General features: G+C 59.6%; 52 protein-coding genes and 1 pseudogene (2 of these 53 cut by a window edge). 21 read left to right on the top strand and 32 right to left on the bottom strand.

The window, feature by feature from the left end:
* The 6 genes from EDF70_RS22255 to EDF70_RS22230 all read right to left on the bottom strand — a co-directional run.
* Positions 1–336, bottom strand: partial view of an alpha-glucosidase/alpha-galactosidase gene (locus EDF70_RS22255; protein WP_132278019.1) — the 5' portion only. Its footprint begins 1,041 nt before the window's first position; only the first 336 of its 1,377 coding nucleotides appear in the window; the start codon lies at positions 334–336; its stop codon lies beyond the left edge, outside the window.
* Between the two features lie 14 nt (positions 337–350).
* Positions 351–2,018, bottom strand: coding sequence for an ABC transporter ATP-binding protein (locus EDF70_RS22250; RefSeq protein WP_132278017.1), 1,668 nt, complete (start codon positions 2,016–2,018; stop codon positions 351–353).
* Between the two features lie 14 nt (positions 2,019–2,032).
* Positions 2,033–3,163: an ABC transporter permease gene (locus EDF70_RS22245; RefSeq protein ID WP_132278015.1), complete on the bottom strand. Its 1,131-nt coding sequence runs from the start codon at positions 3,161–3,163 to the stop codon at positions 2,033–2,035.
* A 1-nt stretch (position 3,164) separates the two neighbouring features.
* The gene (locus tag EDF70_RS22240) at positions 3,165–4,172 is read right to left on the bottom strand and encodes an ABC transporter permease (RefSeq protein WP_132278013.1); all 1,008 of its coding nucleotides are present in this window, start codon (positions 4,170–4,172) and stop codon (positions 3,165–3,167) included.
* Between the two features lie 100 nt (positions 4,173–4,272).
* The gene (locus tag EDF70_RS22235) at positions 4,273–6,360 is read right to left on the bottom strand and encodes an ABC transporter substrate-binding protein (protein WP_132278011.1); all 2,088 of its coding nucleotides are present in this window, start codon (positions 6,358–6,360) and stop codon (positions 4,273–4,275) included.
* A 90-nt stretch (positions 6,361–6,450) separates the two neighbouring features.
* Positions 6,451–7,917 carry an alpha-glucosidase/alpha-galactosidase gene (locus tag EDF70_RS22230; protein ID WP_132278009.1) on the bottom strand — a complete coding sequence of 489 codons (1,467 nt, stop codon included), beginning with the start codon at positions 7,915–7,917 and terminating at the stop codon, positions 6,451–6,453.
* A gap of 198 nt (positions 7,918–8,115) precedes the next feature.
* On the opposite strand from EDF70_RS22230, the pseudogene EDF70_RS22225 reads away from it, so the two are divergent.
* Positions 8,116–9,042 (top strand): annotated as a pseudogene (locus EDF70_RS22225) (AraC family transcriptional regulator).
* A 92-nt stretch (positions 9,043–9,134) separates the two neighbouring features.
* Here EDF70_RS22225 and EDF70_RS22220 read toward each other — a convergent pair.
* From EDF70_RS22220 to EDF70_RS22185, 8 genes are all read right to left on the bottom strand, one after another.
* Complete coding sequence (locus EDF70_RS22220; RefSeq protein WP_132278007.1) at positions 9,135–9,593, bottom strand: type II toxin-antitoxin system VapC family toxin; 459 nt, start codon at positions 9,591–9,593, stop codon at positions 9,135–9,137.
* Positions 9,590–9,841, bottom strand: a complete 252-nt coding sequence (locus EDF70_RS22215; RefSeq protein WP_132278005.1) for a type II toxin-antitoxin system Phd/YefM family antitoxin — start codon at positions 9,839–9,841, stop codon at positions 9,590–9,592. Before EDF70_RS22215 ends, EDF70_RS22220 begins: the two co-directional genes overlap by 4 nt.
* Positions 9,842–10,155: 314 nt before the next feature.
* Positions 10,156–10,977: a rhodanese-like domain-containing protein gene (locus EDF70_RS22210; protein ID WP_132278003.1), complete on the bottom strand. Its 822-nt coding sequence runs from the start codon at positions 10,975–10,977 to the stop codon at positions 10,156–10,158.
* A gap of 9 nt (positions 10,978–10,986) precedes the next feature.
* Positions 10,987–12,426 carry an NtaA/DmoA family FMN-dependent monooxygenase gene (locus EDF70_RS22205; RefSeq protein WP_207908290.1) on the bottom strand — a complete coding sequence of 480 codons (1,440 nt, stop codon included), beginning with the start codon at positions 12,424–12,426 and terminating at the stop codon, positions 10,987–10,989.
* Between the two features lie 16 nt (positions 12,427–12,442).
* Positions 12,443–13,900 (bottom strand): NtaA/DmoA family FMN-dependent monooxygenase, encoded by a 1,458-nt coding sequence (locus EDF70_RS22200; protein ID WP_132278001.1) that lies wholly within the window; start codon positions 13,898–13,900, stop codon positions 12,443–12,445.
* A 13-nt stretch (positions 13,901–13,913) separates the two neighbouring features.
* The gene (locus EDF70_RS22195; RefSeq protein WP_132277999.1) at positions 13,914–14,690 is read right to left on the bottom strand and encodes an ABC transporter ATP-binding protein; all 777 of its coding nucleotides are present in this window, start codon (positions 14,688–14,690) and stop codon (positions 13,914–13,916) included.
* Positions 14,691–14,701: 11 nt separating this feature from the next.
* Positions 14,702–15,700 (bottom strand): ABC transporter substrate-binding protein, encoded by a 999-nt coding sequence (locus EDF70_RS22190; protein WP_132277997.1) that lies wholly within the window; start codon positions 15,698–15,700, stop codon positions 14,702–14,704.
* Positions 15,701–15,726: 26 nt separating this feature from the next.
* On the bottom strand, positions 15,727–16,569 hold the full coding sequence (locus tag EDF70_RS22185) for an ABC transporter permease (RefSeq protein ID WP_132277995.1): 843 nt from the start codon (positions 16,567–16,569) through the stop codon (positions 15,727–15,729).
* A 390-nt stretch (positions 16,570–16,959) separates the two neighbouring features.
* Between EDF70_RS22185 and EDF70_RS22180 the strand changes: the two genes are divergently transcribed.
* Positions 16,960–18,381 carry a hypothetical protein gene (locus EDF70_RS22180; RefSeq protein ID WP_132277993.1) on the top strand — a complete coding sequence of 474 codons (1,422 nt, stop codon included), beginning with the start codon at positions 16,960–16,962 and terminating at the stop codon, positions 18,379–18,381.
* 157 nt (positions 18,382–18,538) lie between these two features.
* Here EDF70_RS22180 and EDF70_RS22175 read toward each other — a convergent pair whose 3' ends face one another.
* A complete protein-coding gene (locus EDF70_RS22175) occupies positions 18,539–20,131 on the bottom strand; it encodes an ABC transporter substrate-binding protein (protein WP_132277991.1) in 1,593 nt (530 codons plus the stop codon).
* Positions 20,128–20,655: a MarR family transcriptional regulator gene (locus tag EDF70_RS22170; RefSeq protein WP_245519290.1), complete on the bottom strand. Its 528-nt coding sequence runs from the start codon at positions 20,653–20,655 to the stop codon at positions 20,128–20,130. Before EDF70_RS22170 ends, EDF70_RS22175 begins: the two co-directional genes overlap by 4 nt.
* A 243-nt stretch (positions 20,656–20,898) precedes the next feature.
* Here EDF70_RS22170 and EDF70_RS22165 point away from each other — a divergent pair, with 243 nt between their 5' ends.
* The 6 genes from EDF70_RS22165 (at position 20,899) to EDF70_RS22140 (ending at position 26,914) form a co-directional block, all read left to right on the top strand.
* Positions 20,899–21,600: a creatininase family protein gene (locus tag EDF70_RS22165; RefSeq protein WP_132277989.1), complete on the top strand. Its 702-nt coding sequence runs from the start codon at positions 20,899–20,901 to the stop codon at positions 21,598–21,600.
* Positions 21,601–21,692: 92 nt separating this feature from the next.
* Positions 21,693–22,664 carry an ABC transporter permease gene (locus tag EDF70_RS22160; protein WP_132277987.1) on the top strand — a complete coding sequence of 324 codons (972 nt, stop codon included), beginning with the start codon at positions 21,693–21,695 and terminating at the stop codon, positions 22,662–22,664.
* On the top strand, positions 22,664–23,539 hold the full coding sequence (locus tag EDF70_RS22155) for an ABC transporter permease (RefSeq protein ID WP_132277984.1): 876 nt from the start codon (positions 22,664–22,666) through the stop codon (positions 23,537–23,539). The genes EDF70_RS22160 and EDF70_RS22155 overlap by 1 nt, the downstream gene beginning before the upstream one ends.
* A complete protein-coding gene (locus EDF70_RS22150) occupies positions 23,536–25,263 on the top strand; it encodes an ABC transporter ATP-binding protein (protein WP_132277982.1) in 1,728 nt (575 codons plus the stop codon). The genes EDF70_RS22155 and EDF70_RS22150 overlap by 4 nt, the downstream gene beginning before the upstream one ends.
* An 18-nt stretch (positions 25,264–25,281) precedes the next feature.
* Positions 25,282–26,166, top strand: coding sequence for a polysaccharide deacetylase (locus tag EDF70_RS22145; RefSeq protein WP_132277980.1), 885 nt, complete (start codon positions 25,282–25,284; stop codon positions 26,164–26,166).
* Positions 26,159–26,914: an SDR family NAD(P)-dependent oxidoreductase gene (locus tag EDF70_RS22140; protein WP_132277978.1), complete on the top strand. Its 756-nt coding sequence runs from the start codon at positions 26,159–26,161 to the stop codon at positions 26,912–26,914. The genes EDF70_RS22145 and EDF70_RS22140 overlap by 8 nt, the downstream gene beginning before the upstream one ends.
* An 83-nt stretch (positions 26,915–26,997) precedes the next feature.
* On the opposite strand, the gene EDF70_RS22135 is transcribed toward EDF70_RS22140, so the two are convergent.
* Positions 26,998–27,891 (bottom strand): LysR substrate-binding domain-containing protein, encoded by an 894-nt coding sequence (locus EDF70_RS22135; protein ID WP_132277976.1) that lies wholly within the window; start codon positions 27,889–27,891, stop codon positions 26,998–27,000.
* 126 nt (positions 27,892–28,017) lie between these two features.
* Between EDF70_RS22135 and EDF70_RS22130 the strand changes: the two genes are divergently transcribed.
* The 8 genes from EDF70_RS22130 (at position 28,018) to EDF70_RS22095 (ending at position 37,007) form a co-directional block, all read left to right on the top strand.
* On the top strand, positions 28,018–28,938 hold the full coding sequence (locus EDF70_RS22130; protein ID WP_132277974.1) for an ABC transporter permease: 921 nt from the start codon (positions 28,018–28,020) through the stop codon (positions 28,936–28,938).
* A 9-nt stretch (positions 28,939–28,947) separates the two neighbouring features.
* Entirely contained in the window at positions 28,948–29,787 is an 840-nt protein-coding gene (locus EDF70_RS22125) for an ABC transporter permease (RefSeq protein ID WP_132277972.1), read from the top strand.
* A 155-nt stretch (positions 29,788–29,942) separates the two neighbouring features.
* Complete coding sequence (locus EDF70_RS22120) at positions 29,943–31,421, top strand: ABC transporter substrate-binding protein (RefSeq protein ID WP_245519289.1); 1,479 nt, start codon at positions 29,943–29,945, stop codon at positions 31,419–31,421.
* Positions 31,421–32,248: a creatininase family protein gene (locus EDF70_RS22115; protein ID WP_245519288.1), complete on the top strand. Its 828-nt coding sequence runs from the start codon at positions 31,421–31,423 to the stop codon at positions 32,246–32,248. The genes EDF70_RS22120 and EDF70_RS22115 overlap by 1 nt, the downstream gene beginning before the upstream one ends.
* Entirely contained in the window at positions 32,248–33,897 is a 1,650-nt protein-coding gene (locus EDF70_RS22110; RefSeq protein WP_132278069.1) for an ABC transporter ATP-binding protein, read from the top strand. The genes EDF70_RS22115 and EDF70_RS22110 overlap by 1 nt, the downstream gene beginning before the upstream one ends.
* Positions 33,894–34,568: an RraA family protein gene (locus tag EDF70_RS22105; RefSeq protein ID WP_132277968.1), complete on the top strand. Its 675-nt coding sequence runs from the start codon at positions 33,894–33,896 to the stop codon at positions 34,566–34,568. Before EDF70_RS22110 ends, EDF70_RS22105 begins: the two co-directional genes overlap by 4 nt.
* 1 nt (position 34,569) lies before the next feature.
* Positions 34,570–36,117, top strand: a complete 1,548-nt coding sequence (locus EDF70_RS22100) for a gamma-glutamyltransferase (RefSeq protein ID WP_132277966.1) — start codon at positions 34,570–34,572, stop codon at positions 36,115–36,117.
* A gap of 11 nt (positions 36,118–36,128) precedes the next feature.
* The gene (locus tag EDF70_RS22095) at positions 36,129–37,007 is read left to right on the top strand and encodes an N-formylglutamate amidohydrolase (protein ID WP_245519287.1); all 879 of its coding nucleotides are present in this window, start codon (positions 36,129–36,131) and stop codon (positions 37,005–37,007) included.
* A 100-nt stretch (positions 37,008–37,107) separates the two neighbouring features.
* On the opposite strand, the gene vapC is transcribed toward EDF70_RS22095, so the two are convergent.
* From vapC to EDF70_RS22035, 12 genes are all read right to left on the bottom strand, one after another.
* The gene (gene vapC / locus EDF70_RS22090; RefSeq protein WP_132277964.1) at positions 37,108–37,509 is read right to left on the bottom strand and encodes a tRNA(fMet)-specific endonuclease VapC; all 402 of its coding nucleotides are present in this window, start codon (positions 37,507–37,509) and stop codon (positions 37,108–37,110) included.
* The gene (gene vapB / locus EDF70_RS22085; protein WP_132277962.1) at positions 37,509–37,739 is read right to left on the bottom strand and encodes a type II toxin-antitoxin system VapB family antitoxin; all 231 of its coding nucleotides are present in this window, start codon (positions 37,737–37,739) and stop codon (positions 37,509–37,511) included. Before vapB ends, vapC begins: the two co-directional genes overlap by 1 nt.
* 146 nt (positions 37,740–37,885) lie before the next feature.
* The gene (locus tag EDF70_RS22080) at positions 37,886–38,305 is read right to left on the bottom strand and encodes a type II toxin-antitoxin system VapC family toxin (protein ID WP_132277960.1); all 420 of its coding nucleotides are present in this window, start codon (positions 38,303–38,305) and stop codon (positions 37,886–37,888) included.
* Entirely contained in the window at positions 38,302–38,556 is a 255-nt protein-coding gene (locus EDF70_RS22075) for a plasmid stabilization protein (protein ID WP_132277958.1), read from the bottom strand. Before EDF70_RS22075 ends, EDF70_RS22080 begins: the two co-directional genes overlap by 4 nt.
* Positions 38,557–38,839: 283 nt before the next feature.
* Positions 38,840–40,042, bottom strand: coding sequence for an amidohydrolase family protein (locus tag EDF70_RS22070; RefSeq protein WP_132277956.1), 1,203 nt, complete (start codon positions 40,040–40,042; stop codon positions 38,840–38,842).
* 39 nt (positions 40,043–40,081) lie between these two features.
* Positions 40,082–41,062, bottom strand: a complete 981-nt coding sequence (locus tag EDF70_RS22065) for an oligopeptide/dipeptide ABC transporter ATP-binding protein (protein WP_132277954.1) — start codon at positions 41,060–41,062, stop codon at positions 40,082–40,084.
* Complete coding sequence (locus EDF70_RS22060) at positions 41,059–42,060, bottom strand: ABC transporter ATP-binding protein (RefSeq protein ID WP_245519286.1); 1,002 nt, start codon at positions 42,058–42,060, stop codon at positions 41,059–41,061. Before EDF70_RS22060 ends, EDF70_RS22065 begins: the two co-directional genes overlap by 4 nt.
* A complete protein-coding gene (locus EDF70_RS22055) occupies positions 42,057–43,556 on the bottom strand; it encodes a chlorohydrolase family protein (protein ID WP_132278063.1) in 1,500 nt (499 codons plus the stop codon). Before EDF70_RS22055 ends, EDF70_RS22060 begins: the two co-directional genes overlap by 4 nt.
* 2 nt (positions 43,557–43,558) lie before the next feature.
* The gene (locus EDF70_RS22050) at positions 43,559–44,752 is read right to left on the bottom strand and encodes an amidohydrolase family protein (protein ID WP_132277952.1); all 1,194 of its coding nucleotides are present in this window, start codon (positions 44,750–44,752) and stop codon (positions 43,559–43,561) included.
* Between the two features lie 8 nt (positions 44,753–44,760).
* Positions 44,761–45,717 carry an ABC transporter permease gene (locus tag EDF70_RS22045; RefSeq protein WP_132277950.1) on the bottom strand — a complete coding sequence of 319 codons (957 nt, stop codon included), beginning with the start codon at positions 45,715–45,717 and terminating at the stop codon, positions 44,761–44,763.
* A 12-nt stretch (positions 45,718–45,729) separates the two neighbouring features.
* On the bottom strand, positions 45,730–46,695 hold the full coding sequence (locus EDF70_RS22040) for an ABC transporter permease (protein WP_132277948.1): 966 nt from the start codon (positions 46,693–46,695) through the stop codon (positions 45,730–45,732).
* Between the two features lie 89 nt (positions 46,696–46,784).
* On the bottom strand, positions 46,785–48,287 hold the full coding sequence (locus tag EDF70_RS22035) for an ABC transporter substrate-binding protein (RefSeq protein ID WP_245519296.1): 1,503 nt from the start codon (positions 48,285–48,287) through the stop codon (positions 46,785–46,787).
* A gap of 291 nt (positions 48,288–48,578) precedes the next feature.
* Between EDF70_RS22035 and EDF70_RS22030 the strand changes: the two genes are divergently transcribed.
* From EDF70_RS22030 to EDF70_RS22020, 3 genes are read left to right on the top strand one after another with little or no spacing between them, the layout of a single operon-like run.
* Positions 48,579–49,268 carry a GntR family transcriptional regulator gene (locus EDF70_RS22030; RefSeq protein ID WP_132277944.1) on the top strand — a complete coding sequence of 230 codons (690 nt, stop codon included), beginning with the start codon at positions 48,579–48,581 and terminating at the stop codon, positions 49,266–49,268.
* Between the two features lies 1 nt (position 49,269).
* A complete protein-coding gene (locus EDF70_RS22025) occupies positions 49,270–50,841 on the top strand; it encodes a gamma-glutamyltransferase (RefSeq protein ID WP_245519285.1) in 1,572 nt (523 codons plus the stop codon).
* Positions 50,842–50,843: 2 nt separating this feature from the next.
* Positions 50,844–52,088 carry an amidohydrolase family protein gene (locus tag EDF70_RS22020; RefSeq protein ID WP_132277942.1) on the top strand — a complete coding sequence of 415 codons (1,245 nt, stop codon included), beginning with the start codon at positions 50,844–50,846 and terminating at the stop codon, positions 52,086–52,088.
* 107 nt (positions 52,089–52,195) lie between these two features.
* Here the strand turns inward: EDF70_RS22020 and EDF70_RS22015 are convergent, their stop codons facing one another.
* Positions 52,196–52,489, bottom strand: coding sequence for a GNAT family N-acetyltransferase (locus EDF70_RS22015; RefSeq protein WP_132277940.1), 294 nt, complete (start codon positions 52,487–52,489; stop codon positions 52,196–52,198).
* A 160-nt stretch (positions 52,490–52,649) separates the two neighbouring features.
* Entirely contained in the window at positions 52,650–52,877 is a 228-nt protein-coding gene (locus EDF70_RS22010) for a hypothetical protein (protein WP_132277938.1), read from the bottom strand.
* A gap of 651 nt (positions 52,878–53,528) precedes the next feature.
* Between EDF70_RS22010 and EDF70_RS22005 the strand changes: the two genes are divergently transcribed.
* Together EDF70_RS22005 and EDF70_RS22000 are read left to right on the top strand one after the other, a co-directional pair.
* On the top strand, positions 53,529–54,401 hold the full coding sequence (locus EDF70_RS22005) for a Ku protein (RefSeq protein WP_132277936.1): 873 nt from the start codon (positions 53,529–53,531) through the stop codon (positions 54,399–54,401).
* A 15-nt stretch (positions 54,402–54,416) separates the two neighbouring features.
* Positions 54,417–55,232, top strand: a complete 816-nt coding sequence (locus EDF70_RS22000) for a Ku protein (RefSeq protein WP_132277934.1) — start codon at positions 54,417–54,419, stop codon at positions 55,230–55,232.
* 20 nt (positions 55,233–55,252) lie between these two features.
* Here EDF70_RS22000 and ligD read toward each other — a convergent pair whose 3' ends face one another.
* Positions 55,253–57,671, bottom strand: the 3' portion of a protein-coding gene (gene ligD, locus EDF70_RS21995; RefSeq protein ID WP_132277932.1) for a DNA ligase D. Its footprint extends 218 nt past the window's final position; only the last 2,419 of its 2,637 coding nucleotides appear in the window; the start codon falls outside the window, past its right edge; its stop codon occupies positions 55,253–55,255.

Raw genomic sequence — 57,671 nt, 5'->3', positions numbered from 1 at the left:
GGCGATTGTCTGGCGCAGGCCGTATTTTTTCGGCAGTTCGAAATCGGTCACCGTGCAGGGTTCGTACCCGCCGATCTGGAAGGCGACGACGACGAATTCGGCATTGGCCAGTGCCTTGCGCTGATCGTTGAACGTCTCCGCCGTCGCCTTCACCCCAAGCGTCGAGATCAGCTTGTTGACGACGATGGCGCTTTCTTCCAGCCGCTGCGGATTGATATCCATCAGCGCGATATGTGCCTCGGAAAGGGCCGGCCGCTGCAACACGTCGCCGATGATGTTTTTCATGAACACCGTCGAACCGGCGCCGATGAATGTGATTTTGGGATGTCCTGCCATATGTTCCTCCGATATCAGGCGATTTCGAAAGCGGCCTTCACGAGCCGCTGGGTGTATTCCGTTTTGGGTTTGGAAAGGACGTCTTCGACCGGCCCCTCCTCGACGATGCGGCCGTTCTGCATGACGATGACGCGGTGGCAGAGTGCGCGCACCACTTTCAGGTCATGGCTGATGAACAGGTAGCTGAGGCCGCGCTCATCCTGCAGTTTTCGCAGCAGCTCGATGATCTGCGCCTGCACCGACAGGTCGAGCGCCGAGGTGGGCTCATCGAGCAGGATGAATTCCGGCTCCAACGCCACGGCACGGGCAATGGCGATACGCTGCCTCTGACCGCCGGAAAATTCGTGCGGGAAGCGCGACAGGATATTGGTCGGCATGCCGGCAGCATCAAGCGCATCACGCACGCGTGCCAGCCGTTCTGCCTTGTTCCTGCCGAGCCCGTTGACGACAAGGCCTTCATCGATGATCTGGCCGATCGTCATGCGCGGGTTGAGGGACGAAAACGGGTCCTGAAAAACGACCTGCATTTTCGCCCGCAGCGGCCGCATCTGGGCACGGGAGTGGGCGTCGATCCGCTCACCAGCAAAGGTGATTTCGGCGGCACTCGGCTGGTTCAACCGCAGCAGAGACTGGCCGAATGTGGTCTTGCCCGAGCCTGATTCACCGACAATACCCAGTGTTTCATGCCGGCGAAGCGTGAGGCCGAGACCATCGACGGCCACCAGTTCGCGCAGGTCCGGTTTGAAGATGCCGCCATGGCGCATCATGAACGACACCCGCACGCCATTCGCCGAGAGCAGCACACCCGCATCCGCCGGCAGCGGCCCGGCGCTGCCATGCGGCTCCGAGGCCAGCAGCTTTTTCGTATAGGGATGGCGCGGATCGGCAAAGATACGCTCGGTCGTGTTGTGCTCGCGCATTTCCCCGTGCTGCATCACATAAACATAGTCCGAAAACTTCTTCACGATCGTGAGGTCGTGGGTGATCAGCACCACCGCCATGCCGCGCTGTGTCTGCAGGTAACGGATAAGGTTGAGGATTTGCGCCTGCACCGTGACGTCGAGCGCCGTCGTCGGTTCGTCGGCGATCAGCACGTCGGGGTCATTCGAGAGCGCCATGGCGATCATCACGCGCTGGCGTTGGCCGCCCGAAAGCTGATGCGGATATTGTTTCAGCCGCGCTTCCGGTTCGGGGATCTGCACCTGCTTCAGGAGATCGAGCGCCTTCGCCTCGGCATCCTTCCGGTTGACCCTGTTATGCGCGCGGATCGCCTCGACGATCTGGCTGCCCACCGTATAAAGCGGATTGAGCGAACTCATCGGCTCCTGAAAGATCATCGAGATGCGGTTGCCGCGCAAGGCGCGCCGGGCACGCGGCGAAAATTTCAGGATATTGTCGCCGTTGAAGCCGACCGTCGCCTTCGGCGAGATGGTTGCGCGTTTCGAGAGCAGCCCCATCACGGTGCGTGCCGTCACCGACTTGCCGGAACCGGATTCCCCCACGATGGCGATGGTTTCGCCACGATAGAGCTGGAAGGAAATATCCTTCACCGCCTCTACCGCGCCGTGCTCCACCTTGAAGGTAACGCCGACATTGCGGGCATCGATGATCGGTGTTCCCTTCTGCGCATCATGATCGAAACGGTCGGAAGGTGCGTAATTGTTGACGATTGCGAGAGCCATGTTCTGTCCTCTCCTCAATAGGGATCCACGGCATCGCGCAGACCGTCACCCAGCGCATTGAACGCAAAGACGGTGATTAGCACGAAGCCGACGGGGGCGAGGATCCACGGATAGGACCCGATGACGGAATAGGTGGAGGTGTCCTGCAGCATCAGGCCCCAGGAGATCAGCGGCGGTTTGACCGCGAAACCGAGGAAGCCGAGGAAGGATTCCAGCAGTACCACGCTCGGGATATGCAGCGTGACCGAAACGATCACATGGCTCATCACATTGGGCAGGATATGCTGGAAGATGATGCGGCGATCGGTGGCGCCGACGGCAATGGCTGCGCGGACATAATCGATGCGGGACAGAGCCATCGACTTGCCGCGCACCTCGCGTGACATCTGCGCCCAGCCCAGCGCCGACATGACCACGACAACGAATGTCAGGAACACATGGGTTGGCGCCGTGACCGGGATCAGCGAGGTGAGCGCCAGGTAAAGCGGCAATTGCGGAAAGGCCAGCACGACCTCGACGAAACGCTGGATCCAGGTATCGGCGACACCGCCGAAATAACCGGAGACAAGCCCGACCGTCGTGCCGATCACCGTGACGATGAAAACCACACTCAGCGCGATGGCGAGGGAAATGCGTGAACCATGGATGGCCCGCGACAGTACATCGCGACCAAACTTGTCGGTGCCAAGAAAATGCACCGGCTGGCCATCGGTGGCGCCGAAGAAATGGCGGTCCATCGGGATCAGGCCAAACAGATTGTATTCCGCGCCCTTGACGAAGAAGCCGAGATAAAGCGGGTTGTCATAATCCGGCCCGACGATCGGCTGGAAGGTGACGGGATCGAGCTCCTCCGTTTCAGCCGTGGCATAAACCCGGGGAAAAATGCTGAAGGCACCTTCCTTGTCCGCGAAACTGATGGCCTGCGGCGGCGAAAAACTCGCATGGGTTTCCATCGGGTCCATCGGCGCAAAAAAGTTGGCGAAGATGGCGGTGAGGAACAGTAGGGCGACAAGCGCCAGCCCGATCATGCCGGTGACGGAGCGGCGGAAACGTCGCCAGACCAGCGCGACATAACTTTCATTCGCCTGCTGCGGCTCGGCGACGGGTGTGATCATCTTGGTGGTGGTTTGATCGATGGCGGTCATCTCACGCCCTCCCGAATTCGCGAACGCGTGGGTCGAGCAAGGCGAGCAGCATGTCGGCGATGATATTGCCGATGATCAGCGTTGCCGCGAGCACCATCATGAAGGTTGCGGTGACATAAACGTCACCCACCGCCATGGAACCGACGATGGCGGGACCGACAGTCGGCAGCGAGAAGATGATGGCAGTCTCGATTTCACCCGACAGCATGTAGGGAAGAACCACGCCCTGATACATGACGAGCGGATGCACGGCATTGGGCACCGCATGGCGCATGATGACAGCGCCTTCCGACAGTCCCTTGGCACGCGCCGTCTCGACATACTGGGCGTTCAGCGTGTCGAGCAGATTGCCGCGCATGACGCGCATATTGTAGGCCAGCCCGCCGAACACGGCGATGGCCACGACCGGCCAGACATGGCTGACGAGATCCACGAACTTGGCCCAGGACCACGGCGCACCGCCATATTGCGGCGAGAAGAAACTGCCGATCTCCGACACATCGTAATGGAAAACCATGAAATAGACGAGCACCAGCGCCATCAGGAAGCGCGGGATGGTCATGCCAAGAAAGGAGACGACCGACAGGACATTGTCGATCCAGGAATATTGGCGGGTTGCCGCCCAGATGCCGAAACCGATGCCGAACAGCGATGCGAGAATATGGCAGACGACAGCCAGGGCCAGAGTGCGCGGCAGGCGTTCACCCACCACTTCTGCGACCGGCTTGTTGTAATAGAAGCTGTAGCCGAAATCGCCGCGCGTCACGATCCCGCTGATCCAGTTGAAATACTGCACCACCATCGGCTGATCGAGACCATGCTCGATACGATAGGCCTGTGCCTGCGCTTGCGCCTGCTCGAAGGATGCGCCGCCCTGGTTCATCAGCTGCGAGCGGATGTAATCGGCATAATCACCGGGTGGGGCCTGGATGATGGCAAAAGTCACCACGCTCAGGATGAGCAGCACCGGGATGGCGGAGCCTATGCGGGTCAACAGAAATCTCAGCATTTCCGTCTCTCTCCTTTCAGCGGGCGCGCAATAAGCGCCCGGATTATCGTCCTCTCCGGCCGCGCTTCACGCGCGACCGGGACTTCTTCTGGGAGGGAGATTACTGGGTTGGGCCCTTGTCGCCCGGCCTGCCGGGCAGCTGCTCGGCAAACAGTTCGTATTTGCCCTGTTTGTCCGTCGCCACCCACATGCGTTCGCGGATGATGGCGTCTTCGGCCCAGTTGAACATGTTGATCGGCGTGCCGGCCGGAACGTTGGAGAAGCGCTTGTTGATGATCAAGGCACCCGGATATTCCGTCAAACCGATCGTGTAGAGATTTTCGGTATAAAGTTTCTGGTACCGCTTCATCAGTTCCGCCTTTTCGGCATTGTCCTGCGACGCGGTGAACTTGTTCACGACCTCGACCATTTCAGCCTCGAAAGGCATCATGTCGACCGGCTTTCCTTCCGGCGCGCGGTGGTTCCAGCTGGTGCGCGGGCCAACCGGCGCCAGTTGCTCTGTATTCTGCACCACCGAAAACAGTTCGGTGCTGTTGCGGCGAACCGCCCAGTCGAACTGTCCGCCGTAATGTTTGGCGTCACGCTGGTTGGAATCGAGTGCGTTCAAAACGATGCGGATGCCGAGCTTGGCCATCTGGCCCACCAGCCCTTCGGCAAGGCTCTTGTCGGTCGCGTATCCATTGTTGACGAGCACGACGATCTCGACATTCTTGCCGCCCGCCGTGCCGGCCGGGAAATTGACGAAACCGTCATTGTCGGTATCGACCAACCCGATCGTCTTCAGCGCCGCCTTGGCCTCCTCCAGATTGAAGGGGTAATAGACGGTAGATGCGCGGTCATAAAAACTCGTGCCGGAGGAAAGCCCGCCCGGATAGATGGCCGTGAACGGTCCCTTGACCAGAGAGTCGCCGACCGCCTTGCGATCAATCGCGGAGGTGATCGCCTTGCGGAATTCCGGGTTGCGGTTGAGTTCGCGGATCGCCTGGCCGCGTTCATCCGGGTTACCCCAGCCATTGGCGGAGAAATTCATCAGCAGATTGTAGCCGGTGAGGCGCGGGCCGAAGGCAAGGCGCGCCGGAGCGTTTTCATCGGCCGCGCGCTTCAGCGAAGCGACAAAGTTCTCCGGCTGCTCGAGATTGGAAAGGTCGCCGGAGCCGGCAACGGCCTGCACGTCACGGTCAGCCCAGGTCGAAAGTTTGTAGTGAAGCTCGTTGATGTAAGGCAGCTGCTGCCCCTTCTCATCGACCTTCCAGTAATAGGGGTTGCGGCGCAGCACGATGATATCGTCGGACCGATAGCTGACCGGCACCCAGGCGCCCATGACCGGCATGTTCATATATTCCGGCGGGAAGGCATTCTTGAACTGGTTGTAGGTGTTGGACGAATATTTCGGATGTTTTGGTTTCAGGAGATGCGACGGTCCCGGGCAGAAGGTCGGATAGGCCATCGTGTAGAGATACTGTTTTGGAAAGGCCGCCTTGAACGTCCACTCCACGGTGTAGTCGTCGATCTTCTTTAGTGTCGTGCCTTCGCCAAATGCTTCAGGTGACGCACCACCGCCGAGCGGCGAAACCTGCGGATCGATGACCGCATCTTCCCAATAAAACATCACGTCATCGGCGTTGAAGGCTTCGCCATCAGACCATTTGGCGCCCTTGACCAGATGCATGGTGAGCTTGTGCCCGTCTTCAGACCAATCCCAGCTCTTGGCGAGATTGGGCAGCGGTTCTGTATCGGCGGCGTTGACCTGAAACAGCGGCGCGGTGCGGGTCAGGCATTCGGACAGTGCGATGTCGATGCCGCCCCAGCCCTGGCTCTGGCCGGCAATATAGTTCCAGCCCTCAGGGCGTCCGCCGACCACATGGCGCATCGTATCGCCATAGACGCCGACGCCATCCGGCATGTTGCCGGTCTTGTAGACCAGCGGCTCTTCCGGAAGGCGGTCCTTCAGCGGCGGCAGCTTGCCGGTCTTTTCGAACTTTTCCGCCACCCAATCCGGCTGGCTGTATTGCGGCAGCGCCTTGAATTCGAGAATGGAATCGCGCGGCACATAGGTAACCTTGCCTTCCGCCGGAAATTTCGGCGGTTCCGGCGGCGTGGTCGGTTCGTACGCGTTGGCGCTCACGGCAATCAAAGAAACGCCGAGGCTGAGCACGGCAATGGTCGAAATTCTGGTCTGAAACGGCATCGTCATTCCTCCCTGACGGCAGTCGGCCTGCCTTGCCTTCATGGCGATGAGGCCGTGCCCCGCTCCTCCGGGTCACGGCCTTTAGAAAACCTAGCCTGCTTTTTTCATTGCAGCCTTTTCTGCACGAAGCTCTTCGATGGAGCGGACATTGCGGCGCGCCGCGCCCTGCCAGTCGCGTGTCTTGACCTTGGAATGCGCCAGCCGTTCCTTGGCTGCCGGTATGGCATCGGCATATTGCGGCAGCCAGCGCGCCTGCGCCACCACCATTTCGTCCACCATCTGCCAGACCTCTTCCGGCGTGGCGACGGCGCCGACCAGCGGATCGTGCAGCACGGCCAGCTTCAACAGATCAATGTCGCCGCTGATGGCGGCATGCACGGACATGCGCTGGACGTTGATCGACGCCATGCAGGTGGCAGCACAGGCTTCGGGGATTGTGATACCCGAGACCATGTTGATGCCGAAACGATCAACAAAACCGGGGGATTCGATGATGGCGTCGGACGGAAGATTGGTGATGACGCCATTGTTCTTGACGTTGAAATGGCCGCGATAGACACGTCCCGTTTCCAGCGCCTCGAGAATATGGCTTGCATGTTCGTTGGACCGTTTTGCGGGATCGATCGGCTTTTTCGCCTGTTCGAGGAACTGCGGAAACTCGGTTTCGAACCAGTTGCGCGTTTCCGTCGAGTGGCGCAGGTAACCGCCGGTCTCGCCGTGAATCCAGTCCGACATGTCGATCCAGCGGGAAATTTCCTCCGGCCGCTTGCGATACCAGGGCAGGTATTCCGACAGGTGACCGTTGCTCTCCGTCGAATAGACGCCAAAGCGTTTCAGCACATCGATGCGCAGCTTTTCCTGCTGCGAGAACACCGGATGCGCCTCGAAGGCGGCAACCAGTTCGTCCTTGCCGATCTTGCGGCCATTCAGCTTCAGTTCGGTGAACCATGTCTGGTGGTTGATACCGGAGCAGATGTAGTCGAGTTCATCGAGCGATTTGGCGCCCAGCACCTCGGCGATCTGTTCGGCGCCATGCTGCACGCCGTGGCAGAGACCGACCGTATCAACCTTGCCGTATTCGATCGCCGCCCAGGTGTTCATGGCCATCGGGTTGGCATAGTTCAGGAATTTTGCACCCGGCTCGGCGACCTCGCGGATATCTTTGCAGAAATCGAGAATGACCGGGATGTTGCGCTGACCATAGAGAATGCCGCCGGCGCAGATCGTGTCACCCACGCACTGATCGATGCCGTATTTCAGCGGAATGGCGATGTCGTCGGCATAGGCTTCCAGCCCGCCGACCCGCACGCAGCTGATGATGTAGCGCGCGCCTTCCAGTGCGCGCCGACGGTCGGTCGTCGCCGTCACTCTGGCGGGAAGCTTGTTCGCCTCGATGATGGTTTCGAGGATCTCGCGGATCATGCCCAGATTGCGTTCGCTGAGATCGGTCAGCGAAAATTCCACGTCCTGAAATTCCGGCACGCAGAGAATGTCGGTGAACAGCTTTTTGGTGAAACCAACACTTCCCGCGCCAATGATAGCTATTTTGAAACCCACGAGTCCATTCCTCCTTGTGACCTCAAGGGCTCAGGTGACGCAAGCACGACGAAATAACGTCGTCTGATTTCGACGGATAAAATACAGGTAAGTAGCTGTATTTCGCCGAAATCGCTTCCGCGCCTCTCCCTCCAACTTCTCCTCGGATTGCGATTATGCGTATAATCAAGAACCAGGCCAGAGAAGGATTATGCTATCGTGGGTAATTTTGTGCTCAAAAATTTGATAGACCGCGGCCCGGCCAGTCGCTCCGTCACGCTGCCACGCGGACGCCAAACATTGCACACGATGCCGACCAGCAGCGGTTACGAGGTAAGGCGCGACATCGCCTATGACTGGGACGGGCGCCGCCGTGGCCAGGCGCCCTTCACCGTGTTGCAGCACTGCATTAGCGGACGCGGCAATCTGCGTTATGAAAACCGCAGCATGCAGGTCAAACCCGGCTAAACGTTGCTGCTGATGATTCCGCACAATCATCGCTACTGGCTGGAGCCGGGCGACGAGTGGGAGTTTTTCTGGATCTCCATGAACGGCGAGGAGGCGCTGCGCATCCACCGCTCGATCCTGTCGATCACCGGGCCGATCCTGCATCTGCAGTCGCAGACGATCGATCATCTTGCCCATTGCTGCCACCGTCTGGTCAATGGCGGCGAGACGCCGGGCCTCGCCTCAGCCATTGCCTACGAGGCGGCGATGACGCTTTACGACGACGTCTTTGGCTCGCATCCGAATTTCGGCCAGGAATACCGGACCATGCAGCATGTGCTCAGCCATATCGAAAGCCATCTCGACGAACGGCTTTCGGTGAGCGATCTGGCGCAGGTTGCCGGCCTCAGCCGAGCCCATTTTTCCCGTATATTTGCCGCCAACGAGGGCTTGCCGCCTGCCGAATTCGTACTTCAGCGACGCCTGCGCCGCGCCGCTAAACTCCTGACAAAAGCCGCCGACATGCCAATCAAGGAGGTTGCGGCGCTGTGCGGATTTGAGGACCCCAACTATTTTTCAAAAGTGTTCAGACGACTCTACGACATTAATCCCAGCGACTTCAGAACGACAGGCATGTATGCCAGCGTCTCAGATCGCAAGCGAACCAGGATCATCCCGTCGAATGGCAGTTCATCATAAGGGCAGAGATCGTACAGCCAACTGGTATGACATCAACCGCTTGCAGGTCTTGAGTGGACTCGAACCTCCGACCCGCAGTCTCAGAGGTTTCTCTAGCTCGATTGATCAGTCTTGAAGAAAACTGGGAGATCTACCGGGACGTTCAAAGGTTCGAAATGCCGCATATTCTCGGTAATTACCGTCAGATCGTATGCTCGAGCTGTCGCAGCAATGATGATATCGCGAAGGCCCGGGTTCTGCCCTTTCCCTTTGGCTTCATCTTCCATAGATCCAGCGATGCGAGCGACAACAGTATCCATCGGCAAGATACGATCATCAAAGGTGCCAGTAATAAAATCCAGCCAGAGTGAAAGCCTCCTCGCCCTTTCAAAACCACCACGGCGATGAAGTGATCGAAGACCCCTCTCAATCTCAGTTACTGTCATTGCGGACAAGAACAGCGCGTCCGCCATGCCTTGTTGGTGAAACCAATCGCGAACTTCAGCTGAGGGAGAGACCTTATCAGGCGCAAATTTGCTTATGATGTTCGTATCGAGCAGATAACCGTTCACAGATCTACATCGCGCATTTTGGAATGATCACGTTCGAGATCTGCTCCACCCGGAAAGGTCAACAAGAAATCACCAAAGTTTGCACGGGGCCTCTTCAGTGCTTTCTTCGCGAGCTCTGCGGCTTCCACACTCACGATCACAGCAGCGGGTTTTCCGTGCCTCGTGATCGTAACAAATTCACCCTTCGCCGCTTCATCCACGAGGCCAGCGAATCTGGCTTTTGCCTCGGCAACACTGATGCTTGACATCTGACCTCCAGAACAATGACCACATACCGAGATAATCAATATGCGAGAAACCTGCACGGCTGAATCAAAGTTCGCATTTAAGCTCTTGAGCGGATATGAACCTGCGACCCGCATTATTGAATGTTGATATACTGAGAATGCCTTACCTTCACCTTCAGCGCCTCAATTACCGGACTGGGTTCGAACATTTTCTCCGACTGCACGAAGGGATGAGCCGTTCGCCACGGCTCAGGAGACCAGTTTTCCGCTGAACACGCTGACCTTGCTGCGTTGAACCAGACGATGCCTAGCATTCAAGCAGACAGAACGGCCGGTCAGCCGGCGCGCTTTTGAAACGTTCCGATCTGAACGGGACGATGCGGATCCGCCGACCATGCCGACCATGAGCCAGGATACAGGGCGGCGGGACGGCCCAGGGCAGCGAGGGCGGCAATTTGGTACGCAGCGGAGACACCACTGCCGCAATAGACACCGATTTCCGCCCGATCACCAAAATCGTCACTCAGTGTTGCCCGTAGATCGTCGTGCGGCAAAAGCCGTCTATCAGTTGCTCGACTTCTCGACGCAGAGGCGTTGATAGCGCCGGGAATATGGCCACGCGCAAACACGTCTTCTGTTCGGGCATCAAAGAGCTTGTTCTTGCCCGCCAGACGGAAGGCGCCGTCGGCGTCGAGAACCGGGAGATGGCCGGTCGTCAGAACAATGTCGCCTTGCGCCGGCGGCGCGGGATGTTGCCGGCTGACAGGCAGGCCAAGCAGCGTCCACGCCGCCAGACCGCCGTCAAGGATGTGGACATGCCGGGCACCCGCCCATGTGAGCGTCCACCACGCGCGTGCCGCCGCAAACCCGCTGCCGTTGTCGTAAGTAACCACGATCGTGTCGTCGTTCAGGCCCCAGCGCCGCGCCGCCTGCTGCAGGTCCGCCACGGCCGGAAGTGGGCGCGCACCCTGCGTGCCGCCACCCGGCCCCGCCAGCTCACTGGCCAGAACGACATCGATCGCGCCCTCAATCCGCAGTGGCTTGTCGTCCTGCGCATCGCTGACGACGGCGAGGATGACGACCGGCCGATCGGCCTGCTGCAGGGATGCGAGGTCTTCTGCACTGATAAACGGGTTTGCGCCCTTAAGCTCGGTCATATCGGCTCTTCATGCCACCTTGCTGCTGGTTGCCGCATTTTTCGAGACAAACCTGTTTTCCGGCCGTGTCAGGCCAAGATGATCGCGGAACGTGCTGCCGGAATAATCACTGCGATAGAACCCGCGCTTTTGCAGTTCCGGCACAACGAGTTCCACGAAGGCCTCAACGGATTCCGGCACATAGGGCGGAAAGATGTTAAAACCGTCGGCCGCCTTTTCACGGAACCATAACTCGATGAAATCGGCGACCTCCGTCGGATTTCCAACCACGACGGCGCCCGACAAGATGGTCGTGTAGATCAGGTCCTTGAACAGAAGCGGCGATGGCCCTTCCGGCGTGCGGCGTGTCCGGCGTGTCGCCTCGGCGATCAGCGCCTGCCCTTCCGGCGAGGCCTGCTCGGCCACCTGCCGCGGCACGGCGGCGTCATGATCGCTGCCCCGCACGTCGACGCCGAGTATGCCGGAGACGCGCGTCAGGTTGCGAAGCGCGTTGCGTCCCAGTCCACCGAATCGCACTTCCTCACCGTCATTGTCCTCCTTGTCGAGCACCAGAAAGCCGTTGAGCCTGTCGTAAATGGCCACGGCCTCTTCTGTCGTCGGTGCCACGATCGGCGTCAGGCCGGGCAGGATGGAGAAATCGAGTTCGTCGCGGCCGTATGCCACCGCCCTCGCCTTCATGTCGGCATAATAGGCCTTGGCGGCCTCGATCGTGCCCTGGCCGGCGAAAATAACATCGGCATCGCGCGCGCCGAGCTGCCGCGAACGCTCCGATGTGCCGGCATGTAGAATGACCGGATGCCCCTGCACGGGACGTGCGACATTCAACGGGCCTTCGACCGCAAAGTTCTGGCCCTTGTGACTGAGCTTATGGACCTTGGCCGGGTCCACATAGGTTCCCTTGAGCGGATCGCACACGAAGGCGTCATCCTCGAACGTATCCCACAATCCCTTGACCACATCGACGAATTCATCGGCCCAGTCATAGCGTTTTTCGGTTTCCCAATGGGTATCGCGGCTGAAATTGGCTGCCGCGATGGCGTCGGCGCCGGTGACGATGTTCCAGGATGCGCGTCCCTTGCTCAGATGATCGAGCGAGGCGAACATCCGGGCGACGGTGAACGGGTCGTAATAGGTGGGATTGGCCGTCACCACGATGCCGATATGGGAGGTTGCAGCCGCAAGGCTCGCTCCCGAGACGAAAGGTTCGAGACGCGACATCTGCGCCGGATTGGTCGTCTGCAACTGCGGATCGGTGGCAAGCCGGTCGCCAAGGAAAAGAAAATCGAATTTCGCTTTTTCCGCCAGTTGCGTCACATATTGCAGGAACTCGATATCGAAGGCGGCATCGGCCCTCGAAGACGGCATGCGCCAACCGGCCGGATGGGTGCCGCCGGCCCAGAACATCAGGCCAAAATGCAGTTCTCTCTGCTTTTTCGGTGTTTTGGTCATCGTGAAGAACCCCGTTTCATGCAGCGAATTGATTGACTGGACGCTCGAGACCGAAACGATCGCGCAGCGTTGCACCCTCGTATTCGGTGCGGAAGAGGCCGCGCTTTTGCAGCTCCGGCACGACCAGCTCGACGAAAAGATCCAGTTGCTCGTAGACATAGGCGGACTGCACGTTGAACCCGTCGCAGGCCCCGGCCTTGAACCAGCTTTCGAAATAATCGGCGATATCCTGCGCACTGCCGACGACGACATGGCCGCCGACGATGTAGCTGTGCAGAAGGTCGCGCCAGCTGACCTGACCGATCCCGCGGCCGGTTCGGCGCTCGGTTTCGGTGAGAAGCCTTGCACCGGCGTGTTTGAATGCGCTCGCACGCTCCAGATCGACCAGATCGTCGAGGCCGACATGCAACAGAGACACGCCGACCCGCTGCGACAGGGCACCGAGATTGCGGTGACCGGCACCAACGGCCTCGCCGCGGATCTCGGCCACCTTGGCATCAAGGCTCCAATAGGACGGTTCACGTCCGCCGAACCGTATATCCTCGTCGAGGATGATCAGCGCGTTCAACTGGTCATAAATCTGCCGCGCCGCCTGGCGTGTTCTGCCGACGAGCGGCGTGATCCCCGGCAGGATCTTGATCTGGCCGTCCGGCCGCCCTCTTTCCCGGGCGCGGCGGCGCATATCGTTGGCGTAGGCGACACCGTCCTCCAGTGTCGCTGAAGCGGCAAAGATCACATCGGCCTCGCCCGCGCCAAAATTCCTCGACCGTTCCGACGTGCCCGCATGAAGAATGACCGGATGCCCCTGCGGCGCACGCGCGACGTTGAGCGGCCCCTTTACGCTGAATGTCTTGCCGACATGGTTGAGCGGATGGATCTTTTCCCCATCGACAAAATCGCCCGTATGCTTGTCGCGGATAAACGCATCGTCTTCCCAACTGTCCCACAGCTTTCGCACGATGCCGATGAATTCGTCGGCGCGATCGTAACGGTAGTCGGGATCGCCGTGTTCGCTGCGGCTGTAGTTCTGCGCTGCGCGCCCATCCGCGCCGGTGACGATGTTCCACGAAGCCCGGCCATGCGTGACATGATCGAGGGAGGAAACCAGACGCGCGAGATTGAAGGGTTCGTAATAGGTGGGGTTGGCGGTGACGACGATGCCGATCTCGCTCGTTTTGGTCGCCAGATAGGAGGCAGCCGTAAACGGCTCGAAACGCGCCAGCACGGATGTATTGGTGAGTTCGTAATTCAGCCCGGTCGCCAACCGGTCGCCGAAAAAGAAGAAGTCGAACTTTGCCGCTTCGGCAGTTTTGGCCAGCCGGACGATGTGGTCCGGCTCGAATGCGCCTTCATGCGCCGCGCCCGGATAACGCCAACCTGCCGGATGCGTGCCATTGGCCCAATACATGTAGCCGAGGTGCAACTGCCGGTGTTTGCCGTCACTGGTCGTTTGGTTCTGTGCCTCAAGGGCCATGGTCATCTCTCCATCAAACCGGCGCGTTCGCGGCACGGCTCTGGTTCTCGACCGCATGCAGCGTGTCGTAAATTTTCGATTCCAGTTTGAGCAGGTCGAGATCGCCGCGCCGGCGCGGGCGCGGCAGATCGACGTCGAAGATCGTGTGCACCCGACCGGGCCGCGGCGAAAACAGCACGATACGATCGGCCAGAAACGCCGCCTCGCCGACATCATGCGTCACGAACACGATGGTGCGCCGGTTTTCCTGCCAGAGGCCTGTCAGTTCTTCCTGCAGCTTGATGCGGGTGATGTGATCGACGGCGCCGAACGGCTCGTCCATCAGCAGCACTTCCGGTTCTGTCGAAAGGGCACGTGCGATACCGGCCCTCTGACGCATGCCGCCGGAAAGCTGATGCGGATATTTTTCGCCAAAGCCGGTCAGGCCCACCTTGTCGAGATAATGCCGCGCCGTATTGCCCCGTTCCGCCTTGCCGATCCCGGACAGTTCCAGCCCGAACGCGACATTGTCCTCGATGGTGGACCAGGGCAGTAGCGATGCATCCTGAAACACGACGCCCAGCGAGTGATGCGGCCCCTCGATGGGCCGGCCGTGGAAGGAGACCTGCCCGTCACTGGGCTGCTGCAAACCGGACAGCAGCTCCAGCAACGTGCTTTTGCCGCAGCCACTCGGGCCGAGGAAGACGATGAATTCGCCTTGTTCGATGCTCAGCGAGATATCCTGCAGCGCCACGACGGGCGGGCTGCCGGGATAGACCTTGTCGACGGAAGAGATCTGAAACAGCGTCATCGGTATCAGCCTCAGTTCGAAGTGCCGCCCGACCGCGCCGGATAAGAAAACGGCTTTACGTATTCCTTGGGGATGAAACGTTCGTCGATGAACTTTTCCGCGTCATAGGGTTCTTTCTGGTTGCCCAGCGCGATCTCGACAGCCTGCGTATCGGCGATCGCCTTGCGGTCGATGGCCGGATTGCTGTCCCAGATATCGTCTTCTTGGCGGATCGCGTTGGCGACGGCCTGCGGGTTCAGATGCAGCTGTTTCTGCAGCCAGGGAATGTATTCGCCGTAATTGGCCTTGGCGTAGGTATAGGAACGGAAATAGGCGCGTAGACCGCGCTGCAGCAGGTCCGGATCGTTGGCAATGACATCGTTGCCGGCGATCAGCACGCCGGTGTGATAGGTGGGCAGGTAATCCCAGCCCCTCGCCAGCGTCTTGCCTTCGCCTTCCAGCTCGGCCATGGCCGGGAAAGGCTGGTGGATGATCGTTGCATCGACCTGGCCCGAAATCAGCGCGCCATAAGCCTGCTGATAGGTCCCGGCGGCAAACAGCGTAACATCCTTGGCAGGGTCAATGCCGTTCTCACGCAGGATCACCTTCAGATAGGCGTCCATGTTCGATCCCTCGGTGGCATTGCCGATCGTCTTGCCTTTCAGGTCGGCGAAATCCTTTACATTCTTGCCGGCCAGCAGGAAGAACGGCCCCTTGCTGCGAAAGGCGGACGACACGATCTTGATCGGTGAGCCCAGCGCCGCAGCCCGCAGATACTGGCTGGTCGGCCCGAAGGCGAAGGTCAGTTCACCGGTGGCGACACCGGTTGGAATATCCGAGACGTCGGTGAATTGCACATCCAGGCCTTCTTCCGCGAAAAAGCCCTTTTCCACGCCGAAGCGGATCGGCTGCTGCGTATAGGCGGTGCTTTCCGCAAGCGTCAGTGTCTTTTTTTCAGGCTGTGTTTGAGCCGTGGCGCCGCTGGCAAAAACCAACCCGGCGAATAGGGCGATCGGCTTGAAGAAATTCATGAAAATTGTCCTGTGGTTTGACGAAATCAGACGTATTTCCAACGGAGAAACACACGCTTCTCCAGAAGGTTGATGAGGGAAACGGTGACCAGCGCGATTGCCGTGATGGTGGCGACAAGAGCAAAAACGCTGGCCGTGTCGTAGACGCCGACGGCGCGGTTGAGCATGTTGCCGAGCCCGGCCTTGGAGGCGACGATTTCAGCAAACAGCGCCGCCACCAGGCACATGGCCGCCTCCAGCCGAACGGCCGCCATGATGGATGGAACCGCCGATGGCAGGATGATCTTGGTGACGATCTGCAGGCGGCTGGCGCCGAAGGCGCGCGCCACCTTCAGGTGTTTTTCATCGACCTGGCGAATGCCGGCAATCGTGTTGAAGACGAAGATGAAATAGCCGAACAGAAAAACGATGAAGACCTTGTGGGAAAAACCGATGCCCAGATAGAGCGTCAGAAGCGGGATGATCGTCACCTTGGGAATGGCCATCATGGCGACAAGGAAAGGCCCGAAGAATGTGTTGGCTTTGGCGAACAGGCCCATCGCGACGCCTGTCGCGACACCGAGCGTCAGCGCCAGAGCGAACCCCAGCAGCGCTTCCGACAGCGTGATATAGAGATGGTAGAGAAGGTTGTTTTCGAAAAGCAATCTCGGAAATGCGGCGACGATCTGGGTCGGTGATGCGAGATAGATCTGTTTGACCGATCCACTGTCGACGGCATACTGGATCACCAGCAGGATCACGGCAGCAAGCGCGAATTGACCGGCCCGCAACCAACTGAAGAGCGCCCATTGTGGCGATGCGAATCTCCCCGCATTCTGGCTTCGGGCGGACAGCGGTCGGGATGTTTCGAATGCGGATGTCAGTGACATGAAGAGCCGGTTTCCTTGCCTTGACCGGAATTGATCAATGCAAGGCTAGGCGCTCAATATTCTATAAAAAAGGTAGATTTTTCTTTTCATTGGGCGATGAAAGGAAACGCTTTTCCTTCGCCAAGACGGCGCCAACAATCCGAAATCATGCCGATTTCATTTGAGAAAATCCGGTTTCAGGCGTCGCGAAGTGCTGCGAAGACTGGCTCGGGGGTATGGATTGCGATGAGCGCGCTGTGGTCGGCAGGCGGATAAACCGGTGCGTCAGTTCACGTTTCGATATGTTCGGTCACTTTAAATGACTTTCCATCGCGCCCTTCTATCTCCAATTAGGCTGCAGCGATTGTCGTGCCGACCGCGCGACGACCGAGATGTTTGAGAACTGAAGCCATGAAAAATCCGATCCCGCTCAAGACCATCACCGAAAATACCGTGTTTCGCAAAGGCGACGTCTTCGTTCTTTTCGGAGAGCTGTTTGGCCGTGGTTATGCGACCGGGCTTGTCGAGCAGGCACGCAAAGCCGGTTTGCGGATCGTGGGAATTACCGTTGGACGGCGCGACGAGAACAATTGCCTGCGCCCGCTGACGGCCGAAGAGCTTTCCGAAGCCGAGCAGCGGCTGGGCGGCGAGATCATCAATATCCCGCTGATGGCCGGTTTCGATCTCGATGCCCCCGAGGGTGGCCCTACCCCGACAGACCTTCTGGCTGGCATGACGCTCGAAAGCTGGGAACGGGAGAAGCTGGACTGGGCATATATCGAACAGTGTCAGGCTGTCGCCACGACGCGGTTCAAGGATGCGCTGGCGCAGGTGATGAGTGTGCTTGACGGCATGATCCCTGAAGGCCGCAATGTATTTTTCGCCCATACCATGGCCGGAGGCATACCCAAAGCGAAGGTTTTTCTCGTCGTCGCCAACCGTATCTACAAGGGAACCGGCGCGCGGCACATGTCGTCGCAGGCACTGCTCGACAGCGATATGGGCAAGCTCATCCTGCGCAATTTCGACGAAGTGTCCGCGATCACCTTCCAGCATCTCATCGACGCCAGCGCTGCCATCCGCCAGCGTACCGAAGCCTCGGGTGGCCAGATTCGCTATACGGCATACGGCTACCACGGAACGGGCATCTTGATCGGTGGCGAATATCGCTGGCAGACCTATACGAACTACACGCAGGGCTATGCCAAGATGCGTCTGGAAGGCATTGCGGAAAATGCCTGGGCAAAGGGCATAAAGGCGACCGTCTATAACTGTCCCGAGATCCGGACCAATTCCTCGGATGTGTTCACCGGCATCGAGCTGCCGCTTATCCCTCTCCTGCTCGCCTTGAAAAAAGAAAACGGCGGCCAATGGGCAGACGAGCAGTGGCGCGCCTGCAAGGCCCTGCTGCAGGACGGCTTTACGCTGGAAGACGTTATCCGCAAAATCGGCGATCTGCAGGCGAACGAAGCCATGGTGCCATTTTATGACTTCTCCGCATGGCCCATGCCCAACAGTCAGCCGCAGGCCGATCTGACCATCGGAACCTCCATCGAAATCACGGCGATGCACCGCAGCGGCAAGCTGCTCATCAGCGATCTGCTCAGCACATTTGTCGTCGAAGCGACGGGGGAGTTGATCTTCGGCGCGTCATCATCGCCGGTTGGACCTGTGCAGTGGCTAAACCATGACGTCGTGGCCCGTCGCCTCAATGCTTCCCATGACGCCTCCAACACCATCTCATTGCCGACGGCAGAGCAGGGATCGGCTTCCCACGAAATCGCAACCCCGGACATGGTGCCGACGCAGGCTCAGCGCAGCCTCGTTCAATAGGTCGCATTTTGGCAGGTTGGACGTCAAAGGCGCTAGCGATTAACCGCCGCTAGCGCAAAGAGCGGCCGTCGGTCCGCAAGCGCCTCTCCATTGTCCTGAATAAAAAAGGCCGGGCGCAAAAATGCCCGGCCAGGTTACCTCCGGTTGGCGTGGAGGCTTATTTCGAAGGCCGGATGTTCATGGCGAGCGTGTCTTCATCCGAGCGCGGCACGATTGTGATCGCCTTCTTCATGCCCCATGCCGAAACGATCGAGGCGATCGACAGGTTGGGACGATCGGATGCGACCAGCGCATTGGCATCTTTCAGATACTGTTCGCGTTTGCCCGCATCCATCTCGACACCGGCGGCCTCGATCAGCTTGTCCATTTCCGGGTTGGAATAACCACGGATGTTGAAGGCGCCGAGCTTCTTGGCCGGATCGTTGCTGTGCACCAGTGACGAGAGGGTGTAGTTGGATTCACCCGTCAGCGTGCCCCAGCCGGACATGGTCAGCGAATAATCGCCGCGTGTATTGGCCGGGAAATAGACGGCGCCGGGCTGGGCATTGGCTTCCACCTGAATGCCGATTGCGGTCAGCATCTGGGCGATCGTCGTGCCGGTATCCTTGTCGCCCGGCAGTCGGTCGTTGGTAAAGGAGAAGGTGACCTTGAAACCGTTGGGATAACCGGCTTCTGCCAAGAGTTTTTTGGCCTTCTCGACATCCGATATCGTCGATTTCACATCCGGATTGTACCCAAAGATGTTCGGCGTCACGAGCTGCGACTGGACAGTGCCCATGCCTTCCATGGCGATCTCGGTGATCGTTTCGCGATCGATGGCGAGATCGAAGGCTTCGCGCACCCGCGGATCGATGAAGGGGTTTTTGGGCAGTGGCGAGCCGTCCTTGGCGCTGACCTGCGGCGACTTCTCGCGGAAATCGAAAGCCATGTTGAACAGGTAGACGCTGTCCTGGCGCACGATGGTGAGCTTCGCATCCGTCTCCAGCGTCGGCACGTCTGACGCGGGGATGCGGGCGATCAGATCGACCTGGCCGGCTTTCAGCTGGGCGACGCGGGCAGCATCGTTGGGGATTTCCTTGCGGATCACCTTGTCCCACGGCTCCTTGCCGCCCCAGTAGCCGTCGAAGCGCTCAAGAACGAGCTGTTCCTTCGGCGTCCACGAGACGAATTTATAGGGGCCGGTGCCGATCGCCGCCTTGCCGGAGTTAAAACCTTCAGACGCTTTCTCCGCACTGTCGGAATAATCCTTGGCGGCGGTGTGCGAGACGACGAACAGGCGGATAAAATCATTCGGCAGGTTCGGCGCCGGGCCGTCGGTCTGGATGCGGATGGTCAGCGGATCGACGATCTCGATACCCTTGACGCGGCGGACATAGATGGTGGTGGGGTTGGGGCCGGCGACTTTCGGAATGCGCTCGATAGAGAATTTCACGTCCTCGGCGGTGAAATCGGAGCCGTCATGGAATTTGACGCCGGGGCGCAGCTTGAATTCCCACGTCGTATCATCGACCGCCGTCCAGCTGGTGGCGAGACCGGGCTCGAGTTCGAGATTGTTGCCGGACTTCACCAGCGAATCGTAGATATGTTTCATCGCCTCGGCATGGGTGCCGGCGGCGGTGAAATCGGGATCGATCGACAGCGGGCCGGCACGCACCCCGATGGTGAGGTCGGCGGCAAGTGCCGCCGTCGATACGCCACCGAGCAGCAGGGTCGCAAGCACGGCGATGCGGAATGTCCTTGAAATCGTCATTCTTCGTTCTCCTCTATGTTTGTCATGGGCGGCCAGTTGGGGGAATCCACGACGACCTTGGCCAGCAGTTCCGACAGCATCAGCTGTTCGGCCGGCGTCAGCGACGAGACCATGGCCTTCTCGCGTTCCACCATCGGCTGCATGGCCTGATCGACGATGCGTCTGCCCTCATCGGTGATGTAGAGGACAAAACTTCTCAGGTCCGCCTGGTCGACCTCGCGGCGGATGATGTTCTTGTCGATCAGCTTCTGGATCGCCCGACTGATCGTGTTTTTCGGGAAACCCGAGGAACTGCAGATGGCACTCGCCGTCAGCCCGTCCGACAGTCCGAGCGAATAAAGCACCACGAATTCCGGACGCGGAATTCCGTGCTCTTTCTCGATCAGCCGATAGATCGGCTCGTTGAACTGCAGCGCCAGAAAATTGAAGCGGAAAGACAGCCAGCACGGGTTTTGCCAAAGCTTGACGGCAACCAGATCCTCGACGCCATGTTTGCCGGCGGCGGCTTTTCCGCCCTCCCGCAAGAGTGTCTCCAATATCGGTCCACGTGTCTGCCGCACTTCAATTTCGCCCTATATCGCCTTGATATTTAGTCCCGTATGGAACTTGACGCGCCATTAATTGGCTGTCAATTTCTTTTTTTAGTCCCGTATGGAACTTTGCTGCATGCAACGCAAACGGTCAAAAAGCACAAATATTGTGCGCAGAGACGGGAAACAGAACAATCTTTGCGCAATGCGACGAAGACTGAGAATGAGGAGAGCGAATTGAAGATCGCCGACATGAACTGGATGCAGGTGGAAGAGCGGGTGGCGCAGGATGATCGCTGCATTTTGCCCGTCGGCAGCGTCGAACAACATGCCTATCTGAGCCTCGCGACCGACATGATCCTTGCCGAAAAGGTGTCTGCCGATGCCGCGCAACCGCTCGGCATTCCTGTTTTCCCCGTCGTGTCTTACGGCCTCGCCTCGTCCTTCGCTGCCTATCCCGGCACGCTGACACTATCGCTTTCCACCTATATCGGTGTCATCCGCGATCTGCTCGACAGCATCTACCGCTCCGGCTTCCGCCGTATCCTCGTGGTCAACGGGCATGGCGGCAATATGCCGGCGACGGTGGTGATTTCGGAATGGCTGAACGACCACCCGGACGCATCGGTCAAATTCCACGATTGGTGGCGGGCTCCCAAAACGCTGGCCAAGGTGATGGAGATCGATCCGGCCGCCTCCCACGCTTCGTGGATGGAAAACTTTCCCTGGACGCGCACCACCGATCCGCGTCAGCCGGCGGCCTCCAAGCCAAGGATCGATTTCGCGGCGCTGGCACGTGTCGGCGCGGCACAGAAACGCGAACTGCTGGGCGACGGCAATTATCACGGCCTCTACCTGCGACCGGACGAGGACATGCTGGCGATCTGGGACGTGGCGGTGGCCGAAACACGGGCGCTTCTGGAAGACGACTGGCACTGAACCGCACCGATCACCGCACACGCCCCATCGGCGGGCGGTGAACGGAACAAAGGCACCAGAACAACCTGCGCAAAGCAGGGGTAAGGGAACGCATGCTGGGTTTCATCCTGCAACGACTATGGCAGGCGCTGGTCGTGGTGATCGCGATGTCGGCGCTGGTGTTTTGTGGCGTCTATGCCGTCGGCAACCCGATCGACGTACTGATCTCACCCGACGCGACACAGGATATCCGCGCCGCGGTGATTGCCCAATACGGGCTCGACCAGCCGCTCTGGCAACAATATTTCACCTTTGTCGGCCGTATCCTGCACGGCGATTTCGGACGCTCCTTCGTTTACAACATGCCGGTCAGCGAACTCATCCTGTCGCGCCTGCCGGCGACACTGGAACTGACGCTGGCGGCCGTGCTGTTTGCCAGCCTCGTCGGCATCCCGATCGGCATGTATGCCGGCTACAAGCCGCACAGCCCGGTCTCGCGCGCCATCATGGCGCTGTCGATCCTCGGTTTTTCGGTGCCGACCTTCTGGTTCGGGCTGATGCTGATCATGGTGTTTGCCGTGCAATGTGGTTGCATGCCGGCCGGCGGACGCGGCGAGACCGTCAGCCTGTTCGGCGTCGATTTCAGCTTTCTGACCGGCGACGGACTGTCCCATATGATCCTGCCGGCGCTCAATCTTGCGCTGTTCAAGTTCTCGCTGATGATCCGGCTGGCGCGCGCCGGCACCCGTGAACTGATGCTGAGCGATACGGTGAAATTTGCCCGCGCTGCGGGCCTGTCGGAATTCACGGTGCTGAGCCGGCACGTGCTGCGGCTGATCTCCATTCCGCTGGTCACCGTCTTCGGACTGGAACTCGGCTCGACGCTCGCCTTTGCCGTCGTCACCGAGACGATCTTTTCCTGGCCGGGCCTCGGCAAGCTGATCATCGACAGCATCACCTCGCTGGATAGGCCCGTCATGGTCGCCTACCTGATGTTCGTCGCCCTGTTGTTCATCGTCATCAATCTCGTGGTGGATCTCGCCTATGCGTTGCTCGACCCGCGTTTGAGAAAGGGGCGCGCCTGATGCGCGATACTCCACTCTCCCGTTTCCTCGAGGAATTCCGCCGCAACAAGGTCGCCGTCGGCGCTGCATTGTTCGTCTTCGTCATCGTGCTGATTGCCCTGATCGCACCGCTGGTGACACCGCAGGATCCGTATGACCTGGCGCATCTGGTGCTGCGCGATGCACGCCGTCCGCCGGGTTATGTCGGCACCGGCGGTTATACCCACTGGCTCGGCACGGATTCGCAGGGGCGCGACCTGCTCTCGGCGATCATCTACGGCCTGCGCATCTCCCTTCAGATGGGCATCATCGCCAGCGGCATCGCTTTCGTGATCGGCGCTGTGGTCGGCTGTGCAGCTGCCTATATCGGTGGTCGGTTCGAAAGCCTGACCATGCGCATCGTCGACCTGCAGCTGTCGTTTCCGGCTATCCTGCTTGCCTTCGTGATCGCCGCCATTCTCGGCCAGGGCCGTTACCAGCTGATCCTCGCGCTGATCTTTGCGCAATACGCCTATTTTGCCCGCACCGCCCACGGCGCTGCCGCCGCCGAACGGCAGAAGGATTATGTCGAGGCGGCGCTCTCCATTCCGCTCTCCTCCTGGCGGGTGGTATTGCGGCACATCCTGCCCAATTCGATGCCGCCGCTGATCGTCGTGGCGACGGTGCAGGTAGCGAGCGCGATTTCGCTGGAGGCGACGCTTTCCTTCCTCGGCGTCGGACTGCCGCCGACCGAACCGTCGCTCGGCATGCTGATCGCCAACGGTTTTCAGTACCTGCTGTCGGGCCGTTACTGGATCTCGATCTATCCAGGCCTGGCGCTGATCCTCTTCATCGTCTCGCTCAATCTTGTCGGTGACCAGATACGCGACCAGCTCAATCCGAGGCTCCGCCGATGACCGAAACGACAAGCAACATGGTCGCGACACCGCTTCTCGAAGTCACCAACCTGAAAACGTGGTTCCCGAGCGGACGCGGCGAACTGAAGGCCGTCGATGGCGTGTCGTTTTCGATCGCCCCCGGCGAAGTGCTGGGCCTTGTCGGCGAATCCGGTTCGGGCAAGTCGATCACCGGTTTTTCGATCATCGGCCTGATCGATGAACCGGGCCGCATCGTCGAGGGTTCGATCAGGCTCGAGGGGCGCGAACTGGTCGGCCTGCCTTCTCATGGGCTACGCGCCATCCGCGGCAAAACCATTTCCATGGTTTTTCAGGATCCGATGATGACGCTCAACCCGGTGCTCAGCATCGGCACGCAGATCAAGCTGGCGCTGGAAGCCCATGAAAACATCAGCGCGACAGACGCCCGCCAGCGGGCGATCAAGGCTTTGGCGCAGGTGCGGATCAGCGATCCGGAAACCAAGGTGGATTTCTTTCCGCACCAGTTTTCCGGCGGCATGCGGCAGCGTGTGGCAATCGCCATCGCGCTTCTGCACCGGCCAAAGCTGATTATCTGCGACGAACCGACAACGGCGCTTGACGTGTCGATCCAGGCGGAAATTCTGGCCGAGATGAAGGAACTGGTCTCCGAACTCGGCACGGCGCTGATCTGGATCAGCCACGACCTTGCCATCGTCTCCTCGATCGCTGACCGCGTCGCGGTGATGAAATCCGGCAATATCGTCGAGATCGGCCCGGCGCTCGGTGTACTGACGAAACCGCAGCACGACTACACAAAGGCCTTGCTGGACGCCCTGCCGTCGCGCGCCAAGCCCGGCGAACTGCTTTTGCGCGGCAGCGGCATCACGGATGCCGCACCGCCACCACGAAAATCGGCGACCGCCAATCTGCCGCCGCTCGGCGGCCCCTATCTCGTGATCGACCATGCCGTGAAACGGTTCGAGAAGCCGGTGGGCCTCCTGCATGGGCTGGCAATCAAGTCCGGCCTGTCGCAGCCGGTGACGGTGGTGCAGGCCGTCGACGGCGTCAGCATCAGCCTCAAGCGCGGTGAAGTGCTGGGCCTTGTCGGCGAATCCGGCTCCGGAAAATCGACTCTGGGACGCATCGCGGCCGGCATCACCGTGCCGACAGCGGGCACGATCCGCCTCAACGGCCAGCCGGTTATGAGTGCTGGCCGCAGCCCGAAAAAGATCACCACACGCATCCAGACGATCTTTCAGGACCCGTTCGCCTCACTGAACGGCCGCATGCGGATCGGCGATATCATCGCCGAAGGACCGCTGGCCCACCGGCTGGTCAGCCGTGCCGAAGCCCCGGAATACGTAAAACAGTGGCTGGCGGCGGTGGGGCTGGACCCGACATTCGCCAACCGGTTTCCACACCAGTTTTCCGGTGGTCAGCGACAGCGTATCGCGATTGCCCGGGCGCTTGCCATGCAGCCGGACGTGATCGTCTGCGACGAGCCGGTTGCCTCGCTCGACGTGTCGATCCAGGCGCAAATCATCAATCTCCTGATCCGCTTGAGGGCGGAACTCGACCTGTCGCTGATCTTCATCAGCCACGATCTGTCCGTGGTCCGCCGCCTCTGCGACCGCGTGGCCATCATGTATCAGGGCCGGCTTGTCGAGGAAGGCGAGGCCGGCGCCATCTATGCCGATCCGCAACATGCCTACACGAAACGGCTGCTGGCGGCCGTGCCGGTGCTGCCGCAGGCCGCTGAATAACATAACGGAGAACGAGACATGGAACCGTGGGAATGGGACGAGGCCACCTGGCGCGGCAAGGTCGAAAAGGTGCGGGCGGGGCGTTCGCTGAAACCGAAGACCTGGAAGAACGGTGCCCGTTGCGCCGTCGCACTCTCCTTCGATGCCGACCATGAGACCAATGAGTTGCGCGACGGCGGTGAATCCATCGGGCGCCTGTCGTGGGGCCAATACGGCACCCGCGTGGGTGTGCCGCGTATCCTTGAAACCCTGAAGGCCGCCGACGTTCCGGCCACCTTCTTCGTGCCGGCGGTGGCCGCCCTTCTCCATCCGGACGAACAGAAACGTGTCATCGCCGAAGGCCACGAGATCGGCCTGCATGGCTGGATCCATGAGGTGAACACCAGGGTTCCGCCGGAGAAGGAGCGCGAACTGCATCTGCGCGCCGCCGATACGCTCGAAAAGATCACCGGTGTACGCGCCGTCGGCATGCGCACGCCGTCCTGGGATTTTTCAGCCGTGACACTGGAGATCGAACGCGAACTCGGGCTGGTCTACGACAGCTCGCTGATGGCCGATGACGACCCTTATGAGCTTGTCGAAAACGGTGAACCGACGGGAATGGTCGAGCTGCCCGTCGAATGGATCCGTGACGATGCGGTCTATTTCAACATGAACCGGTTTACCGATCTGCGCCCGTATACGGCGCCGCCTGCCGTGCTCGACATTTTCAAGCGCGAATTCGACCGCGCCTACAAGGAAGGCGGCCTGTTTCTGCTGACCATGCACCCGCATGTGTCCGGTTACCGCTCCCGCATCTTCATCCTCGAGGAACTGATCCAGCACATTAAGAGCCACGACGATGTCTGGTTCGGCACCCATGCCGATATCGCCCGTTTTGCCAAGGACAATGCCGATGTGTGACCTGACGCGCAAAGTGGCACTTGTGACCGGCGGCGGGCGTGGCATCGGCCGCGCCTGCTCGCTGGATCTGGCAAAGCACCGTTTTGATATCGCCCTTGTCGACCTGATCGAGGACGATCTTGCCCGCACGGCCGGCGAACTACGTGCGCTGGGCCGTGCGGCGCTGACCTTCATTACCGATGTGCGCGAGCACGGACGTGCGGCCGAGATCGTTGCCGACATCGATGCGCAATGGGGGCGGATAGACGTGCTATTCAACAATGCCGGCCGCCCGATGCCCAAGGGGATAGAGGAAATCTCGGAGGAGGAATTCGACACGACCATCGACATCAACCTCAAGAGCGCCTTCAACTATATCCAGCCGGTCGTGCCGGTAATGCGCCGCAATGGCGGCGGCCGGATCATCAACATGTCGTCGATGAACGCCCACACCGGCGGCGTCACCAGCGCCGTCAGCCGATTCTCCTACACCGCAGCCAAGGCCGGCATCCTGGGCATGACCAAGGCTCTGGCCAAGGAACTGGCGCCGGAGATCGTCGTCAATGCGGTTTGCCCGGGCGTCATCAAGACCGAGCTGTCAAACGCGATGATCAATGCCCGCGAGGAACAGCTTGCCGCCGGCATTTCGCTGAAGAGAGTGGGCACGCCACAGGACGTCGCAAGCGTCGTGACGTTCCTCGCAACATCCGAACCGAACTTCATGACCGGCCAGGACATTCAAATCGACGGCATGCAATGGGTAAGGTAGCCGAGCCGGCGCATCCGAGCGGGGCCAGACCTACGCCTCACAAAAAACCGTGACCTTGCTTCGTGTCGCACGGACCGGATTTGTCATTGCCTCGAACCACGCGCCAAATCCAGAAAATCCAGCACGACCCGCGATTGTTCTTCCGCGTGCCATGCCACAAGAAGCTCGACCTCCTGCGGTATTTCGGGAAGCGGCTTGTAAACAAGATATGGGCTTGGATTATAGGCGAGCCAGGAGGGGGCGATAGCGATGCCGACGCCAGCAGCGACCAAGGTGCTGATTGCCAGTGTGTGCGAGACTTCCTGCACGATGACGGGATGAATGCCACCACGACGAAGCGCATCCATGATCGCATGATAATAGCTCGCCCCGACTGTCGGCGCGTAGGTTATGATCGGTTCACCGGCGAAGTCCTTTATCAGAAGGCTCTCTTTTTTCGCCAGCGGATGATCTATCGGGACGACGGCAACAAAGCCTTCCTGTAGAACACGCTCTGTCTTGAAAAAACCGGCCGGATTGGTCGAGCGGATGAAGGCTATTTGGATCTTGTTGGCTTGCAGCAGCTGCAATTGCTGGGCCGTGCCGAGAACCTGCACATCCACCGTGACCGCCGGATAGCTCTTCCTGAAATCTCGAATGATCGGCGGCAGCACATGTGACAGTGCCAGATGTACCCCGCTGACGGAAATTGTTCCGCTTTTCTCTCCGGAAATAGAACGTGTGTGCGTTACGGCACGGTCCAGCCCGCCTAACATCTCCTGCGAATGACGAAGGAAAATTTCACCGGCCGGGGTCAGCTCGACACGGCGGGTTGTCCTGCGGAAGAGCTTGGTGCCAAGCCGTTCTTCCAGCAGGCGAATTTGCTGGCTGAGAGGCGCCTGGGCCATGCCGAGCCTGTCAGCCGCACGGCTGAAGTGAAGCTCCTCCGCCACGCAGACGAAGTAATGGAGGTGCCGCAGCTCAATGCCATATTTCATATCGAAAACATATCAATGCCAACGTCATTTTGTAATAGATAATAACTTATTCCCGTGATTAGTTTTAAAAAAAACGACATTAATGGTGGAACAGCAGGGCGTTAATGCCCCAAGAACGGAGCGTGCATGACGCGTTTCTGGTTGCTCAGGATTCTTCGAACCGTGCTTACCCTCTGGTTCGTCGTAACATTCACATTCGTTGTGCTCAGGACATCCGGCGATCCCGTTATCGCCCTTGTCGGCGCTGACGCGACGACCGAAGAAGTCGAACAGTTCCGCGCTCTCTGGCGCCTCGACGATCCCCTATGGATCCAGTATTTCCGTTACATCATGCAGATGGCAACCGGCCAGTTCGGCATTTCATATCGCGACGGCCGGGAGGTGTTCGACATTATCGCCGAACGCATACCCTGGACGCTGATGCTGGGGGTGTTTGCCTATATTGGCGCAATTCTGATCGGCGTTCCAGCCGGTATCATCGCGGCGATCAAGCGCGGATCCACATTCGACAACCTGATCATGGCGACGGCCGTCTTCGGTTTTGCCTTGCCGAACTTCTTTCTCGGCATTCTGTTGATCCTGCTGTTTTCGCTGTCGCTACAATGGTTGCCGAGTTCTGGAACGGGCACGATCTGGCATCTGGTCATGCCGGCCCTTACCCTTGCCACGTTCACGGCAGGCACGCTTGCCCGGTTCACGCGATCGGCCATGCTGGAGGTGCTCGACAAGCTCTATATCCGTGCTGCGGCAGCAAAAGGGGTCGGATATTGGAAGCGTATCATCCTGCATGCCCTCCCCAATGCCAGCATTCCACTGGTGACGATTATCGGCCTTAATCTGGGTGAGTTGATCGGCGGCGCCATCGTTGTCGAAACCGTGTTTGCCTGGCCGGGCATAGGCCGGCTTCTGGTGACTGCAGTATCGTCACGCGATCTGGCGGTTGTTCAGGGCCTGGTTCTGGTGATGGCAATCACGATGGTTCTGGCGAACCTGCTTGTCGACTTGATGTACGGTCTGCTTGATCCGCGTATCCGTGTGAAGAACTGAGGAAGAACGATGAAACGTACCTCCCCAATTCTCCTCTTTGCATTGGCCGTTCTGTTTTTTGCCTTCTTCGTCGCGATCGTCGGCAACATGTTCACCCCCCATGGCGCCTCGCAACAGAATCTGCTCGCACGTCTGAAGCCGCCGGCATTCATGACCGGCAGCAATCCGAATTTTCCCCTGGGTACGGACCGTATCGGCCGCGATATGGTTGCCCGCCTCATTGCCGGGCTGCAGATGTCACTGTCTGTGGCCATTGCCGGAACGATCATCGGGGCCGTACTTGGGTCGCTTGTCGGCTTCATGGCTGCACATTTCCGTGGCTGGGTGGATGAAGCGCTGATGATGCTGGTGGATTTTCAGGCATCGCTGCCGTTTATCCTCATCACCCTCACCCTGCTCGCCTTCTTCGGCAACAGCATGACGCTTTTCGTTTTGCTGATGGGCCTATTCGGCTGGGAGAAATATGCGCGCCTGTCACGCGGTGTCGTCCTGTCGGCGGTCAACCAGCCTTATGCGAAAGCCATTGTCGCGCTCGGCGCCGGCAATGGGCGCCTCTATATCCGGCACATTCTGCCCAACATCGCCAGCGCCCTGATCGTTCAGGTCACGCTGACCTTTCCGCAAATCATTTTGCTGGAGACATCACTCAGCTTCCTCGGGCTTGGTATTCAGGCGCCGCAGACAAGCCTTGGCCAGATCCTCGGCGACGGCCGCGATTATCTGTCGACCGCATGGTGGATCTCCGTCTGGCCGGGCGCCGTCATCTTTCTCGTCACGCTGTCGATGAGCATTGTCGGCGACTGGCTGCGCGATCGTCTCGACCCGATGCTGCGTGAAAGGGCCACTTGAATACGGACAACTTAAATTCCGCTTGAAAATCAACGTAGGGAAGGTTTGGGACGATGTTTACAAGGCGTGAAGTTGGAAATCTGATATTGGGGGCCGGCGCCCTTTCCATGGTTGGAAGCCTGCCGAAAACAGCCTCGGCGCAAGATCGCCCTTCCTTGACGATCGCCGTCGACAATCTCTGGGCCAACATGGCCACGATCAACGGCATCTCGACCACATCGCGCCGCATCTTCCCGAACTTCTATGACAATCTCGTCGACCGCGATTACATCAACGATGAAAACGGCCTCATCTTCGCGCCCAAGCTCGCCACCAAATGGGAGCAGAACGGCAATGTCTGGACATTCACTCTGCGCGAAGGCGTGAAATTCCATGACGGCACGGAAATGACATCCGAAGATGCCGTCTTCACCCTGTCGCCAGAGCGCTTATGGGGACCGAAACCATTCGAACCGCGCGGCAAGACTTTCACTGCCGGCTTCAAGCGCGTTGAAGCGACCGGAAAATATACGTTCGAAGTCGAGACCGAGCGGCCCGATCCGAGCCTGCCGCGAAAGCTTACCGGCTATATCGGCTTCGTCGTGCCCAAAAAATACTACATGGAAGTCGGCGTTGACGCTTTCGGGCAAAAGCCGATCGGCACCGGCCCCTACAAGGTCACGATCTTCCGCTCCGGTGAGATCATGGTGCTGGAAGCGTTTGACGACTACTGGGGTGGCCCGCCGCCGGTCAAGCAGATCTCGTGGAAGATCGTGCCAGAATTCGCAGCCCGGATGGCCGGCCTCGTTTCCAAGGAATTCGACTTCATCGTCAACATACCGACAGATCAGGAAGCCAGTCTCGAAGGCTATCAGGATGTTACCCTGAAGCGGGTTCTCGCCGACAACTACCCGGCCCTGGCCTTCAACACACGGCCTGACCCCGAGGACAATCCGCTGGTCGACCCCAACCTGCGTTACGCCATGGTGCAGGCTCTGGATATGAACACCATTGTCCAGGCCTTGTTCAACGGCGCAACGGAACATCCCGCAGTTCCGTTCAACTTTAAGGAATATGGGCAGTTCTACGATCCGAACCTGCCGGTCAAGCTGCCCTATGATCCGGAAGCGGCCAAGGCGCTGGTTGCGGAAACCAAATACAAGGGTGAACGGCTGCGCTGGCACATTACCCGGCAGTTCTACCCCAATTACGAAGCAGCCGCCGAGATCATGGTCGAGCAGTGGCGCGAAGTCGGGATCAATGTCGATGCCGTCGTGCTCGACAATTTCGAACTCGTCTACCGGCGTCCGTACCACCTCATGAACATGTCCATGAGCTCCGACTTCATTCCCGGCGATCCCTATCAGCCGCTGTGGCTGGACTGGGGCCCAACCGCCTCGCGCTCGACAGCCACCTGGAAGACGTGGGATCCATCGCCGGAATTCGTCGAACTTGGCAAGAAGTTCGATGCGACGCTTGATTTCGAGGAACGCAAGAAGGCCTATCTCGCCCTCTCGGAGGAATGGCAGCGGATCACACCTGGCTTCTATCTCTGGAAGAGCGTCTACAACTGCGCCCATCGCGCCGGCATCGATTTCAAATACAAGCCGAATGGCGAGATGCGCTTCTACGGCGATTACTTCAAGTTCGTCTGATGCCAACACATCAAAAACACGCATTGAAGGACATGACGTTCGCGGAGTTCCGCGAGCGTCTGCCTGAAAAACCCGTTATTCTTCTGCCTTTCGGCAGCCAGGAAGAACAGGGTCCACACGCCCCGATGGGCGACTACATGCTGACGGAAGTCGTCGCTGCGAAAGTGGCCAAAGCTTCCGGCGCCATTGTCGCGCCCACCATCCCATTTGGCTGGGGCGATTTCTTTCGCACCATTCCCGGCGGCATCCAGTTGCGACCGTCGACATTTGCCGCGGTTGTGGAAGATTTCGTCGTCGCCTTTCTGGAACACGGCATTGAGCACATCCTCGTGCTCAACGGGCATACCAGCAATACGCCCCTTTTCGACCAGACACTGCGACGTATCCGGGCCGAGCGTGGTGTCACCGTTCCGCTGATAAACCTCTGGCAATCCATCCCAGACCCGTTGTGGAAGGAACTGCACGGCGATCAGGTGGCGACCGCGCGCGGCCATGGCGGCGAACCGCTGACCTCGATCTACCTGCATCTCTTCCCCGACTTGATGCGGATGGACCTAGCGCGTCCCTCGGCCCGTTCGGAAGCGTTCGGCCTGCCGACCGGCGGCGTCAACAACATCCGCTTCGAAGGAATGGGGGTCAACGTTCCTTTGAACTGCCACGAGGTGAACGCCGATGGCATGCTGGGCGGAGATCCGCTTCTCGCCAGTGCCGAGAACGGAAAGCGCATGGTCGATCATCTCGTCGGGTTCTGCAGCCGCTTCGTCGAGCATATGCGCAGGTGCGACATGCGGGCGCCCACCCTTTTTCCGGCGGACAAGGACACATGATGAGCAACGAACGATTATCGATCGAAAATCTCGATGTGCAACTGCCCACTGGCGCCGACAGGACATTTGCTGTCGAGGGACTGTCACTCAGTGTCGCCAAGGGTGAGATCCTCTGCATTGTCGGGGAGTCCGGCTCGGGCAAATCACTGACGGCACTCGCCACGATGGGGCTTTTGCCGAGCAATCTCGGCAAGCCCCAAGGGCGGGTGATGTTCGAGGGACAAGACCTACTGACGATTGATGACGCGACCCGACGAAGCATTACCGGGCGGCGGATAGCCATGATCTTCCAGGAACCCATGGCAGCGCTCAACCCGATTTTTCGGGTAGGCGAGCAGGTTGCCGAGACGTTTCGCATTCATACCGACCTGCCTCGATCAGACATTCGCCGCAAGGTCATCGAACTGTTTGGTGAGGTCAACCTCCCCGACCCCGAACAGATCTACCACTCCTATCCGCATCAGCTTTCGGGCGGCCAGTGCCAGCGTGTCATGATCGCAACAGCGTTGGCGCTTGACCCGTCGGTGCTGATCGCCGACGAGCCGACGACGGCGCTGGATGTCACCACACAGGCGCAGATCCTCAAGCTGATGCTGGACCTGCGGGCAAAGCACGACACCGGCATCATCTTCATCACCCACGATTTCGGCGTGGTGGCGGAGATCGCCGACCGCGTCGCTGTCATGAAAATGGGCAAGCTTATCGAAATCGGCCCGCGTGACGAGATCCTCAATCACCCCAGGGAGGATTATACACGCAGTCTGCTGGCGGCCGTTCCCACCCTTGCGAGAAGACAGGAACGTAAGGGTCTCGGCAATCCGGTTCTTCTGGCGCGCAATATCGTCAAGACCTTCACGCGTGCCGGCGGCTTCGGTGGCACACGCACGGTGAAGGCAGTCGACAATATCGACCTCACGATCCGACGCGGCGAAACACTCGGGCTTGTTGGAGAATCCGGCTCCGGCAAATCGACACTGGCGCAATGCGTCATCCGTCTGGTTCAGCCCGAAAGCGGCGACATCACCATTTCAGGCGGCGACTTTTCCAGTCTGTCGGGCAAGGCATTGCGTGAAGCCCGACGCAAGGTGCAGATCGTCTTCCAGGACCCATATACCGCGCTCGACCCGCGCCAGAAGATCGGCGATGCGATTGCCGAGGGCCCGATGATCCACGGCCTCGGCAAGAAGGCCTCCACGGCGCGCGCACTCGACCTTCTGGAGGCTTGCGGCCTTGACCGTTCGGCCGGCGACCGCTTCCCCCACGAATTCTCGGGCGGCCAGCGACAGCGCATCTGCATCGCAAGAGCGCTTGCCGTTGAGCCTGAATTGCTGATCGCCGACGAGAGCGTGTCCGCGCTCGATGTTTCCGTTCAGGCGCAGGTGCTGAAACTGCTGGCCGACATGCAGGCCAGACTCGGTTTCGGCATTCTCTTCATCACCCACGACCTGCGTGTCGCCAGCCAGATCTGCGACAACATCGCCGTCATGAAAGGCGGCAGGATCGTGGAGCGCGGCGACCCGGCCACTCTCTTCGGTGCGCCGAAGGAAAACTACACCAAGGAACTGCTGGCAGCGGTGCCGGGCAAAAGCTGGCGGCACCATGCCGAGGCCGCAACGGCCCTGGACGATATTCGCGAGGACGCACCATGAAAAAATACCATATCGGCCCTGTGCCCAAGCAGGTCGACACCGCCCTGGTCGAAGGTTTCACCAAGGTCGAGGTTGCGACCATCGGCCATTTCCGCCACCGTGGTTTTGTGCATCATTCGATCGCACCGGTGGTCGAACCGACCGAAACAATCGTCGGCACCGCTGTAACCGTCGCCATTCCCGGCACGGACTCGACACTTCTGCACCACGCTATCGGCTCCTTGCGACCAGGGGATTTCCTGTTCGTCGACAGACTCGGCGATGACCGGCATGCCTGCATCGGCGGCGGGGTCGCCTTTGCAATCAAAACGGCGGGCGCGATCGGTGTCGTGATCGATGGTCCTTGCACCGATGTGGAGGAAATTGCCGAACTCGACATGCCGCTCTGGAGCCGCGGCGTTTCCGGCATAACCACCCGGCTCAACGATCTTGGCGGTGCGATGAACCTGCCGATTTCCTGCGGCAACGTTCCGGTCATGCCAGGCGACATCGTGATCGCCGATGCCAGCGGCATTCTCGTCATACCCATCGATGAGGCTGCCGAGGTTCTGGAAGAAGCGACCGCCCGCCAGGCGCGTGCCGGCCGCAACAAGGGCAAGATCGCAGCCGGAGAAAAGCTTGGTGATCTTTCCGGCGCAAGCCGCCTTGTCAATGCGGCTCTGGAGGCGTGAGATGGTAAACCCGCAATATGACCATCTTCGCGTGGAGCGCGGATCTTCCCGCAAAGCCGCCGGGGTAAGCGGTCGCGGTGTGGTCACCTCACAGCATTATGTCGCAGCGGAGGCCGGCGCCGCGATCCTGTCCGCCGGCGGCAACGCTGTTGATGCGGCGGTAACGGCAGCGTTCACATTGCAAACTGTCGAGCCGTGGATGACCAGCCTAGCCGCATCGGGCTACATGCTTGTTGCGCAACCGGATGGCGCCGTTGAAGTCATCGAATTCACCGGCCGTGTGCCGTCATCCTTCGATGCGGATTTCTATCGACCTGATCCATCCATAAAAACCTTCATTGGCCATCCGGCGTCTGTCAACAATCGCAATGTTCGCGGTTTTACGGCAGCGGTCGTGCCCGGTTGCGTGCGCGGTTTTGCAGAAGCCCTGCAGCGCTTCGGAACGATCGGCTTCGATCGAGCCCTCCAGCCAGCCATCGATCAGGCCCGCAAGGGCATCGCCGTCGACTGGCATACCACGCTGGCAATCGCTATTGCCGAAGGTGAGCTTGCCCGCGATCCGGGATGCACATCCGTTTTTCTGCCCGGCGGGCGCGCCCCCGAACCGGGCGCAACACTACCGCTCGATCGTCTGGCAAAAACGCTTTCACAACTGGCAGAAGAAGGACCTGACAGCCTTTATGGTGGAGCGATCGGCGAAAATCTGGTTGCCGACCTTCAGGCCGGCGGCAGCCCGATCACCCTCGATGATTTGGCGGATTACCGCCCGCTCTCCTACCCTTCGCGAACGCTGGCATTGCAGGGAAAAACCGTGCACGTTGCCGGAGGCACAAGCGGCGGGCAACGGTTGCTCGACGCCCTGCAGCATTTCGACCAAGCGCGTGGCAGCGGCCCGGTGGATGCCGGCTTCTTCACCGCCATGGCGCAAGCGCTCTGGGAAAGTTTCAGCGCGCACAGGAGGCGGCTCAATCCTTCCGAAACCAATGCGAAATCCAGCACGACACAGGTCAACGCCGTCGATTCCGAAGGGCGGATGGTGGCGATCACCTTCACGCTCCTCAATCGTTTCGGTGCCTGCGCTCTGTCACCTGCAACGGGGATATTGCTCAACAACGGCATGTCTTGGTTCGATCCGACACCCGGTCGCGCCAATTCGCTGACGCCGAATGCCTATGCGCCGAGCAATATGTGCCCAGTCGTCGTAACGGATGGAAATGGGCCATTCGCTGCCTATGGCGCAGCCGGCGGCAACCAGATCGTTCCGTCTCTTGCCCAATTGACCGGTATGATCCTGCATGCCGGCCTCGATATAGAAGAGGCAATGAATACCCCCCGCATGACCACCGGCCCGCACCCGCATATCGTCGTGAATGTCGATATGCAGCCGGATCAGATCGAGGCTCTTGCTGCAATCGCCGAAATACGGCCGGCCGCAGGCGTGGTCTATCCTCGCCCCTTTGCTGCGCCCGGCATGGTCGCACGCCGAGGGCAGGCTTTTGTCGGCATGCCCGACATCACCTATCCCGCAGCCTATGCCGCGACGGCGTGAAGGAGATCGACGTGCCTGATCCGGTGTTCCTGCCCATCGACATGAACGGTATTTTACGCGCCATGCCGCCGACAGTGCCGTCCATTCCTATGGTATTCGATAGTCCGCATAGCGGGCTTGTCATTCCACCCTTCGAACGGGCCGTTTCCGATGAACTCGTGCGCGTGGCATCGGATACCCATGTGGACGAACTGTTCGACTTTGCGCCTTCGATCGGCGCTCCCTTTCTCATCGCCCATTTTCCCCGCAGCTTCCTCGATCTCAACCGTTCGGTGATGGATATCGACCTGGAGATGATCGAAGGTCATTGGCCGCATCCCGTCCGCGACAGCGCATCGGCACGCCGCGGCATGGGTCTTGTGTGGCGTTACGCCTGGGGTGACACTCCGATGTATGCGCGCAAATTGACCGTTTCCGAGATGGCAGACCGGATCGACACCTATTGGCGCCCCTATCATGACACGCTCGTCAGTTTGCTTGACCAGACCCATGCAGCCCACGGTAAGGTATATCACATCAACTGCCACTCGATGCCGGCGGTTGGCCATGCCCTTTCACCGGACCCGACTGGTACAGTCCGCAAGGATATCGTTATAGGAGACTATGACGGGCAGGCATGCGAGCCGGACTTCGTAAACCTAGTTATCGAGACTTTACGCGGGTTCGGTTACACGGTTTCGCTCAACATTCCATTTCGAGGGGCGGAACTCGTGTCCGCGTATTCCTTGCCGGGCAAAGCGCGTCACTCCATCCAGATTGAGCTCAACAGAAAACTCTACATGGATGAAGCAACGCGGGACAAAACTAAAAATTTCACTGTCGTCAAACAGGATCTGGAACGGCTTGGTCAGGTCATGTCCGAATATGTTTCGCAGGACGGCCAGCGATAGCCCTGTTTTTAAGCTCTTGAAGGGATCAGAACCGGCGACCTCGTAGTTTCCTGTGTATTCCCGCCAGATTTAAGCGACCAGCCAGGAACATCGGAGTGAATTAGACGGACCAGTCTTCGACGCGTAAACCGGCCACGCGATCAAACTCACGGCGGTTGTTTGTCACGACGATCAATCCGCGCGAGCGGGCGTGCCCAGCTATGAGTTGATCGTATGGACCAATGGGCGTTCCGTTTCGTGCAACTTCAGCACGCAACTGGCCGGTATGCGTGGCGGCTATCTCGTCATAAGACAACACTTCCAGGCGAGCTGCGAACCCCTCAACGACGGCTAAGTTGCGTTCTGGGCTAGCTGACTTCTCTGCACCACATATCAGCTCCATCAGGCTTACTGAGCTCATACAAAGCTGCCCGTTGTGGCGATTGAACGCATCGCGCACCTGCTGTGGTTTGTTCTTGATGGTGAAAATGCAGATGTTGGTGTCCAACATGTATTTCAACATTAAAATGCCTCACGCTCCTGCAACGCAGGCTGATCACGTTCGCTCATGAAGTCGGAGGTTGCGCCGACACCTTCAAACCAGCTATCCCAGACCTCGCCTACAGGGGCTATAATTCGAGTACGCCCGACGACGACGATATCGACACGCTTCACATCATCCGGAAGAGCGACTGCCTTTGGTAGCCGGATGGCCTGGCTACGATTACTCTGGAATACCGCACCTTGCTCCATGACATAATCCTCTGGCATCTACAGATGGGATATCCCAAAATTAATGCGTAGCGAAGGATATGTCAACGGGATATACGCAGCTATCCAAGTGGCTTGAATTAAGCTCTTGAAGGGATTCGAACCGGAGCCCCACAATTCAAGCCGCTTCAGGCGACCCAAGGATTAATAACTCTCAATCCGGCGGCCTTGAACGGGTTTGCATCTCGCGTTGCGACCGCGAGATGGTTTTCTGCTGCCGTAGCAGCGATGTATCCATCAGCCTGCGCGATCGCCTTTCCGGCTTTTCGGCCGTCGGCCATCAACGCTGCGTAAAACTGCGAGGTAACGACATTAAAGGGCAGAATACGCCCATCAAAGAGCGGAAGAACTTCACTTTCAAGGCGATCATGAAGAATGGTCTGGCGCTTCCCCACAGGCATTGAGGCAATCCCGAAACGAAGTTCTGCAATAGAAATCGCGGAAATGAACAGCGTCTCGATTGCCTGTGCATCCAGCCAAGTCAGCACGGCAGTGTCAGGAGCCGGCTTCCAAGGCTCAGACATTACATTAGTGTCGAGCAAGATCATTCGAAAGTCATCGGTTCTACCGGGGTCCTGTCGCGCTGCCGGTGTAGAGCTTCAACGTCACTGTTTGATAATTCGGCATCACGTCCGATGGCCGCGAGCAGTGATCCGAGTTTCACGCGTCCAGATGGACGAACCGCAGCTTCAAGGATGTGACGAATTTCGGCTTCGGTGCTACGGCCGTGGTGAGCTGCTCTTGCGCGTAACGCTCGATGCGTTTCATCAGAGATGTTTCGAATGGTGACCGCTGCCATGGACATTATCCTATCTATCGTCGCGCCGCGATATCAATATAAGCAAAATGACATCACTCTTCAAGTCGTGCTGCGGGGAGGAACGGGGACCTCCTTTTATGGTCTTGATGACATCTGAACCTTCGCCCCGTTGAGAACGGTCAACGAAACCGATTATTTTTCAATCTAAATTGCGTCAACGATCTATGGCTTCCGGGCGCGCATCACACCCGTGTTTTCGCAAATTTCATCTATCTCAGAGCTTAGCAAGATGGCCGACGTTCCCGAGGCGTTGCGATCCTTTTCAGGCGAGAGGCGTTTTTGTTTTGCCGTTCTCGGCAACCAGCCTGCCTCCCTTGAAAACCTTGCGGTTCCCGGGAAACCCGACCACGGCCTCGGCAATATGCTCGGCGGCAATCGCCACGAAATCCGCTTTCGCACCGACCTCGATGCCATAGCCCTCAAGTCTGAGTGCCTTTGCCCCCGCGGCCGTGACGATGTCGAATGCCATTTGAAGTTCTGTATCGGTGAAGAATCCCGAGCGATAACCGATGATTTCAGCCCGGCGCAGCATATCGCCATCGCCATAGGGCCACCAGGAATCGCGAATGTTATCGCTGCCGCTGAAGACATTGACGCCTTCGTCGCGCAGCAGCGCGACAGGCGGAAAACTATGATGACCTGGCGCATTGGTCATGATCGAGATGCCGTTGCCGGCGATTTTTGCTGCAATTCTGCGCGCCGCATCCGGGGCCAGATCGCCGAGACCATAGGCATGGCTGATAGACACATGCCTCTGCATGCCAAGCGCGTGCGTGCGCGCGCAGATTTCCTCGATGGTGAATGCCCCCATGCTGCCGCCTTCGTGAAGATGGATATCGACGTCGACGCCGCATCTTTCGGCGATATCGAAGACGACGTCGAGATGGGCGCTGACGTCACGGTCGAAACTGGCCGGATCCAGCCCGCCGATCAGGTCGGCGCCGAGACCGATCGCTTCGTCCAGCAGTTCGGCTGTGCCGGGGCTTTTCAGGATGCCGCTCTGGGGAAACGCGACAAGCTGGATATCGATGATATCCTTGTATTTCTCCCTCACGGCGAGGATCCTTTCCAGAGATTTCAGGCCGACCGAACCATCCACCATCACGTGGCTGCGCATCTGCAGGGTACCGTGCGAGACGCATAGTTCGAGCTGTTTGACGGCGCGCTCCATCATCGGCTCGGCTTTGGCCATGTTGTAGGCCTGAAAGGCGACCCGCTCATGCACGTCGAAACCATCGGTGCAGGGACGATGCGGCACCCATTTTCCGCCGTAGAAACTCGTATCCAGATGGATATGTCCTTCAACGAAACCGGGAACGACAAGGTCGCCGGCGATATCGATGACGGAGCCGGATGCGGGCACCGACGAAACGGGCACGATGGCAGTTATCCGGCCGTTCTCGACATGGATGTCGCGCAAAAGCCCGTCAGCAAGTTTGGCATTCGTGAAAATAGTCGACGTCATGATCGGGAATGTCCTCAAAGTCTTTTCTGTCAGTCCGGTTCAGATGGCGGCAGGGTGATAGCAGGCAACGGTGCCGCCGCCCTTGCGAGCCAGAACCTGCGGAGCGGTTTGCCGGCACAGTCCGGTGGCTACAGGACAGCGCGGATGAAAGGCGCAGCCCGCCGGCGGATCGAGCGGGCTGGGAGGTTCGCCGCCCATCAGTTCACGGTCGCGGTTGGGAGCGGCAACATCCGGGATCGTCTGAAGCAGCAGTCGCGTATAGGGATGTTGCGGATCGGCAAACAGCGATTCGGTATCGGCTTCCTCGACGATCCGGCCGAGATACATGACCGCGATGCGATCTGCCATATGCCGCACGACGGCAAGGTTGTGGCTGATGAAAAGGTAGGTCAGCCCAAGCTCGTCCTGCAGCCTGCGCATGAGGTTGAGGATCTGCGCCTGCACTGAGACGTCGAGCGCCGAGGTGGGTTCGTCGCAGACGAGGAACTCCGGCTCGCTGGCCAGTGCGCGCGCAATCGAGATGCGCTGTCGCTGGCCGCCGGAAAATGCATGCGGATAACGGCTGGCATCATCCGGCGACAGGCCGACGGTGCGCAGCAGTTCGGCAACACGCGCCTCGATCGCTTCGGTTCCGCTGCGCAGGCCGAATTCACGGATCGGTTCAGCGATAATGTCGCCGACCCGCCAGCGCGGATTGAGACTGGCATATGGATCCTGAAAGATCATCTGCGCTTCCATCGGCTTGCCGCGGCCCCTTCCCTTGTCGGCCGGCGCAAACAGGATGGCGCCTTCGCTCGGTGCGTAAAGCCCGGTGACAAGCCGCGCCACGGTGGACTTGCCGCAACCGGATTCACCGACCAGCGCCAGGCATTTGCCCTTTTCGACCACGAAGGTGATGTCTTGTACGGCATGCAGATAACGTTTCGGCTTGCGGTCGATCACCCGGCTCAGCCAGGGTGCCGAGACATCGAAGACGCGGGAGAGCTGATCGACTTCCAGGACGTTTCTGGCGCTTCTCATTGCACACCTCCATCATGAACCAGGCACGCAACGCTGCCCTTTCCTTGCGCAACCATGATCGGGCGAACCTCACGGCATCGGCTGCCTGCCTCGATACAGCGGGGATTGAAGGCGCAGCCGGTCGGGATGGCGTTCAGGCGCGGCATCGCGCCATCGATCTGGGCAAGCCGTTCGACACGCGCGCCAAGCGCCGGTATCGATCCCATCAGGCCGCGCGTATAGGGATGTTTTGGCCGGCTCAGCACGTCTTCAACGGGGCCGATCTCGATGACGCGGCCGGCATACATGACGGCGACGCGGTCTGCAGTTTCGGCAATCACACCCATGTCATGCGTGACCAGCATGACGCCCGTGCCGTTTTCGCGGCAAAGGCGGCGCAACAGTGCGGTGATCTGCGCCTGGATCGAGACGTCCAGCGCCGTCGTCGGTTCGTCGGCGATGATCAGTTGCGGATTGCCGGCAAGGGCGAGCGCGATAACGACACGCTGACGCATGCCACCGGAAAACTGATGCGGATAATGGTCTATCCGCTCGTCGGCACCTGGAATTCCGACCTGTTTCAGCAACGCGACGGCCTGCGCCCGTGCCTCGACCTTGCTTCCACCCGCATGCAGCCGGATCGTTTCGGTGAGCTGTTGGCCGATGGAAAACAGCGGATTGAGCGAGGTCAGCGGATCCTGGAAAATGGCGCCAACCATACGACCTCGGATCGAGGCCATCTCGGTTTCACCCAGATTGTCGGTGCGTTTGCCGCCGATGCGGATTTCGCCGCCACCCACCCGGCCGGGCGGTTCCAACAGGCCGAGAACCGCCATGCCCGTCATCGATTTGCCGGCACCCGATTCACCGACCACGCCGAGAATTTCGCCACGACGGATCGTCAGCGACACATCCGAAAGCGCGGTGAGAACACCCTTTCGCGTGGGAAACTCCACCGACAGTCCCTTGACCTCAAGCGCAAGCTGATCGGAGGCGGGAGGCATGCTGGCAATGCTCATGGCAAAACCTCGTTTTTGGTAGGATGGGCCGGATAACTGGAAGGAAAGATCGTCTCGACCGGTGGATGGTCATGCGTGCGTTCGGGATATTTCGCCACCAGGCCGTCGAACTGCGCTTGCGCGCGTGCGCGCGCTGCCTTGAGATCGATGCCCGCCACCTCGCCGTCGCGCATCGAAATACGGCCATCGACGATGGTGGCGCGCGTGACACGGCCGGTTGCGCCGTAAACCAGCGTCTGGACGGGATCGATGCGCGGCGCGATCATCCGGTCGGCCATGTCGAACACGGCGATATCCGCCTTCGAACCGATGGCAAGTCGTCCGAGATCCGGCCGTTTCAGGGCATCGGCGCCGGCGATCGTCGCGGCATCGTAAAATTCCGCCGCCGATGCCGCATCACCGCGACCTTCGGCAATACGGTTGGCCATCAGGCCGATGGCCATGTTGAGCACCATGTCCGGCGGCGCGGTATCGGTCCCCATGCCGATGCGGATACCCATCGCCTTCAGTCGAGAAAAGGATCTGAGTGCAGATCCATGCCGCGCCGAAACCAGCGGACAATGCGCAACGGTCACGCCGTTTGCGGCATAACGGGCAAGATCATCGTCGGTGGCGACCGTTGCATGCGGCGCAATCAGCCGCGAGGAAAGCAGGCCGAGACGATCCAGCCATTCCGGCGCGGTCATACCATGCAGGCGGCGCACCGTCTGCAATTCCATCTCGCCTTGTGCCATGTGCAGGCGCACCGGCAGATCCATTGCATCCGCATGGGCAAATGTCCGGCGCAGCAAGGTTTCGGTGCAGGTCTCCACACGATCCGGCGCGAGCATGCCAGAAATCAGGCCGCCGGCAGTGCCGTGAATACGTCCGGTGAAAGCCGCTGCTGCCTCGAGTTCCGCCAGCCCGCGCGCCTCGTCGAAAACCGGCTGCATGGTGCCGCCTGCATCGAGGATCACGCCACCCGAGCGATAGGCAGGGCCGAGCCAGGCGCGCAGGCCGAGGTCTTCGGCTGCCACGGCCGCGGCTTCGAATTCGGCGACCGTTTCGCCCCAGGCGCGATAAAACAGCGAAGCGATCGGAAGCGCCGAGGTAATGCCATTCAGCAGCAGTTGCGCGAAAGCATAGCGTTTCTGGAAAGCCAGTTCTTCCGGCGTGTACATTTCGCGGGCTTGCGCCGCGTAGTCGGCCGGCCAGACCCGCCCCTTTTTCCAGCCCGGCTGATTGTCCATGCCAAGCACGGTCGTATCCAGATCGGACAGGGCGTCGAGATCGACAAAACCGGGGCCGACCAGCGCCTCGCCCATCTGGTACCGCGCCGCAAGTTCACCCTCGAACCGGTGACCGATCCAGATGACGCGGTCGTCTTCGATCACCACCTCGCCATGTTCGATCAGCCGCCGTCCCTCCGGCAGATCGGCCACGATGAAACGTGACGCGAGCGCCCAGCGACCGGGTGGCCGTTTGCCGAGCGGCAGGGCGGACCAGTTCTCGTCCATCCTCATGGCCGTTTCCGCAGGCTTTTGCCTTCACGGGCAACGACATTGCCGGCGGTCACCACCAGCTTTCGCGGCTGATGGGTGACCAGCGCCTCGCCCACCGTCTCGCCCTCGACGATCACAACGTCACCACGTCCGCCGATGGTGAGGCTGTGGTCCTTGCGGTCGATCGCCATCGCGCCACCCGTCGTGCAGACGTCGAGCGCCATCAGCAATTCGTCGTCGCGGCGCAGGTTGTTTTTCATGCCGAGCAACATGGCGCGCTCCAGCATGTCGCCATTTCCGTAAGGTCCCCAGGTATCGCGGAAACCATCGACGCCGGCGCCGAAACGTACACCGGCCGAATGCAGCCGCTTCAGGGACGGCACGTCGCGGGACGGCGGCGCGGTGGTGAGGATCGGCACGTCGAGTTCGGCGCAGCTGTCGATCAGCCCTTGCGAGATATTCCAGTCGGGCAGTGCCAGGCAGAAGGCGTGGCTGACCGCGACCTTGCCCTGCATGCCCGTGGCGCGGATACGCTCAAAAATCATCTCCATCGAAAACGCGCCGAGCTCGCCGAGTTCATGGAGATGGATATCGATGCCCTTGCCGTATTTGTCGGCGAGCGCGAAAATCGTGTCTAGATGCGCCTTGGGATCGCGGTCCATGCCGCAGGGGTCGAGCCCGCCGACAAGATCGGCGCCCATGGCCATTGCCTGATCGAGCAGGTCCGCCGTTCCCAGCCGGCGCATCAGACCGGATTGCGGAAAGGCGACGATCTCGATCTCGACCACGCCGGCCAGCTGCTGGCGGGTTTCCATCACGCCTTCCAGCGCCACGAGACCCTGATCGGTGTCGATATCCACATGGGTGCGGATCAGGGTCGTGCCGTAACCGACCGATTGCAGCGACTGGCGCATCGACTGGACATGGGCGTCGAGCCCGAAATCCTTCTTCACCCTGCGCTCGTTGTCGATCTTGTCGATCAGGCGCGGACCGACCTCGTTGACATACCACGGGTAACCGAGCAGCGACTTGTCGAGATGGGTATGGGCATCGACCAGGCCCGGAATGGCAATACGGCCACCGGCGTCTTCGCTCAAAACACCTTCGGCAACAAGGTCCGGCCCGATCGCCGCCACGCGGCCGTCACGGATAAGGATGTCGGCCAGATCGCCGCTCATGGGTCGGGTGTTTCTGATCAGAAGGTCGCTCATGGAAAACCTCATTGCAGTTTGGGATTGAGGGCGTCGCGCAGCCAGTCGCCCAGAACGTTGATGGAGACGACCAGCAGACAGAGCTGCAGGCCGGGGAACAGCACGATCCACCACTGGCCGGAAAATAGAAACTGGTTGCCGATGCGGATCAGCGTGCCGAGCGAAGGCTGTTCCGGCGGCATGCCGACACCAAGGAAGGAAAGTGTCGCCTCGATCAGGATGCCGAGGCCGAAATTCAGCGTCGCCGTCACCAGAAGCGGCGTGGTGGTGTTGGGCAGGATATGCTTGACGAGAATGCGCCATGTCGGCACCCGGATGAGTTTCGCGGCCTGCACATATTCCTTGTTGCGCTCGACCATGGTCAGTGCCCGGACGGTGCGGGCATATTGCACCCAGGCCGACAGCGAGATGGCCAGCACGATGACACCGGAGGCCCCGACTTCCCGAAGCGAGGGCGGCAGCGCGTGCCGCGCCAATGCGGAGACCAGAATGGCGATCAGCATGGTCGGCATCGACAAAAGCACGTCGCCGGCCCGCATCAGCAGGCCATCGGCCCATTTGCCGTAATAACCCGCCACCAGTCCGAGCGCCGAGCCGACGACGAGCGACACGGCCACCGACGCCGCGCCGATCACCAGCGATGCGCGCGAACCGTAAAGGATGGCCGAGAGCAGGTCGCGCCCTTGCGTATCGGTTCCGAGCAGAAACGGCCATTGGGCATCCTCCATCCAGATCGGCGGGATCTCGGCATTCAGAAGGTCGAGCGAGGCAAGATCGTAGGGGTTCTGGACGGTGATGAAAGGCGCAAAGAATGCCGAGGCGATGAGAAGCAGCAGCAGGATCGCAGCGATTACGGCGGAGGGATGATGTTTGAAACTCCACCACAGGTCGGAACTGCGCATGCGGGAAAGCCTCGAGGGTGTGGTGCGGACGGTCCGGTTGGTGGTCTGTTCGACAATCGTCATGATGGCCTCCCGTCACGCGGCGCGCAGGCGCGGGTCAATCACCGCATAGGCGATGTCGACGAACGTGTTCAGCGTTACGAAGATGAAGGATACGATGCAGAGATAGGCTGCCATCACCGGGATATCGACGAAAGTGACCGCCTGCATGAACAGCATGCCCATGCCCGGCCATTGGAAGACCGTTTCGGTGACCAGCGCGAAGGCGATCAGGTTACCGACCTGCATGGCCGTCAGGGTGACGACCGGCATGAGACAGTTTTTCAGCGCATGGCGGAACCACAGCGCCCGTCTGCCGATGCCGCGGGCGCGGGCGAACTTGATGAAATCGGCCCGCAGGATTTCCAGCATTTCGGCGCGCACCAGCCGCATTACCAGCGTGATCTGGAACAGCGACAGCGACAGGGCCGGCAACACGATCGCGGCACGTCCCGACGATGTCAAAAGGCCTGTCGACCACCAGCCGAGCCGCACCACTTCACCGCGGCCATAACCCGGCAGCCAGCCGAGGCTGACGGAAAAGGCAAGGATCAGGATGATGCCGACAAAAAAACTCGGCAGCGACACGCCGACGATGGAGGAAAACTGCAGACCCTCCGCCCACCAGCGTCCACGACCGATGGCGGTGAAGACGCCAAGCGGAATGCCGATCGCCAGCGACAGGATGGTGGCGATGATGACCAGCTCGAATGTCGCCGGAAAGCGTTCGCCGATCAGGGTGATGACATTCTGCTGGTTGCGCCAGGACAGGCCGAATTCGCCCTGTGCGGCATTGCCGACAAAACGCATATATTGAACGAGAAAACCGTCGTTCAGGCCGAGGCGGCCGCGCAGTTCATCGCGCTCCACCTGGGTGGCGCTTTCATTCACCATCATCTCGACGGGATCGCCAAGGAAACGAAAGATCAGGAAGGCGAAAAAGGCGACGGTCAGCATCACGAGGATGGCGTTGCCGATACGTTTGACGAGAAAGGCGAGCATGGGCGCTCCTTGGCCAGGATATCCGGGTCGATCCGTTCAACAGGAAGCAATCCCCCCACCGCGTTTGGACCGCAGCGAGGGTCGCGGGGTCACATCTTCACCAGCCACAGGCGGGGAAGGTTGTCGGAAAACAGCGGAAAGTCCTGAACCTTCGCACTTGTCGCCCAGGCAAGCGGCTGCTGGTGCAACGGGATCATCAGGGCGTGATCCTTGGCGATCTTCAGCGACTGCGCTTCCATCGCCAGACGTTTTGTCTGGTCAAGCTCGACCGCCGAGGCTTCCGTCACCTTGTCGAATTCCTTGTCGGACCAGCCGCCCCAGTTGAAGATACCGAAAGAGCCCTCCTTGGTGTGCAGCACCTGCGAGGTGAGGCTGTAGGTATCGAGCATCGGCAGCGTTGCCCAGCCGAGCGTATAGACATCGACCTTGCCCGACGAGCGTTTTGGCGTCTGCACCGCGCGCGTGCCCTGATCGAGCTTCGGCTTCAGCCCGACACGCGACCACATGGAGGCAACCGCCTGGCAGATCTGCTCCTCGTTGACGAGGCTGTCGGCACAGTTGAACTCGAACTCGAACCCTTCTGCGCCGGCTTCCTTCAGAAGCGCCTTGGCCTTTTCTGGATCGGCCTTCACAGGTGTATCGAGCGCAGCATCGTAACCGGGGATCTGCGGCGCGACGAGTGCACCGGCATTGCGCGACTTGCCGCGCATGACCTTCTTCTTGATGAGGTCGAGATCGATGGCAAGCTGCATCGCCTGGCGCACGCGCAGATCCTTCATCGGATTTGCCGCGCCCGACAGAAGCTGGTCTCGCTGGGAAAAGCCGATCATCACGGTGCGCAGGTCTGTGCCTTCCAGCACCTTGACCTCCGGCGAGGCCGCAAGCCGCGGCAGGTCCTGCACCGGCGCCTGATCGGTAAAGTCGATATCGCCGGCCAGAAGTGCTGCAACGCGAGTTGCCGGCGAGGCGATCGGCGTCAGTTCGATCCGATCGATATTGTGCTGGGGCTTGTCCCACCATCCATCGAACTTGACAAAAACCGTCTTAGCATCCGGCTGGCGGCTCTCGACCTTGAACGGACCGGTGCCGTTTTCATTGTAGGTGGCATATCCTTCCGTGCCGGAACCAACATCGGTCGGGGCTTCGGCATTGTTGTCCTTCAGCCAGCCGGCGTCGAAAATGTAGATCGTCGTCAGGTCGTTGGCCAACAGTGGATAATTGGCGGAGACATCGATCTCGATCGTGTGCGCGTCGATGACCCGCGAGCCCTTGTAGGCCGGGATATTGCCGCGTAGCGGCGATTTAGGATTGGATGCGCGCAGCAGCGAGGCCTGCACGTCCTCGGCGGTGAAAGCCGCGCCATTGTGGAATTTCACACCTTCGCGCAGCTTGAAGCGCCAGGTTGTCGGCGAGACGATTTCCCAGGATGTGGCCAGCGCCGGCTCGATCTTGAGATTGCGGTCGTAACGGACCAGCCCCTCATATGCATGGTTGAGAACACCGAGCGCAAAACTGTCGCCATAGGAATAGGGGTCGAGCGAGCTGATATCGCGCGATGCACCCCATTTCAGGGTTGCGGCCGTTGCCGGCATTGCCGTGGCGAACAGGGCAACGCCCGCGACCAGGATTTTCGATAATTGCATTGATAGATTCCCCTCGGATTGCATGCAATATCCACAGGGCGGCGCCTGAAGCTGGATCGCATGACGTTGTTACCCGCTCCAGCAGGCGGCTTTTTGCCTCTTCTCTGTCGGATTGAGAGGAGGCTAAATCAGAACGAATACAAGATCAACACAAAATTGCATGCAATTTATTGGACTGGATGCCGTACACTTTTTGTGCAATATGCGTAGAAAATGCATGCAGGAGAAAGGTCGACAGCGATGTCCACGAATCTCAGCAGAAGCGATGCGATCTATGCGTCGCTTCGCCGAGCCATACTTGAACAGGCGTTGAAGCCGGGCACCAAACTGCCGGAGGATTCCATCGGCGATACGTTTGGCGTCAGCCGTACGAGTGCGCGCAATGCGCTCTTACGGCTTGCCTCCGACGGGCTTGTCGAGATCAAGCCGAACCGTGGCGCCGCCGTCGCCATGCCGACGCTGGAAGAGGCCGAGGAAGTGTTCGCCTTGCGGCGCTGCCTCGAACGCGAGGTGATCGAAAGGCTGTGCAAACGCATGCCGCGCGATGGCATCGATGCGCTGATCAGCCATGTCAGGGAGGAGGAAAGAGCGCTTCAGGCCTCCTCGCCCCGCTCGATCAGGCTTGCCGGCGAGTTCCACATCCTGCTTGCCGAACTCACCGGCTCGAAACTGCTGATCGACTTCATCAGCCAGGTCGTCTCGCGCTCGTCGCTGATCCTTGCCCGTTTTGGCCGCCCGCATTCCGCCGAATGCGGCATCGACGAGCACGTGCAGCTGATCGAGGCACTGAAGGAACAGGACCCGGAAACCGCAAGCCGGATCATGGACCATCACCTGCATGCCGTCGAAGACCGTGCCAAGACAGATGACAAGGACGATGGTCCCGATATCGCCGAAATCCTCAACCGCTACATGTCGGCGTCCGAATAACATGGACCAGACGGCGAATTCAGCGGCACGGTCCCGGCAGGGCATGGTGACGAGCCCGCACAGGCGCGCCAGCGAGGCCGGCGCCAAGGTATTGCGCCGCGGCGGCACGGCAATCGAGGCGGTGATTGCGGCTGGCGCCGCGCTGACCGTCGTTTACCCGCATTTTTGCGGGCTCGGCGGCGATGCGATCTGGATCGTCGCCGACCGGCAGGGACGGCAGAAGGCGATCATGGGCATCGGCCAGGCCGCAGCCGAACTGCCGGTGCTGGAAACGATCCCGGCACGCGGGCCGCTTTCGGCGCTGACGACCGCGGCCGTGATCGACAGCTGGGGCGAGGCACTGCGGTTTTCCGCAGACAACTGGCAGGGCAAGGAAACCCTCGGAGCGCTGCTTGCCGATGCGATCGAACTGGCGGCCGGCGGTTTTCCGGTCAGCCAGTCGCAACGGCACTGGCATGCCTTCCGCAACGGAGAAATCGAAAACTGGCCGGGTGTCGCCAGCGCTTTCGTGACAGAAGGAGAGCAGCGTCAGCCACAGCTTGCCACTGTTCTGGAAGCGATCGCGCTGCACGGGCACCGCGAATTTTATGAGGGTGACACCGGGCACCGGATTGCAGTCGCCCTTGAGAAAGCCGGCAGCCCGATCCGTGCGGGCGACCTGATAAAAACGGCAGCCACGCTCGCCGATCCGGTATCCATCGATTATCGCGGCATAACACTTCTGGCACCGCCACCCCCTTCCCAGGGTATTTCGACGCTTGCCATCATGGGCATCCTCTCCCGTTTTCCGATGCAGGACGTGGATCCGACATCCCCGGATTTCTACCATTTCTGCGTCGAGGCGGTGAAACAGGCCTTTATCGACCGGGGCCAGATCGCCGATCCGGATTTTGTCGCGCAGCAATGTGGCGAATGGATCGCGGCCAAAACCCTCTCACACAAGGCGGCTGCCATCGATCCCAAAGCCGCCCTGCCATGGCCGCACCGTTTCCAGACCGGCGATACGGTCTATCTTGCCGCCGTCGATGGCGAGGGCCGGTCCGCGAGCGTTTTGCAGAGCACCTATTACGACTGGGGCAGCGGCGTCCTTTTACCCGATACCGGCATCATCTGGCAGAACCGCGGGGCCGCGTTCAGCACCGATCCCGAAAGCCCCAATGTGCTTGCGCCCGGCAAACGCCCCTTCTACACGCTCAATCCGGGCATAGGCTTGAAGAACGGGCGTCCGCATCTTCTTTACGGAACACAAGGGGCCGACGGTCAGCCGCAGACTTTGACCGTGCTGCTCAGCCGTCTGATCGACCACGGTCTCGATCCGCTGGCTGCGCTCTCGGCTCCGCGTTTTCTGCTCGGCCGCACCTTTTCCGACAGTCGCGACAACCTGAAGATCGAACAATCGGTCGGCGACAATGTTCTCGCCACGCTCACCGCCCGCGGCCACGAGGTCATCACTATCCCGGCCTTGAGTGCTCTTTCCGGACAGGCCGGCGTCATTCGCATCGGCGATGACGGCGGGATGGAAGGCGCGCATGATCCGCGCAGCGATGGCTGCGCCATCGCCCTATTGGAGTGAGTATGAAAGTCGATCTTCTGCTGCGCAACGTTCGCACCGCCCAACACCCCGATCCTGTCGATATTGCCATCCAGGACGGCCTTATCGCGAAAATTGCGCCGGGGCTGCGTTGCGAGGCTGTGGAGGAAGAGGATCTCGACGGCGCCTTCGCCTTTCCGGGTTTCGTCGACAGTCACATCCACCTCGACAAGGCCTGCATTCTGGATCGCTGCACGATCTGCGCCGGCACGCTTGAGGAGGGGGTGCGGGAAACGGCGCAGGCAAAAGCCGGCTTTACCGAGGAGGATGTCTACGAACGGGCGGCGGCGCTTGTCGCCAGGGCGATCCAGCACGGTACCAACCGTATGCGGACCTTTGTCGAAATCGATCCGCGGGCCGGCATGCGCTCGTTCGAGGCGATCAAGCGGGTGCGGGAAGACTATGCATTTGCGATCGACATCCAGATCTGTGCTTTCGCGCAGGAAGGCCTGACGCAGGAACCGGAGACGGAAGCCATGCTCGACGAGGCGCTCCGTTCGGGTGCGGACCTGATCGGCGGCTGCCCCTATACCGATGCCGATCCGGCCGAACATATCCGCAGGATTTTTGCGCTCGCCAGAACACACGACGTGGATATCGATTTCCATCTCGACTTCAGTCTTGATCCGACAAAAACGGACCTGCCGGCGGTGATCGAGGCGACACGGCAGAACGGTTACGGCGGTCGCGTCACGATCGGCCATGTCACCAATCTTTCTGCGCTGGAACCGTCGGCACTTGCGGAAATCGGCCATAAACTTGCCGATGCTGGCATCGCTTTGACCGTCCTGCCGGCGACGGACCTTTTTCTGACGGGGCGGCAATATACGTCAAACATTCCGCGCGGCATCACGCCGGCGCACCGTCTCGCAGCCCTTGGCGTCAGAACGGCCATTGCCACCAACAACGTATTGAACCCGTTCACCCCGTTCGGTGACGCGTCGCTGTCGAGGATGGCCAATCTCTATGCCAATGTCATGCAGCTTTCCCGTGATGCAGACATCGAGCTGGTGTTTGACATGGTTGGGGCGAAGGCTGCAGCAATCATGGGGGTAAAGCATAAGCTGGCAATCGGCGGACCGGCGGACATTGTGATCCTAGACACAACCGACTTGTACGGGGCCATCAGGTCGTCGGTGCTTGCACTTGCAGGTTGGAAAAACGGGATAAAGACGTTTCTCAGACCCAGGGCGCAACTGCTCGGCGGACCCACCATTACCCGTCAATGATCAAACCGCCGGCAGGGCTGCCGTTCTGCAAAAATCTGCACAACACGCAACGGCAATAGAGTCTGCCACCGGTCTTTCGGTGATGCATTGAAGGAAGCCATTTTCGGCTAACCTTCGCCCAGCCGGAGAAGAGCGTTGCCATCCAGACGGTAAAACAGCTTTTCGGGCCGGCGTGTGCCGCCCAGCTCATCGTAGAATTGCAGAAGACGCTTATCGTCCGCATCGGCAGTCCAGTCGATGCGCTTTAGATTTCTTTGTCGGGCGATGATCGCAAGCTCTCGCATCAATGCCTTACCGAGACCGGCGCTGCGACAATTCCGGGTCACGTAAAGCTCCTTCAGAAAGATCCCAGCATGCAAGCCGGGCCCGGGATAAATCGCGCTGAAGGCACATAATGCAATGACGTGACCAGTTTTTTATGATGAACTGACTGGCCTCGAGCGAGCCGAAAATGAATTATGCCTGCTGTCACAGGCTTGTCCCAAAAAGAACTGGCATCATCTTACTATCTTAAAGTCTGTAAACAGTCTGGAGCTATAACGCGCTTCCAAAGGCCACACGTTACTCAGCCGCTATCTGCATGTCCGTACGTTGCGTTACCTGCATCAGGTATGAGCAGATGTCTCCACCGCATGCCTTGACCAACATGTTGGGACTATAGCCCGCCGCTTGCGCCTCGGCTCGCAAAGCTCCCGCCAGCATGCTGAACTCGCTGGCATCCTCGACATATCCCAGCACCATTTTTCGCGCTGCCAGCTTATCCTCGAGCCAGTCCTCGATCACCTTCATTCTTCTCGTCTCCTGCAATGCGCGCCGATAATGCAGGATGAATGAAAAGGTTGCGGCAATCGTCAAACATTTTAGCGCGTCGCAAGGTCTCCGGCGGTTTGCAAGTAATGCCCTAAGGGAACTGATTCACGCCAGTTCGTGTTAGGTCAGACCAGAATATAAAGGTCATGGTGATGAGATGCAGAATGCATCAGACTTTGTTGCCGCGCTCGTGAAGGCTGCCAACCGTATTGATCGGTTGCCAGAGGCTACACGGGCCTGCCTCCTCGATATTTCCTATGAAACGATCCGAGATATGCGCGAATGCGTCGGTCTTGCCTCCTATGGCCAGGGTCAGGATGTCGCAATCGACATGATGACAATGGCACGGGCGGTCCCGGCCTTCACCGACGTAGAGATTGCATCAGCGCTTCTGCAGGCTGCCGCGGAAATCAGATCCTTAAAGATAGCCGCCTGCGAACATCAGTCTGCACAGGTATCGGAAACACGCCGCGTTGGGCATGCGGGTGTTCGCGTGCGAATGACCCAACGGCCACCGGCGCACCCGATGTGAACGGCCTCGCCATCGATCAACTCCGCAAAGCCAATCTTGCGGAACGATTCCGTGGGCCATTCGGTTCTATGAAACGACAGTGTAAGGAGTAGGCCGAGATGAGTGCACCGCGTGCGAACTGGAAAGGACATATTACCTTCGGTGAGGTTTCCTGCCCTGTGGCACTTTACACAGCGGCCTCCTCTTCGGAACGGATCAGCTTCAACATCCTCAACCGCAGGACGGGCAATCGCGTGCGCCGGGAATTTGTCGACAGCGAGACTGGCGATGCAGTCGAACATGACGACCAGGTAAAGGGATATGAGACCGGCAATGGCCGATATGTCGTCCTTGAGCCCGAGGAAATCGCAGCCGCCATTCCCGACAGCGACAAGACACTTGCCATTGATGCGTTCATCGCATGCGACGAGATCGATGATGTCTACTTCGACAAACCCTATTATCTCGCACCTCAGACATCCGGCGAGGAGGCGTTTGCCCTGTTGCGTGACGGCATGAAGGAAGCCAAGGTTGCGGCGATTGCGAGTACCGTGCTGTTTCGTCGTCTGCGAACGGTTCTGATTCGCCCCCATGGTGATGGATTGATCGGCACGACGCTGAACTTTGATTACGAGGTCCGCTCAGCCGACGAGGCGTTCGATGATATGCCGGATATAAAAATCGACAAGGAATTGCTCGATCTTGCGTCGCATATTATCGCCACGAAAAAGGGCGGCTACGATCCATCCAAATTCGATGATCGATACGAGGAAGCCTTGGCCGAAATGGTCAAGGCCAAGATCGAGGGCAAGCCGTTCAAGAAGCCGAAGGCCGTCAAGGCGTCGAAACCGAGCGACCTGCTGCAGGCCTTGAGGGACAGCGCTGGCGCTTCCAAGAAATCCACCAGCAAGCCAAAGTCTGCGAACGCCAACAGCGCACGCAAAAAGGCGCCCAAATCATCCGAAAACACGTCACGTCAGAAAGCAGGATAGGCAGGAGATCGTTACATGGCACTGCGCCCCTATTGGAAAGGCTATCTGAAGCTTTCGCTGGTCACCTGTTCGGTCGAAATGACGCCTGCGACGTCTGATGGCGACAAGGTCAAGTTCCACACCCTCAATCGCGATACCGGCAACCGGGTGCTCAGCCAGTACGTGGATTCGGGCACGGGCAAGCCGGTTCGCGACAAGGACGAGGTGAAAGGATATCAGCGCAGCGAGGACGATTACGTCATGCTGGAAGACGACGACCTCGACAATGTGGCGCTGGAGAGCACAAAGACCATCGACATCTCGACATTTGCGCCACGCGACGAGATCGACTGGATCTGGCTGGACAAGCCCTATTACCTGACACCGAACGACAAGGTGAGCGACGAGGCCTTCGCGGTCATTCGCGCCGCAATGGACAAGCAGAAAATGGTCGGCATCTCCCGACTGGTGCTGGGCCGCCGAGAACGGGCGGTGATGCTGGAACCACGCGGCAAGGGTATCGTGCTCTGGACCCTCAGATATGGCGACGAGGTCAGAGACGAGGCCGATTATTTCAAAGGGTTAGGCAAGGAAAAGCCGGAAAAGGCAATGCTGCCGCTGATCCGCAAGCTCATCGAGAAGCAGACCCGGCCATGGGACGCCAAAATGGTCTCCGACCCCGTACAAGAAAATCTCCTCGACATCATCAATTCGAAAAAGAAACATCGCCGCGCGCCTGCGCCGAAAAAGGCGAGCACATCCGAGACCGACAAGCCGAGCAATGTCATCAACATCATGGATGCCCTGCGCAAATCGGTCGAGGCTGACAACCGCAGCTCGAAGAATAAATAGCGACGGAAGGGTGCGATCGTTCAGATCATCCTGTCGAGCCGCTTGATCGCCTCGGCGAGCGAGCGTTCGGATTGGCAATAATCCCTCCACGCATCGCTCTTTTCGATCAGGGCGGGCACCGTGCGGATCGTGAAACGCGTCGGATCGAGATCGGTTTTCACCTGAGCCCAGGTTAGAGGCATGGATACCGTGGCGCCGGGCCTGGCCCGCGGTGACAAGGGCGCCACCGCCGTCGCCATCCGGTCATTGCGCAGATAGTCGAGAAAGATGCGGCCGTTCCGCAGCTTCTTCGCCATCTTCGTCAGGTAAAGTTCCGGTTGCTCTTGCGCCATCTGTTCGCACACACGGCGGGCAAAATTCTTTGCATCATCCCAGTTCGGCGACGTTCCTTTTGTCGCTTGGAGCGGCGTCACGACATGCAGTCCCTTTCCGCCTGTCGTCTTGCAGAAGCTGAGAAGTCCAAGCGCGTCGAGGCGGTCACGCAAGGCCCGGGCCGTTTCGACCACTGTCGGGAAAGGCACGTCGGGACCTGGATCGAGATCGAAGACAAGCCGACCGGGGACTTCCGGTTCGTTCGGCTGGCAGTTCCAGGGATGCAGCTCGAGAGCCGCTACCTGCGCCAGCGCCGCCAGCCCTTCGACACGATCGACCTGCAGATAGGGTTTCCTGTCGCCCGAGACCTTCACCAGCTCCAGAAGGTTCGATGTTCCCGACATGGCATGACGTTGGAAAAACTGTTCTCCACCAATTCCATCCGGCGCGCGGATCACGGAACAGGGGCGACCGCGAACATGGTCGATCAGCCAGCCGCCGACGGCCTCATAATACTCAGCCAGGTCCTGTTTGGTGACTGGATTCTGGTTGCCCGGCCAAAGCGCCTTGGCGGGATGAGAGATCAGAACGCCCATCACCTCTGCCCGAGCCGAACGTGATGAGGCTTTCGAAAGTGCCGCATTGCGTTCAGGCGGCTTCGTGATTTCAGCCTTCGTTGGCGAAGCCGGTTCTTCGGTGGTAACCTCGTCAGCCGGCTTGTCTTCCCTCAGTCCCTTGAACGCCGCCTGGCGCACAAGTCCGTTGGCACCCCATCCGGCAAATTCGATTTCGGCAACTTTTTCCGGCTTGACCCAATGGACCCCGGCTTCCTTTTTCGGTGCGCCGATACCTGTGAAGGGAGAACGGGCGACGATCTGGGGTTTCAGGGTATCCAACAGCAGCCTGGAACGACCGGCGCCGAACCCCGTGCCGACACGACCGACATAGACAAAATGCTTGTCTCGATAGACACCCCCCAGCAGCGACCGGAACTGGCTGCCATTGGTGGCGTAACCACCGATGACCACTTCATGCCCTGCCCGGCATTTGGATTTAATCCAGCTATCGCTCCGGCCGGATTGATACGGTGCATCCAGCTTTTTCGAGACGATGCCTTCGAGGGACAGTTTGCAGGCCGACCGCAGAACCGCATCGCCACCGGTTTCGAAATGATCGACATAACGGATGCGAGGCCCCGCCTTGCCATCGGCCAAAACGCTTTCAAGGCGCTTCTTGCGCTTGTCCAACGGCTGTTCGCGTAAATCTTGATCGGCATCGAACAAAAGGTCAAAGGCGAAATAGACCAGATCTTTTGTGTTGCCTTCGGACAGCGCGACCTGCAGGGCCGCAAAATCGGGCGCACCATGATCGTCTAGGGCACATATCTCACCATCGATGATTGCGTCCGGCAAATCGGCAGCATCCGTGGCGATCTGGCGAAAACGGTCTGTCCAGTCCAGGCCCTTGCGTGTTTTCAAGATGACCTTACCCGCTTCCACGCGCATCTGGATCCGGTAGCCATCGAACTTGATTTCATGCAGCCATGCTGACCCCGGGGGTGGCCTGTCCTGTGTCTTGCAGAGTTGCGGCGCAATGAAGTCCGGCATCGTCACCTCGGAGGTCCGCTCGTTTTTCGAAAAGCTTCTTTCATCGCGGGTCCTGCGGTTTTCTGCTGCAAGTCCCTCGCTGCTGTCCCAGATGGCGTCCGCTTCAATCACCGGTTCACTTAACATGAACGGTCGCGGCTTCCTTCCTCTGCCGTCCGCAATCGTCGCCATATCCCGACCAGACGCGACCGAGTTCTTCTCGCGGGTGAGGATTGCGCCGCCATTGCGACTGACCGCGTGATCATCGCGATGTTTGATCAGAAGCCAGTTGGTGCGCTTGCCTCCGTCACGGTCGTTCTTCATGCGCACCAGAACAAAGCTGCCGTGCAGGCGAGCGCCATGAAGCACGAATTTCAGATCGCCCTTTTCGATAGCCTCCTCCGGGGACAGATCACCTTCCGGTTCCCAGGTGCCGCGGTCCCACAGCATGACGGTACCACCACCGTATTCGCCTTTCGGGATCGTGCCTTCGAAATCACCGTAATCAAGTGGATGATCCTCCACCTCGACCGCCAGGCGC

Origin of the sequence: Neorhizobium sp. JUb45 (assembly GCF_004343585.1) — a bacterium.
Taxonomy (GTDB): domain Bacteria; phylum Pseudomonadota; class Alphaproteobacteria; order Rhizobiales; family Rhizobiaceae; genus Neorhizobium.
This window is presented reverse-complemented; position numbering and strand designations above follow the sequence as displayed.

Coding starts and splice junctions, on each gene's coding strand:
- EDF70_RS22250 (WP_132278017.1), bottom strand. CDS start 2,018: ATGGCTCTCGCAATCGTCAACAATTACGCACCTTCCGACCGTTTCGAT.
- EDF70_RS22245 (WP_132278015.1), bottom strand. CDS start 3,163: ATGACCGCCATCGATCAAACCACCACCAAGATGATCACACCCGTCGCC.
- EDF70_RS22240 (WP_132278013.1), bottom strand. CDS start 4,172: ATGCTGAGATTTCTGTTGACCCGCATAGGCTCCGCCATCCCGGTGCTG.
- EDF70_RS22235 (WP_132278011.1), bottom strand. CDS start 6,360: ATGCCGTTTCAGACCAGAATTTCGACCATTGCCGTGCTCAGCCTCGGC.
- EDF70_RS22215 (WP_132278005.1), bottom strand. CDS start 9,841: ATGTCAAGCATCAGTGTTGCCGAGGCAAAAGCCAGATTCGCTGGCCTC.
- EDF70_RS22210 (WP_132278003.1), bottom strand. CDS start 10,977: ATGACCGAGCTTAAGGGCGCAAACCCGTTTATCAGTGCAGAAGACCTC.
- EDF70_RS22205 (WP_207908290.1), bottom strand. CDS start 12,426: ATGACCAAAACACCGAAAAAGCAGAGAGAACTGCATTTTGGCCTGATG.
- EDF70_RS22200 (WP_132278001.1), bottom strand. CDS start 13,900: ATGGCCCTTGAGGCACAGAACCAAACGACCAGTGACGGCAAACACCGG.
- EDF70_RS22195 (WP_132277999.1), bottom strand. CDS start 14,690: ATGACGCTGTTTCAGATCTCTTCCGTCGACAAGGTCTATCCCGGCAGC.
- EDF70_RS22190 (WP_132277997.1), bottom strand. CDS start 15,700: ATGAATTTCTTCAAGCCGATCGCCCTATTCGCCGGGTTGGTTTTTGCC.
- EDF70_RS22185 (WP_132277995.1), bottom strand. CDS start 16,569: ATGTCACTGACATCCGCATTCGAAACATCCCGACCGCTGTCCGCCCGA.
- EDF70_RS22180 (WP_132277993.1), top strand. CDS start 16,960: ATGAAAAATCCGATCCCGCTCAAGACCATCACCGAAAATACCGTGTTT.
- EDF70_RS22175 (WP_132277991.1), bottom strand. CDS start 20,131: ATGACGATTTCAAGGACATTCCGCATCGCCGTGCTTGCGACCCTGCTG.
- EDF70_RS22160 (WP_132277987.1), top strand. CDS start 21,693: ATGCTGGGTTTCATCCTGCAACGACTATGGCAGGCGCTGGTCGTGGTG.
- EDF70_RS22155 (WP_132277984.1), top strand. CDS start 22,664: ATGCGCGATACTCCACTCTCCCGTTTCCTCGAGGAATTCCGCCGCAAC.
- EDF70_RS22150 (WP_132277982.1), top strand. CDS start 23,536: ATGACCGAAACGACAAGCAACATGGTCGCGACACCGCTTCTCGAAGTC.
- EDF70_RS22145 (WP_132277980.1), top strand. CDS start 25,282: ATGGAACCGTGGGAATGGGACGAGGCCACCTGGCGCGGCAAGGTCGAA.
- EDF70_RS22140 (WP_132277978.1), top strand. CDS start 26,159: ATGTGTGACCTGACGCGCAAAGTGGCACTTGTGACCGGCGGCGGGCGT.
- EDF70_RS22135 (WP_132277976.1), bottom strand. CDS start 27,891: ATGAAATATGGCATTGAGCTGCGGCACCTCCATTACTTCGTCTGCGTG.
- EDF70_RS22130 (WP_132277974.1), top strand. CDS start 28,018: ATGACGCGTTTCTGGTTGCTCAGGATTCTTCGAACCGTGCTTACCCTC.
- EDF70_RS22125 (WP_132277972.1), top strand. CDS start 28,948: ATGAAACGTACCTCCCCAATTCTCCTCTTTGCATTGGCCGTTCTGTTT.
- EDF70_RS22115 (WP_245519288.1), top strand. CDS start 31,421: ATGCCAACACATCAAAAACACGCATTGAAGGACATGACGTTCGCGGAG.
- EDF70_RS22110 (WP_132278069.1), top strand. CDS start 32,248: ATGAGCAACGAACGATTATCGATCGAAAATCTCGATGTGCAACTGCCC.
- EDF70_RS22105 (WP_132277968.1), top strand. CDS start 33,894: ATGAAAAAATACCATATCGGCCCTGTGCCCAAGCAGGTCGACACCGCC.
- EDF70_RS22100 (WP_132277966.1), top strand. CDS start 34,570: ATGGTAAACCCGCAATATGACCATCTTCGCGTGGAGCGCGGATCTTCC.
- vapC (WP_132277964.1), bottom strand. CDS start 37,509: ATGTTGAAATACATGTTGGACACCAACATCTGCATTTTCACCATCAAG.
- vapB (WP_132277962.1), bottom strand. CDS start 37,739: ATGGAGCAAGGTGCGGTATTCCAGAGTAATCGTAGCCAGGCCATCCGG.
- EDF70_RS22080 (WP_132277960.1), bottom strand. CDS start 38,305: ATGATCTTGCTCGACACTAATGTAATGTCTGAGCCTTGGAAGCCGGCT.
- EDF70_RS22075 (WP_132277958.1), bottom strand. CDS start 38,556: ATGGCAGCGGTCACCATTCGAAACATCTCTGATGAAACGCATCGAGCG.
- EDF70_RS22070 (WP_132277956.1), bottom strand. CDS start 40,042: ATGACGTCGACTATTTTCACGAATGCCAAACTTGCTGACGGGCTTTTG.
- EDF70_RS22065 (WP_132277954.1), bottom strand. CDS start 41,062: ATGAGAAGCGCCAGAAACGTCCTGGAAGTCGATCAGCTCTCCCGCGTC.
- EDF70_RS22060 (WP_245519286.1), bottom strand. CDS start 42,060: ATGAGCATTGCCAGCATGCCTCCCGCCTCCGATCAGCTTGCGCTTGAG.
- EDF70_RS22055 (WP_132278063.1), bottom strand. CDS start 43,556: ATGGACGAGAACTGGTCCGCCCTGCCGCTCGGCAAACGGCCACCCGGT.
- EDF70_RS22050 (WP_132277952.1), bottom strand. CDS start 44,752: ATGAGCGACCTTCTGATCAGAAACACCCGACCCATGAGCGGCGATCTG.
- EDF70_RS22045 (WP_132277950.1), bottom strand. CDS start 45,717: ATGACGATTGTCGAACAGACCACCAACCGGACCGTCCGCACCACACCC.
- EDF70_RS22040 (WP_132277948.1), bottom strand. CDS start 46,695: ATGCTCGCCTTTCTCGTCAAACGTATCGGCAACGCCATCCTCGTGATG.
- EDF70_RS22035 (WP_245519296.1), bottom strand. CDS start 48,287: ATGCCGGCAACGGCCGCAACCCTGAAATGGGGTGCATCGCGCGATATC.
- EDF70_RS22030 (WP_132277944.1), top strand. CDS start 48,579: ATGTCCACGAATCTCAGCAGAAGCGATGCGATCTATGCGTCGCTTCGC.
- EDF70_RS22025 (WP_245519285.1), top strand. CDS start 49,270: ATGGACCAGACGGCGAATTCAGCGGCACGGTCCCGGCAGGGCATGGTG.
- EDF70_RS22020 (WP_132277942.1), top strand. CDS start 50,844: ATGAAAGTCGATCTTCTGCTGCGCAACGTTCGCACCGCCCAACACCCC.
- EDF70_RS22010 (WP_132277938.1), bottom strand. CDS start 52,877: ATGAAGGTGATCGAGGACTGGCTCGAGGATAAGCTGGCAGCGCGAAAA.
- EDF70_RS22005 (WP_132277936.1), top strand. CDS start 53,529: ATGAGTGCACCGCGTGCGAACTGGAAAGGACATATTACCTTCGGTGAG.
- EDF70_RS22000 (WP_132277934.1), top strand. CDS start 54,417: ATGGCACTGCGCCCCTATTGGAAAGGCTATCTGAAGCTTTCGCTGGTC.